Below are 56298 nucleotides of genomic sequence, written 5' to 3' on the forward strand. Positions count from 1 at the left end.
CGGCGGCCGCCGCCGAAGACGGCGTCGAACTTCTCGCTCTGGATCTTCTCCGTGAGCGGCACCGTCTGGAGCGGGTTGCGCGTCCCGTCCGGGCGCTCCTTGAGCACACCGCGGTCGATGTAGTCCTGCACGTGGGCGACGTGCAGCCGCAGCCCGTGCTCGGCGACGACGCGGTCGCGGTACTCCAGGACCTCGGGGAAGTTGTGCCCGGTGTCGACATGCAGCAGGGAGAAGGGAATGGAAGCGGGCGCGAACGCCTTCAGCGCCAGGTGCAGCATGACGATCGAGTCCTTGCCGCCGGAGAAGAGGATCACCGGCCGCTCGAACTCACCCGCCACCTCGCGGAAGATGTGCACCGCCTCGGACTCCAGAGCGTCCAAGTGGCTCAGCGCGTAAGGGCTGTCGGTCTCCTCGGAGACCGTGGCTGCGGTCGTCATGCGGTCAGACCCCTCTCGGTCAGCAGCGCGTGCAGCGCCGCCGCGGACTCCTGCACGGTCTGGGTGTGCGACTCGATGCGCAGGTCGGGCGACTCGGGCGCCTCGTACGGGTCGTCGACCCCGGTCAGTCCCGACAGCTCGCCCGCCGCCTGCTTGGCGTACAGGCCCTTCACATCGCGCTCGGAGCAGACCTCCACCGGCGTCGCGACGTGCACCTCCAGGTAGGCGGTGCCGCCCGCCTGGTGCCGCTTGCGCACGGCCTCGCGGCTGTCCGCGTACGGGGCGATGACCGGGACGAGCGCCAACACGCCGTTACGGGCGAGGAGTTCGGCGAGGAACCCGATGCGCTGCACGTTCGTGTGCCGGTCCTCGCGGCTGAAGCCGAGGCCCGCCGAGAGGTACTCGCGGATCTCGTCGCCGTCGAGGACCTCGACCTGCCGGCCCTCGGCCCGCAGCGTCGTCGCCAGCTCGTACGCGATGGTGGTCTTGCCGGCGCTCGGCAGACCCGTGAGCCAGATGGTGGCTCCGGTCACTTGCTTCTCCAAAGTCTGTATACGGCCCATGAGTTCAGCCGTGGATTCCGCACTCGGTCTTCGCCCGGCCCGCCCAGCGTCCGGCGCGCGCGTCCTCGCCCTCCAGCAGGCGGCGGGTGCAGGGGGCGCAGCCCACGGACCCGTAGCCGTCCATCAGGAGCGGGTTCGTGAGAACCCCGTGCTCCGTGACGTACGCGTCGACGTCGTCCTGCGTCCAGCGAGCGATCGGCGAGACCTTGACCTTCTGCCGCTTCTCGTCCCAGCCGACGACCGGGGTGTTCGCCCGGGTCGGGGACTCGTCGCGGCGCAGTCCGGTGGCCCACGCGGTGTACTGGGTCAGCCCCTCCTCAAGGGGCTTCACCTTCCGCATGGCGCAGCACAGGTCGGGGTTGCGGTCGTGCAGCTTCGGGCCGAACTCGGCGTCCTGCTCGGCGACCGTCTGACGCGGCGTCAGCGTGATGACGTTGACGTCCATCACGGCCTCGACGGCGTCGCGGGTGCCGATGGTCTCCTCGAAGTGGTAGCCCGTGTCGAGGAAGACGACGTCGACTTTTCGACTGCCCCGCACGGCCCGCGAGGCGAGGTGGGCGACGACCGCGTCCTCCATGGACGAGGTCACGCAGAACTTCTCGCCGAAGGTCTCGGCCGCCCACTGGAGGATCTCCAGGGCCGACGCGTCCTCCAGGTCGCGCCCGGCCTGCTCGGCGAGCGCCTTCAACTCATCAGTGTCCGAGGTGACTTGAGCGGTCGTCATATCTGTTCCCCTCCACCGTCGTTGCTCTGAAGCCCCCGGGCGAGCAGCCCGAGGAACTTCAACTGGAAGGCCCGGTTGCACGCCGCGCATTCCCAGGCGCCGTGACCTTCTTCGTTCGGCCGGAGATCTTCGTCGCCGCAGTAGGGGCAGAAGAACGGCGCGGCACGCTCGCTCACGACAGGGCCTCCGCACTCGCGCGGGCCGCCCAGGTCGCGAAGCGCTCGCCGTCCTCGCGCTCCTCCTGGAAGTTCTTGAGCACCCGCTCGATGTAGTCGGGGAGCTCGGCCGACGTGACCTTCAGGCCGCGCACCTTGCGCCCGAAGCCGGCCTCCAGGCCGAGGGCGCCGCCGAGGTGCACCTGGTAGCCCTCGACCTGCTCGCCGTTGTCGTCCAGGACCAGCTGCCCCTTGAGACCGATGTCCGCGACCTGGATGCGGGCGCAGGCGTTCGGGCAGCCGTTGAGGTTGATGGTGAGCGGCTCGTCGAAGTCCGGGAGGCGGCGCTCCAGTTCGTCGATGAGCTGCGAGCCGCGGGCCTTCGTCTCGACGATGGCCAGCTTGCAGAACTCGATGCCGGTGCAGGCCATCGTGCCGCGCCGGAACGGCGACGGCTTGACCTGGAAGTCGAGCGCCTCCAGACCCGTGACGAGCCCGTCGACCTGGTCCTCGGCGACGTCGAGGATGATCATCTTCTGCTCGACGGTGGTGCGCAGCCGGTCCGAACCGTGCGCGGCGGCCAGCTCGGCGATCTTGGTGAGCGTGGTGCCGTCGACCCGTCCGACGCGCGGCGCGAAACCGACGTAGTACCGGCCGTCCTTCTGCTGGTGGACACCGATGTGGTCGCGCCACTTCTGCGACGGCTCGGCGGGCGCGGGACCGTCGACCAGCTTGCGCTTGAGGTACTCGTCCTCCAGGACCTGGCGGAACTTCTCCGGGCCCCAGTCGGCCATGAGGAACTTCAGACGGGCGCGGTTGCGCAGGCGCCGGTAGCCGTAGTCACGGAAGATGCCGACGACGCCGGCCCACACGTCCGCGACCTCGGCGAGCGGCACCCACGTCCCCAGGCGCTGCGCCAACTTGGGGTTGGTGGACAGACCGCCGCCGACCCACACGTCGAAGCCGGGCCCGTACTCGGGGTGCTCGACGCCGACGAAGGCCACGTCGTTGATCTCGTGGACCACGTCCTGGACGGGGGAGCCGGAGATCGCGGTCTTGAACTTGCGCGGCAGGTTGGAGAATTCCTTGTTGCCGATGTACCGGTCGTGGATCTCGTCCACGGCCGGCGTGCCGTCGATGATCTCGTCGGCGGCGATCCCGGCCACCGGGGAGCCGATGATCACGCGCGGGCAGTCGCCGCACGCCTCGGTCGTGGACAGGCCCACGGCCTCCAGCTTCTCCCAGATGGCGGGCACGTCCTCGATGCGGACCCAGTGCAGCTGGATGTTCTGCCGGTCGGTGATGTCGGCGGTGCCGCGCGCGTACTGCTCGGAGACCTCGCCGATGGCGCGCAGCTGCGCCACGGAGAGGCGGCCGCCGTCGACGCGCACCCGGAGCATGAAGTAGCGGTCGTCCAGCTCCTCCGGCTCCAGGACGGCCGTCTTGCCGCCGTCGATACCGGGCTTGCGCTGCGTGTACAGACCCCACCAGCGCATGCGTCCGCGCAGGTCGTTGGGGTCGATGGAGTCGAAGCCGCGCTTCGAGTAGATCGTCTCAATGCGTGTCCGCACATTGAGACCGTCGTCGTCCTTCTTGAACTGCTCGTTGCCGTTGAGGGGCGTGAAGTGGCCCACGGCCCACTGGCCCTCACCGCGGTGACGGCTCACCTTGCGGCGTGGCGCGGCGGTAGCGGGCTTTTCAGGGGTGGCAGCCATGCGAGTACGTCCTTCAAGACAGGGCTTTGGGCGGCTCTGACCTGCACACTTCGCGCGAAGGCGCGGCGGTGCGCAGGAAGACAGATCAAGCGGGGGAAGTCGGCGGGGCTGGTTCTCTCAGCGCGCCGGACAGATGGCGCTGGACATGCGGCCGAAGTCGACGTGCCGTCGACTCACCAAGGCGATTCCAGCTGTAGACATGACGGAAGCGTGTCATGGGACTTTGGGCCCGGTCCACCATTGTCCGTCATATGGACGCAGATGTCTCACTGTATGGACAATGGTGGCGCCGGTCACACGCGCCGCGAGCGTTAGGTCGCTTACGTCCGATATCGCACCGCCGGCGCGTCAGGCGGAGGGAAAGGCTCCGGGCCACGGCCCTGGAGTCGGGACATCCGGCTCCGTGCCCGTCTCCGTCCTGAACAGCCGGAAGCCGCGCCGCTCATAGTTGGCCATCGCGTGCTCGCCGTCCAGTGAGCACGTGTGCAGCCACACCCGCTTCGTCTCCGGGCGCTCCGGTTGGCGTTCCGCCAGGTCCCAGGCGCGCGCGATCCCGTACGAGAGCAGGTGCCCGCCGATCCGGCGCCCGCGGAAGGCCGGGATCAGGCCGAAGTAGACGATCTCGACGACGCCGTCGTCCTGCGCGTCCAGCTCCACGTAACCGGCCGGCGTCCCCTTCTCGTACGCGACCCAGGTCTCCGCACCGGGCCTGGCGAGCTGCTCCTGCCACTGGGCGTAGGTCCAGCCGAGCCGGTCGATCCACTTGATGTCGCCGCCCACCGAGGCGTACAGAAAACGGCTGAATTCCGGCGAGGGCACCTCGGCGCGCACGATGCGCAGGTCGACGCCCTCGGGGGCCGCGACCGGCCGGAGATCGGACGGCGAGGTCTGTTCGAGGGACCAGGTGGTGACGGTGATGTCGCTGCTGCTCATGGGGTCATCGGATCACGTGCGAGCGGCACTGGCCAGGGCTGTTCGGTCAGCGCGAACGTGACGCGCTCTGGTCAACAGGGCCGGGCATGCGGGAAGATCCCGCAGCGCACCGCACCACCCCCCACATCCGACCCACCGGAGGATGTTCCCGATGCCCCACCGCACGCGCCGCACACCCCGCGGTCTGCTCGCCGCGGCCACCCTCACCGTGGCCCTCGCCACGCTCGCCTCGCCCGCCCTCGCCGCGCCCGCCGACCCGCAGGCCCGCGTCTTCATGGTGAACCCGGTCCAGTCGTCCGGCGACCAGTCCCTGACCGACGCCAAGGACTCCGCGACGGCGGTCCCGGCGAACCAGTACGCCCTCGCCGCCCTCCGCAACCTCGACGCGAGCGGCGGCCTCTCCGGCAAGTGGGCCTACGTCAGATCCGACACCGGCACCTCCGCGAAGATCGCCGACGTCGGCACGTACACCCGTCACGACGACCAGTTCGAGCAGGTCATGGCGTACTTCTGGGTCAACGAGGCGCAGGAGTACCTCCAGTCGCTCGGCTTCGGCAGCGAACTGCCCGGCGCCAACGACCGCGCCCAGCCCGTCCGTATCAACCAGTGGGGCGCCGACAACTCCTTCTTCACCGACAAGAAGGCCGAGATCCGCTTCGGCAAGGGCGGCGTCGACGACGCGGAGGACGCCGAGGTCATCGTCCACGAGTACGGCCACGCCGTGCACAACGCCCAGGTCCCGGGATTCGGCACGTCGTTGGAGGCCGGGTCGATCGGTGAGGCGTTCGGCGACTACCTCGCCGTCGAGGTCGGCTCCGCCGCCGACGCCAAGTACGGCTGGCCGGTGAAGACCGATCTGGCGTGCGTCGCGGACTGGGACTCGGTCTCGTACACGAACACGACGCCGCACTGCCTGCGCCGCGTCGACACCGACAAGACGTACGCGGACAAGGTCGGGGAGGTGCACGCCGACGGCGAGATCTGGTCGCGGGCGCTGTTCGACATCCGCGGCGCGCTCGGCGCGCGCACGGCGGACCGGATCATCGTGAACGCGCAGTTCGGCTTCGCGCCGGACACGAGCTTCTCGGCCGCCGCCACGACGACGATCGCGACGGCGCGGAAGATGTACGGGACGCAGGCCGCGGACGCGGTGCGCAAGGCGTTCGCCGCCCGCGGGATCCCCGGGGTGTGACGCAGCCGCGGTGGCCGGCCTCCCGGGGCCGGCCACCGCCGCGCTTCAGCTCCTGAGCGCGCTGTCGATCGAGGAGAGCGGCGTCGCGTACAGGACGCGTTCGGGAATCGCCGGATCCTCCCACTTGGCGTCGGCGTTGGCCGCCCACTCGGTCAGCGTCCAGACCTTGCCGGTGCTCGTCCAGTACGACATCGACTCGGTGTGCTTGCCCCAGCAGGCGTACGTCTGGTCGGTGCCGCAGTCCCGTGCCGCCTTCGCGCCGGACGTGGTCTGCTGCCACAGGATGCCGTGCTGTCCCACGCCGCCGCGCGCGTCGTCCACGTACCACTTGCCGTCGTGCGCGATCACGCCCTGAAGCCCGACGGCCCTCGTCTCGTACGCCTCGTCGGCGTTGGCGTAGCCGCTGGTGCTGATGCCGAGGAAGCCGGGGCGGTCGGACGCGGTCGAGAAGTAGTAGCGCCAGACGCGGGCGGCCTGGCTGCCGCCGGACGAGAACCACTCGGTGGCGACCAGGCTGTCCGGCGTCGACGTGCGGTCCAGCGAGATCGAGGCGAAGCACGGCACGCCGTCGTCGTTCGTGCTGACGCAGGCGCCGCCGGTCAGGCTGTACGAGCCGATCGCAGGCATCACGTACTGGTAGCCGTGCGCCGACCAGCCGCCGTCGACCTTGCCGATCGCGCTGCTGTTGACGTTCGCCTGGAGGATGCGGCTCATGTCGTAGATGTAGAGGGCGTTGTTGTCCGCGGCGCCGTTGCGTGCCGTGACGATCAGCTTGTCCTGGTACCAGACCATGCCGCCGAGGTGCGACTCGAGCTTCTTGTAGTTGCTGCCGCCGTCGATCGGGATGACGAGCAGCACCCAGCGGTACTTGAGGTTGTTCGGGTCGTTGGCGTCGATGAACGCGACGCGCGCGAGGTGGTCGTCGGCGGTCGGCTCGCCCGACTTGCCGTCGTTGTGCGTCCAGCCCGCGAGGATCACCTTGTTGGTGCCCCACATGCCGTCGTCGTCCGCGTCACCGGACGTCGTCACCGACTGCGGCAGCCAGGACTGTGTGGTCGCGTCGCCGCCGTCCCAGCAGTACGCGTCGGAGGCGGTCGGGCTGACGGGGAGCGCCGCCGACTCGGTGGACGCGCAGGCCGCCTTGTTGCGCATCGGGTGGTTGGCGCTCTTGAGGACCGTGTCGACACCGACCGAGGTCCCCATCAGGGAGGCCAGGTTGTCGAGGGAGGTCTCGGGGACCCGGTGCTCCTGCAACTGGAGCTTGTTCAGCTCGGTGCTGGAGGTGAGCGGGGTCAGCGCTCCGGGGTTGTCGCCCGGCGCCGCCTGGGCGGGCGCCACGCCGAGGGTGGTCGTCAGGAGGGCGACGGTGGCTATCAGCACCGTACGGAAACGGAGTTGGCGCAAGTGTCTGAAGGGGGTCATGGGGAGGGAGCGTACTCAGGCGGAGTGCACCCGGGCCGCTCAGGCTCCGCAGGTGCGTGCCCTGACCACCGCGGGCGCCGTCGAATGCGGCAGCAGGTCCTGGGGGTCGTCCGGCAGCACGACCGTGACCTCCGTGTCCTCCAGGAAGCGGTACGGGCGGTGGGCGAGCAGGCCGCCCAGATAGCGGCGGACCCGGGACATCTCCGCGCGGACCGTCACCGTACGGGCCGGGTCGCCGAACAGGTCCTCGGCCAGGCCCGACGCGCTGCGCCCGGCGCGGTGCAGGGCGAGGAGGTACAGCAACTCGGCGTGCCGCGGACTCAGTTCATGGGTCCAGGCGCCCGCCTCTCCGGCCACCTGCACCGACCAGCGGCGCGTCCGGCTCACGTCGAGGACGACCCGGGTCGCGGTCAGCGGCTCCGGCGCGTCGTCCACCATGAGCAGCCAGCCGCCGGGCAGCGGAGCGGCCTTGCACGCGCCGAGCGAGGGTATCCAACAGGCGCCCTCGGCCAGGGACTTGGGCAGCGCGACCCGGTCGGGCAGCGGCATCCCGGTGACCGCCGCCGTCCAGCCGTGCGGATCCACCGCGAGGGCCCGCCCGCCGATCCGCGCCAGGACCGGCGCGGCCACGGCCCGCAGCCGCTCCAGCGTCGCCACGTGCCGCTCGCGCAGGCGCGCCTCGGCGAGCCGGGCCACCGACGTCACCCACGACAGCGTCGCCGGGTGCATCGTCTCCACCGGGCCGCTGACGTCCACGACCCCGAGCAGCCGTCCGTCGCGCGGGTCGGCGATCGGCGCGCCCGTGCACGTCCACTGGTGGTGCGACCGCACGAAGTGCTCGGCGGAGAAGACCTGGACGGGCCGCCGCGTCACGAGCGGCGTGCCCACGCCGTTGGTCCCCACGACGTCCTCGGCCCAGTGCGCGCCGACCTCGAAGCCGTGCCGGTCGCCCTTGCGCAGTATCGCGGGATGTCCCTCGCGCCACAGGATGCGGCCCTCGGCGTCGCTCACCACCATGATGTGCTGTGCCGCGTCGGCCACCTCGACGAGCGCCTCCCGCAGGACCGGCAGGACCGGCAGGAGCGGCGACGACTGCCGGCGCTCCGCCACCTCGTCGACGCCGAGCAGCCCGCGCCGCACGTCGCGGTCCGGGTCGACGCCGCCGCGCAGCATCCGGTCCCAGGACTCGCCGATGTCCGGGCGCGGCATGACGCGCGGCCGGTGCCCGGAGAGCGTCGCGTCGCGCACGCCCTTGAGGAGCCGGGACGCGAGCGCCACGTCCATCGCGGAGAGCCGCGCCAGGTCGATCGTCGAGTCCTTGTTCATGCCTGAATCCTCGGTATGCGGGGAGTTACGCCTATCGTGCACCTCCGAGCCACGGACAGGGTGGGTCTTCCGGAAGCACGTTGCAACCCCCTGCAACCCTGGCGAACAACCGTACGGCGATTGAAACTGGCAGTAACGCCGTCAAGGCGGCGTTACAGCTCCCCAACGGGGCCTGTAGTGCGGGGATGGTGCCGTGTCGGCGCAGCACCATCCCCGCGAACAGCCCGTTCCGGAGCCGTTGTCCGGCCCTTCTCGGGAGCGACGTTCACCGGGTTCACACCAGTGGACGGGCCCGTTCCACGATGCCGGCGGCATCCAGGGTGTGCGGCAGCGTGCCGAAGGCCGCGCCCCGGTCCGCGCCGAACCGCGACGCGCAGAACGCGTCCGCCACGTCCGCGGGCGCGTACCGCACGAGCAACGACCCCTGGAGCACCAGCGCGATCCGCTCCGTGATCCGCCGGGCCCGCGCCTCGATGCCGTCCAGGTCGCCCAGTTCGGTCAGCAGGTCCTTCACCGCCGTGTCCAGGCGGTGATCGGCGCCGCGCGACCGGCCGATCTCGATCAGGAACGCGTTCAGCGCCTGCGGCTCGCGTTGCAGTGCCCGCAGCACGTCGAGCGCCTGGACGTTCCCCGACCCCTCCCAGATCGAGTTCAGCGGCGACTCGCGCAGCAGCCGCGGCATGCCCGACTCCTCCACGTACCCGTTGCCCCCGAGACATTCGAGCGCCTCGGCCACCATCGGCGTGCACCGCTTCGTCACCCAGTACTTGGCCGCGGGCACCGCGATCCGCAAGAACGCCTCCTCGCCCGCGTCGTACGCGGCCGCGAGCCGCAGCGCCAGCGTCGTCGCGGCCTCCGACTCCAGCGCCAGATCCGCAAGCACGTTGCGCATCAGCGGTTTGTCGACAAGGAGACCCCCGAACGCCTCGCGGTACGTGCAGTGGTGGATCGCCTGCGCCACCGCCTGCCGCATCAGCGCCGCCGAGCCGAGCACGCAGTCCAGCCGGGTCGCCGCCACCATGTCGACGATCGTGCGCACCCCGCGCCCCTCGTCACCGACCCGCCGCGCCCACGTCCCGTCGAACTCGACCTCCGCCGACGCGTTCGACCGGTTGCCCAGCTTGTCCTTGAGCCGCTGGATCAGGAACGGGTTGCGCGTCCCGTCCTCCAGGACACGCGGAACGAGAAAACAGCTGAGCCCCTCCGGTGCCCGGGCCAGGACCAGGAACCCGTCCGACATCGGTGCGCTGCAGAACCACTTGTGCCCGGTGAGCGCGTACGCCCCGGCCTCGGCCAGCGGCTCGGCGCGCGTCGTGTTCGACCGTACGTCGCTGCCGCCCTGCTTCTCCGTCATCCCCATGCCGAAGAGGACCCCCGCCTTCTGCGACGCGGGACGCAGCCCGGCGTCGTAGATCGTGGACGTCAGGCGCGGCTCCCACACCGCGGCGAGATCCGGCTGCGCGCGCAGGGCGGGCACCGCCGCGTACGTCATCGACAGCGGACACAGATGCCCCGCGTCCACCTGCCCCCACACCAGGAACGCGGCGGCGCGCCGCAGATGGCCGCCCGGCCGCTTCCACGCCGCCGTCAGACCGGCCGTCACCCCCTTGGCGACGAGCCGGTGCCAGGACGGATGGAAGTCGACCTCGTCGACGCGGTGCCCGTAGCGGTCGTGGGTGCGCAGCTCCGGCGGGTTCGCGTCCGCGAGCCGGCCCCACTCCTGGGCCTGGGCGGATCCCGCGGTGCGCCCGAGCAGCGACAGCTCGTCACGGGCCCCGGCCAGGAGGTCCGGATCGAGGTGCCGCTCCACGGCCTCGACCAGGGCCCGGTCGGCCGTGAAGACGTCGTAGCCGCTCAGCGGCGGGGGCTGGTTGGTGACCGAGTGCGTGCTGCCTGCCATACCCCGAACCTACCCGCGCCGCTGGTAGTGGGGCCGGGGGATGGGGGCCGCGCCGGTGCGGCGGATACCTTTAGCTCGTGCAGTCAGCAAGTGAATCCCCCGATCAACCGTCGTCCGGCCGTCTCCACCGGGCGCGGGTGCTCTACCAGAACGTCTCCAAACGCAGGACCGCCTGGCTGCTGCTCAAGGACACGGTCAACTCGTGCATGGAGTACCGCATCCTGGGCCTCGCGGCCGAGGCGGCGTTCTTCACGCTGCTGTCCGTGCCGCCGCTGCTGCTCTCGCTGGTCGGACTGCTCGCGTACGTCGACACGTGGACCGGCGCCGACACGATCGCGGGCGTCCGCGACAACATCCTCGAGGCGTCCCGCACGGTCCTCACCGACCAGGGCGTGAAGGAGATCGCGGAACCGATCCTGGACGACGTCATCAAGGGCGGCAGGCCCGACGTCATCTCCATCGGCTTCCTCATCTCGCTGTGGTCGGGCTCGCGCGCGGTGTCGACCTTCGTGGACACGGTGACCGTCATGTACGGCCTGGACGGTGTGCGCGGCATCGTGAGGACCCGGCTGCTCGCCTTCCTGCTCTTCCTCGTCGGGCTGGTCGTCGGGGCGATCGCGCTGCCGCTGATGATCGCGGGCCCGGACGCGGTGATCGCCCTCGTCCCCTGGTCGGAGACGCTCGTCCAGATCCTGTACTGGCCGGTGGTCCTGGTTCTGTCGGTGGCGTTCCTGACGACGCTCTACCACGTGTCCGTGCCGGTGCGTTCGCCGTGGATCGAGGACGTGCCGGGCGCTCTCGTGGCCCTCGCCATGTGGATCCCCGGCAGCTTTCTGCTGCGGCTCTACCTCACCAACACCATCGAGGGGCCCACGATCTACGGCTCCCTCGCGGCGCCGGTGGCGGTGCTCCTGTGGATCGGCGTCTCCGCGTTCGCCGTCCTGGTCGGCGCGGCCGTGAACGCCGCGATCGACCGGGTCTGGCCGTCGGTGGCGACGGCCGCGGCGCGCGCCGCGAACGAGCGCATGCGCACGGCGGCCGCCGCGGAGTACGTGGCCCGCGTCGCGGCCCGCATCGAGGCGCACGGCGGGGACGACGACGAGGAGGTGGACCTGGACGACCCCGGCATGCCGTCCGAGTTCCCCGAGCGCTGGTCCAAGTTCCTGCCCCCGGAGGACGTGTCGTCCCGGCTGCGCACCCACGTCCGCAAGGGCGGGGACACACCGCCGGGCGACGACAGCGCGTAGCCCCCCTTACTTCCAGACGCCGTCGGCGGCGGCCCGCTCGGCGAACGCGGCGAACGGCCGGGGGCCCCGCCCCAGGACCCGCTCGACGTCGCCCGACAGCGACGCGTTGCGCCCGTCGAGCAGCGTCGTGAACAGCTCCACCAGGAACGCCACTTCCTCCTCGGGCACCCCGAACTCCCCGAGCGCCGCACCGTAGTCGCCGGCCGGCACCGCCACGTACGCCTTGTCCGTCCCGGTGGCCCGCGCGACCGCGCCGAGCGCCTCGCCCCACGTGAGCAGCTCGGGCCCCGTCAGATCGAGCACCTCGCCCGCGTACCGCCCGGCCGGATCCCGCAGCACCGCCACCGCGGTCTCCGCGATGTCCTGTACGTCGATGAACGGCTCGCGCAGTCCGTCCGGCGCCGCGAACGCCAGCTCGTCGCCGCGCACCTGGTCGAGGAGCGGCCCCTCGCTGAAGTTCTGCTGGAACCAGGCGCACCGCAGCACCGTCCACGCGGCCCCCGACGCCCGCAGCGCCTCCTCGGCGGGCAGCGCCTGGTCCTCGCCGCGCGCCGAGAGCAGCACGAGGCGCCGCACACCGAGCTCGACCGCCCGCCGGGACAGCGCCCCGACCGCGTCCGCCGCGTCCGGCGCCCCGATGTCCGTCGGGTACGCCAGATACGCGCCGTCGGCGCCGGACAGGGCCGCGTCCCAGGTCGCCGGGTCCGCCCAGTCGAACCGCACCGCGCCGGAGCGCGAGGCCGCCCGCACGGTCAGCCCGGCGGCGCGCGCGGCGTCGGCGACCCGCCGCCCGGTCCGCCCGGTCGCCCCGGTCACCAATACCGTCGTCGTGTTCTCAGTGGTCTGCGTGGTGTTCGTCGTCTGCGTCATGTCTCCACTCAACTGCCGCGCGGGGCACGGAAACATCGGCGAGCCGCTCGCCGCCATACGCGTCCGTCTACGCTGCCCTCATGGACGTACTCGCAGGGCTTCTGGAAGGGCCGCGGGCGCGCGGGGCCTTCATGATCCGGGCCTGTTTCGAGCTGCCGTGGTCCGTGCGCATCGCCGACGAGGCACCGCTCACCGTGATGATCATGGTGGAGGGCGACGCATGGATCCTGCCCGCCGACGATGACGGCGGCGAGGGCAAGCCGCAGCACATCCGCCCCGGTGACATCGCCATCGCCCGCGGCCCCGACCCGTACGTCTGCTGCGACGACCCGGCGACCGCGCCGCGCGCCGAGATCGGGCCCGGGCAGGTGTGCAGGCCGCTCGGGCCCGCGCACGTCGGCCGGTACAAGGAGCTCGGCGTACGGGAGTGGGGCGAGTCGCCGGACGGGCCCGCGAAGATGCTCATCGGCACCTACCAGATGCGCGGCGAGCTCAGCGCGCGGCTGCTCGACGCGCTGCCCCCGCTGCTCGTGCTGCCGACCGAGGTGTGGGACTGCCCGCTGACCCCGCTGGTCGCCGAGGAGATCGTGCGGGACGAGCCGGGCCAGGAAGTCGTCCTCGACCGGCTGCTCGACCTGCTGCTCATCGCGTCCCTGCGGGCCTGGTTCTCCCGGCCCGAGGCCGACGCGCCGGCCTGGTACCGGGCCATGGGCGACCCGGTCGTCGGACGGGCGCTGCGCCTGATCCAGGACGAGCCGGCCCACCCGTGGAGCGTCACCGAACTCGCCGAGCGCGCCGGGATCTCGCGGGCCGCGCTCGCCCGCCGCTTCACCGACCTCGTGGGCGAGCCCCCGATGACGTATCTGACCGGCTGGCGCCTCGCCCTCGCCGCCGACCTGCTGCGCGACACCGAGCTCACCGTCGCCTCGATAGCGCGGCAGATCGGCTACGGCAGCGCGTTCGCCCTGTCCAGCGCCTTCAAGCGGGTGTACGGGGTCAGCCCGCAGGAACACCGCACGCGCGCGGCGTAGCGTGGAAGGCGTGAGCCCCGCGGACGTGTACGAGGAGCGGGCCGCGCGGGTGCCCGGCGCGGTCCTGTGGACGCGTACCGTCACCGCCGGCGCGGCGGGTGCGGCCCCCGTGCTGCCCGACGGCTGCATGGACCTGATCTGGAGCGAGGGCCGGCTGTTCGTGGCCGGGCCCGACACCCGCGCCCATGCCACGGACCCCGACGGGGCCCGCCGTTACGCGGGCATCCGCTTCGCCCCCGGCACCGCGCCCGGCTATCTCGGCGTCCCGGCCCACGAACTGCGCGACACCCGGGCCGAGTTGACGGACGTGTGGGCAAGCGCCGAGGCACGCAGGCTGACCGAGCGCATCGACGCCTCCGCCGACCCGGCCGCCGCCCTCGAGGCGCTCGCCGTCCGCCTCGCGCACGACGCGGGCCCGCCCGACCCGCTGCTCGCGCACGTCGTCAGGGCGCTCGGCGCGGGCCGTACCGTGACCGAGACCGCCGAGGCGACCGGGCTCAACCCGCGCCGCCTGCACCGCCGTTCCCTCACCGCGTTCGGCTACGGGCCCAAGACCCTGGCCCGGGTGCTCCGGTTGCAGCGGGCGCTGGCCCTGGCCCGCGCCGGCGTCCCCTTCGCGTCCACGGCGGCCCGCGCCGGATACACGGACCAGGCCCATCTGGCGCGCGATGTGCGGGACTTGACGGGGGAGACGCTGGGGCGGCTGCTCGCCTGAGCCCGCAGATCGCCGACAGGTTCTGATGGAACCTGTGTGTTTGTGTGCGGAGTATTGCGATCCCATGGCGGGGCCCGTGAGGATCTGGTGTCGATGCGCTTCGATCAGCAGGGTGGGAGCGAAACGATCACCCGTCCCCGTGAGGCTCCGAGGAGTACCGTGCCCGCCCCCGCCCGCCGCACCGTCATCACGTCCGCCGCGTTCGCGGCCGCGGCGGCCTCAACGGTGCGGGATCGGCGCCACGTTCGGACCGTGACGCCGAGTTGATCGTGGTGAACCAGGGGACGAACGACGCGGCGTTCCCCGCCCTGCGCCCCTCGACGGCACGCACTCCGTCGACATCGCGGCCCCCGTCGACATCGCGGCCCTCGTCACCGAACTGGCCGACCGTCGCGCCGACTTCGTCGACACCACCGACTGGCCGGCGGCCGCCGACGGCGACGTCCACGGCGACGTCCACCCCAGCGTCCGAGGCCACCGCAAAAGTGCCGACCGACTGCTCGACCTGATCTCCAAGGAGCACCTCGTATGACCCTGAACCGGCGCACCTTCGGCGCCCTCCTCACCGGTGCGGGAGCGGCGGCCCTGCTGCCCTCCGCCACCGCGTCCGCCACCGCCTCCGCCCACGGGGGGCGCCTGATCGCCCGCGACGACTTCCGGCACGGACTCGGCAAGTGGGCCGTCGAACTGGAGAAGGGCGGCTCCGTCACCGCCTCCCGCGGCGTTCTCGACGTCGACGTGCCCGCCGGCGCCACGATCTGGCTCAAGCAGCGCCTGACCGGCCCCTACGTTCTGTCGTACACCGCCACCCCGGTCTCGGCGGGCGGCGTCAACGACCGGGTCTCCGACCTCAACAACTTCTGGAACGCGACGGACGTCCGCTCGCCCGACGACCTGTTCGCCACGGTGCGCGGCGGCGCGCTCGCCGAGTACGACCACCTCACGACCTACTACTCGGGCTACGGCGCGAACTACAACACCACGACCCGGCTGCGCCGCTACGTCGGCGAGAGCGGGGTGCGCCCGCTCGTCTGCGACTACACAGAGCCCCTGCTCGCGCCGAACGAGCCCAACCGGGTCCGGATCGTCTCCGACGGCTCGACCGTTCAATGGTGGAACAACGGCCGGCTCGTCTTCGACTACACGGACCCGGCCCCGTACACGAGCGGCCACTTCGCGTTCCGTACGACGTGGAGCCACTTCCGCATCGAGGACTTCGCGGTCCGCCGGCTGAAGCGGCGCGCCTAGAGCCAGGCGAACAGGTCGATCTGGTTCCCGTCGGGGTCGAGCACGGCGGCGTAGCGCTGTCCCCAGTCGGCGTTCCACGGCTTCAGCTCGCCGTGGTGCCCGGCCGCGGTCAGCCGCTCGTACACCGCGTCGACCCCGGCCGCGTCACCGCAGTGGAACGCGAGCCCGATCCGGCCGCGCCCCCGGTCCTCGCCGCCGCGGTCCGGGTCGAACATCAGCCGGATGCCGCCGGGCAACTCCGTCTCCACGTGCGGGAGTTGCTCGGCGCCCTCCGGGAAGCCGAGCCCGAGGAGGCGGTAGAAGGCGAGCGACGCGGCCAGGTCGGTCGTGCTGACACCGATGGCGTCCATCCGGACGGTGATCTCGTTCATGCCTCCACCGTAGGGACGCCGCAGGTCGCAGGTCTTGTACGAAACGGACGTCCCCCGTCTTCTTGCGCGCCGAGCACCCCGGTCGTGTGCGGGACCTATGACGACCTGTTCCGAGACGTCCCTGGCGAGCGCGGGGCCGGCCGGTCCGGTCACGCTGGAGGCCACGTACGACCCCGCACTCTCGCGCCGGCTGTGGCTGGTGAAGTCAAGGGCTGGCTGCTCGTCCTGCCCCAGTTGCTTCTCACGTCCCTGCTCGTGGGCGGCACCACCACGGCGGGCGGCGTCGCAGGGCTCCTCGCCTTCTGCGCGGCCGTGGGTCCCGATGACGGACACCTGTCCGCCGTTCCGCCTCGACCAGGGGGAGCGCGAGCCGCTCGCCCCTTCTAGGCTGCGGATCCATGACACCGGACCCCGCCCCCGCCACCACCCCCACCGTGCTCACCTACACCCGCACCACCGACTACCGCCACGACTCCATCCCGCACGCCGTCGCCACCCTGCGTTCGCTGGGCCTGCCCGTGCGGCACACCGAGGAACCCGTCGCCTTCGCGGACGCGCTGCGCGAGCGGCCCGCCGTCGTCGTCTTCCTGTCCACCAGCGGCGACGTGCTCACCGACGAGGGCCGCGAGCTGCTCGCCGCGTACGTCGACGGGGGCGGCGGGTTCGTCGGGGTCCACGCCGCGGCCTGCACCGAGTACGGGTGGCCGTACTACGGACGGCTGCTCGGCGCACGGTTCGCGCGGCATCCCGCGTACCAGAAGGGACGGCTGCTCGTCGCCGACCGGGAGCATCCCGCGACCCGACACCTCGGTGAGGAATGGGAGTTCACCGACGAGTGGTACGACTTCCGGTCCGACCCGCGGGAGGCCGATCCGGCGGTGCGGGTCCTCGCGTACGCGGACGAGTCGTCGTACGAAGGCGCCGAAATGGGCGGCCGGCATCCGCTGGTGTGGTGCCGTACGCAGGGCGCAGGGCGGGTCTTCTACACCGCGCTCGGCCACGCCGACGAGGCGTACGACGATCCGGAGTTCCGCGCGCACCTGCTCGGCGGCATCGACTGGGCGGCCGGGGAAGAAGTCCGCGCGCCGTGAACCCCCGGGCTCAGGGGGCGAGTTCGTCCGCGATCGCGCGCACGCCCGCCGGGCCCACCCGGCAGCAGCCGCCGATCAGCCGCGCACCCTGGGCGGCCCACTGTGCGGCCTGCCCGGTGGTGAACGTCGAGGCGCCCTTCCAGGCGCGCGCCCGCGCGTCCCACTCCTCGCCGCTGTTCGGGTAGACGACGACCGGCTTGCCCGTGACGCGTGCGGCGATCCGCACCGCCTCGTCCACCTCGCCGGGCGCGCAGCAGTTGACGCCCACGGCCACGATCTCGTCCACGTCGGCGGCGAGCGCGAACGCCTCCTCCAGCGGCTGGCCCGCCCGCGTGCGCCCGTCCGCCACCGAGTACGACAGATACGCGGGCGTGCCCAGCTCGCGTACGACCGTCAGGAGCGCCCGCGCCTCGTCGGCGTCCGGCACCGTCTCCAGGGCGAGCACATCGGCGCCCGCGCCGGCCAGGACCTCCAGGCGCGGCCGGTGGAACGCCGCCAGCTCGTCCACGCTCAGGCCGTAGCGCCCGCGGTACTCCGAACCGTCGGCGAGCATCGCCCCGTACGGGCCGACCGACGCCGCCACCCACAGCGGCCGCCCCGCCTTCGCGCGACGCCCGGCCTCCCGCGCCAACTCGACGCTCTGCGTGAGCAGTTCACTGGTGCGCGCCGCGTCGATGCCGCGCCGCGCGAAGCCCTCGAAGGTCGCCTGGTAGCTCGCCGTGATGGCGACGCTCGCGCCCGCCTCGTAGTACGCCTGGTGCGCCACGACGATCGCCTCCGGCTCCTCGGCGAGCAGCCGCGCCGACCACAGCTCGTCGCTCAGATCGTGCCCGGCGGACCCCAGCTGGTTGGACATGCCGCCGTCGAGGACGACGGGGCCCGCGGTGAGGGCGGCGCGGAAGGACTCGGGCGTGGCGGTGCTGTTCGGCATGGTCCGACGCTAGTCGACGCGGCCGGGAGCACGCGCCGGGTGTCCGCAATACGAACACCCTGCTCGGAATGTAAGACGGCGCGGTTACGATCCCGCTCTCCCCGTCCCGCCCCGCCCCCGGAGAACGGTCATGCCTGCCCCCGCTGAACCCTCCCTCATACCCGCCGCCGCGCCGGAAGCCGCCCGCGCGCCCCGCCGCCGCACCTTCGGCCTCGCCACCGCCACCGCCCTCGTGATGGGCAACATCATCGGCGGCGGCATCTTCGCGCTCCCCGCCACCGTCGCCCCGTACGGCATGGTCAGCCTGCTCGCCTTCGCCGTGCTCTCCGTCGGAGCCGTGCTGCTCGCGCTGCTCTTCGGGAAACTCGCCCGGCGCAGCCCGGTCACCGGCGGTCTGTACGTGTATCCGCGCGACGCCTTCGGCCCGTTCGCCGGGTTCCTGTCCGCGTGGTCGTACTGGACGATGTGCTGGGTGAGCATCGCGGCGCTCGCCGTCGCGGTGGTCGGATACGTCGACGCCGTGGTCCCGCTGCACGGCAACCACCTCCTCGAAGGGGCCGTCGCCGCAGCCGCGCTGTGGCTGCCCGCCGCCGCGAACTTCGCCGGGACGCGCTGGGTCGGCGCGGTCCAGATCGTGTCCACCGCCTTGAAGTTCGTGCCGTTGCTGCTCCTCGCGACGGTCGGCCTGTTCTTCGTCGACACCGACAACTTCGGGCCGTTCAACCCGTCGGGGGACAGCGTGCCCAGCGCCCTCGCCGCCTGCGCCGCACTGCTGCTCTACAGCTTCCTCGGCGTCGAGTCCGCCGCCGTCAGCGCGGGCGAGGTGCGCGACGCCGAGCGCACGGTCGGCCGCGCGAGCGTCCTCGGCACGCTCGCCTCCGCGCTCGTCTACGTCCTCGGCATCGTCGCCGTCTTCGGTCTCGTCCCGCACGAGAAGCTCGCCGCGTCCGGCGCCCCGTTCGCCGACGCGGTCAACGCCATCACCGGCGGCACCTGGGGCGGCACCGTGATCTCCCTGGTCGCGGTCGCCTCGATCGTCGGCTGCCTCAACGGCTGGATCCTGATGGCCGCGCAGATGCCCTACGCCGCCGCGCGCGACGGACTCTTCCCCGCGCCGTTCGCCCGCCTCGGCAAGGGCGGCGTGCCCGGCTTCGGCGTCTGGGCCTGCGCCGTGCTCGGCACACTGCTCATCGCCCTCAACTACACGGCGGGCCCGGACGCCACGTTCCGCGCGCTGGTCCTCATCACCACGTTCACCGGCTGCGTCCCGTACCTGCTCTCGGCCGCGGCCCAGCTGTACTGGCTGGCCCGCGGCACCCGCGAGAAGGTCCGCCCCGCCGGGCTCGCCCGCGATCTGACCGTGGCCGCCCTCTCGTTCGGCTTCTCGTTCTGGCTGATCGCGGGCGCCGGCTACGCGGCCGTGTACCAGGGCGTGCTGTTCCTCTTCGCCGGAATCCCGGTGTACGTGTGGCTGCGCGGCCGGCAGGCGACCGAGAGCTAGCGGCTACGCGTCGAACGCCGTCGCCCGCGCCACCTTCTCCCACGCCGCGATCTCGCCCCGCACCGTGTCCAGGTGGCCGACGACCGCGTCCACGCCGTCGTCGCCGAGCGGCAGGTGCAGCGGGGTGTTGTCCGCGGCGAGCGCCGCGATGACCGCCGCGGCGGCCTTCGCCGGGTCGCCCGGCTCGTCCCCGGAGGCGGCGGCGCCGTCGATCATGGCGCGGGTCGCTCCGACGGTCGGGGCGTAGTCGTCGAGCTGCGCGCTGGCCGTCGTCCCGGTCATCAGGTTCGTACGGAACGCGCCGGGTTCCAGCACGAGCACCTTGATGCCGAGCGGGGCGACCTCCTGGGCCAGCGCCTCGGAGAAGCCCTCCAGGGCGAACTTCGTCGCGCTGTACGCGGAGAACCCGGCGAACGACATCTGCCCGCCCATGCTGCTCATCTGCACGATCGCGCCCGAGCGCCGCGCCCGCATGTGCGGAAGCACCGCCCGCACCAGCGCGGCGGGCCCGAAGAAGTGCACCTCGAACAGCGAGCGCAGCTCGGCGTCCGTGGTCTCCTCGGCGGCGCCGACGTGCCCGCGGCCCGCGTTGTTCACCAGGACGTCGATCCGGCCGTGCCGCTCGACGACCCCGGCGACGGCCGCGTCGACGGCCGCCGGGTCCGTCACGTCGAGGGCGAGGGCCTCGACCTGCCCGGCGTGCGCCTCGACCAGATCGGCGAGCGCCTCGGGCCGTCGCGCGGTGGCCACGACCGTGTCGCCCTCGGCGACGGCCGCGGTGGTGAAGGCGCGGCCGAAGCCGCTGTTGGCGCCGGTGATCAGCCAGACCTTGCTCATCGTCAACCTCAACTCCTCTGCGGGGGACGGGACTTCCGGCCCTCGCGATGCCTTGAGCCTCTCTCGCCGCCGTCCGCGCCGTCCAAGTCTTTCGTCGATAACCGGTGGTTATGGCGTGAGCGGACTCAGGAGTTCCGTCCGACCCGTTGACCTCCCCGTAACACGCCTTTACCGTCTCGGTGTTCGTAATGACGATTGCTGTTCGAAATCTCGGACGCAAGGTAAGGGGGCGCGCGCAATGGAGCGCCAGGTCATGACCAAGGCGGCGACACGACTGCTGCCGTTCCTCGGTCTGCTGTATGTGATCGCCTACATCGACCGGTCCAACGTCGGCTTCGCCAAACTGGAACTCCAGGCCGAACTGGGCGTCGGCGCCACGGCGTTCACCCTCGGCCAGGTCTTCTTCTTCACCGCGTACGCACTGCTCGAAGTGCCCAGCAACCTGATGCTGCACCGGGTCGGCGCGCACCGCTGGATCGCCCGGATCCTGCTCACCTGGGGCCTGGTCACGATCGCCACCACGCTCGTGCAGTCCACCTGGCAGTTCTACCTCGCCCGGTTCGCGCTCGGCGCCGCCGAGGCCGGCTTCTTCCCCGGCGTCCTCTACTACCTCTCGCGCTGGTTCCCCGCGCGCCACCGCGGCCGCGCCATCGGCGCGTTCATGCTCGCCGCGCCCGTCTCGTTCATCATCGGCAACCCGGTGATGGGCGTCCTCATGGACCTCGACGGCACTTGGGGCCTGTCCGGCTGGCAGTGGGTCTTCCTCGCCACCGGCATCCCCGCCGTCCTCGTCGCGCCCCTCGTCCTCGCCCTGCTGCCCACGGGCCCCGATCACGCCAACTGGCTCGCCGCGGAAGAGAAGCAGTGGCTCACACGGGCGCTCGACGCCGACCGCGCCGAAGCCGGCGAGCAGCCGCACCGCACCCTCGCGGTGCTCCGCGACAAGCGCGTCCTGACCGCCGCCGTCTTCTTCCTGGCCTTCCCGCTGTCCACGTACGGGCTCTCCTTCTGGCTGCCGACCATCATCGACGGCTTCGGCGACCTGACGACCACTCAAGTCGGCTTCGTCTCCGCCATTCCGTACGTATGCGTGGCCGTCGGGCTCGTCGTCGTGCCGCGGCTCGTGGCCCGCCGCGACACCCCGTACCTGTGGACCGCGGTGATGCTCGGCCTGACCGTCGCCGGCTTCACCGTCGCCGCGCTCTTCGCCTCGCCCGTCGTCCAGATGCTCGGCCTGTGCGCCGCCGCCGTCGGCGGATACGCCGCCCAGCCCGCCTTCTGGGCGCTGATCCCGCGCTTCCTCACCGGCGCCGCCGCTGCCGCCGGGATCGCCGCGGTCAACGCCGTCGGCAACCTCGGCGGCGGCTTCGGTCCGCTCGGCATCGCCGCCGTCGTCGACTCCACCGGGTCCGCCCTGACGGGCCTGCTCTTCCTCCTCGCGGTCGCGGTCCTCGGCCTGCTCGCCGTGCCGCTGCTGCGCCGCGCCCTCACCGCCGAACCGTCCCCGTCCACCTCCGCACCGGAAAGGCAACCCGCATGAGCGCCGACGAACTCCCTTCCCGTAGAGGCGTGTTGAAGACCGCGGCGGCCGCGGGCGCCCTCGCCGCGCTGCCCGCCGCCGCCCTGCCGGGCACCGCCGAGGCCGCGGCCGCCCGCTACCGCAACCCCCTCGTCGAGCAGCGCGCCGACCCGCACATCCACCGCCACACCGACGGCCACTACTACTTCACGGCCACCGCCCCCGAGTACGACCGCATCATCCTGCGCCGCTCCCGCACGCTTCATGGCCTGACCGGCGCCGCCGAGTCCGTCATCTGGACGAAGCACGCCACCGGGCCCATGGGCGCCCACATCTGGGCGCCCGAGATCCACCACATCGACGGCGCCTGGTACATCTACTTCGCGTCCGCGCCCGCCGAGAGCGTGTGGGACATCCGCATCTGGGTCCTGGAGAACACCGACCCCGACCCCTTCCGCGGTACGTGGACGGAGAAGGGGCAGATCAAGACGGCCTGGGAGACCTTCTCCCTCGACGCCACCACCTTCAGCCACCGCGGCGAGCGCTATCTGGCCTGGGCGCAGCACGAGCCCGACGTGGACAACAACACGGCCCTCTGGCTCTCGACGATGGCGAACCCGTGGACGCTGAAGGGGCCGCAAGTGCGCCTGTCGACACCGGAGTTCGACTGGGAGTGCATCGGCTACAAGGTCAACGAAGGCCCGTCGGTCATCGCCCGCAACGGCCGGGTCTTCATGTCGTACTCGGCCAGCGCCACGGATCACCACTACTGCCTCGGCCTGCTGACCGCCGACGCCGACAGCGACCTGATGGACCCGGCGTCCTGGGCCAAGTCGCCGGCCCCCGTCTTCACCAGCAACGACACGACGAAACAGTACGGGCCGGGCCACAACTGCTTCACCGTCGCCGAGGACGGCCGCACCGACGTCCTCGTCTACCACGCCCGCCAGTACAAGGAGATCGTCGGCGACCCCCTGAACGACCCCAACCGTCACACCCGCGTCCAGAAACTCGGCTGGCACAAGAACGGCGCCCCGGACTTCGGCATCCCGGTGGCCGACAGCGTCTGACGCCCGGCACGCTTCCCCCGACAAGATTCTGGAGTCCGCATGAGCCGCACCCTCAGACGCTGTTCCGCTCTCCTCCTCGCCTTCGCCCTGGCGCTCGCCGGGGTCCTCCTCACCGGCACCGCGGCCCAGGCCGCCCCACAGACGATCCCCAACGGCACGCAGTTCACGACGGGTTCGGGCGACCCCGTTCACGCGCACGGCGGCGGGGTCATCAAGTCCGGCGCCTACTACTACTGGTTCGGCGAGCACCGCAACGCCGACAACACCTTCCGCTACGTCGACGCCTACCGCTCGGCCGACCTGAAGAACTGGGAGTTCAGGAACCACGTCCTGACCCAGTCCAGCGCCACCGAACTCGCCTCCGCCAACATCGAGCGGCCCAAGGTCATGTACAACGCGGCCACCGGGAAGTTCGTGATGTGGATGCACAAGGAGAACGGCACCGACTACGGCGAGGCCCGCGCCGCCGTCGCCGTCTCCGACACCGTCGACGGGAACTACACGTACCAGGGCAGCTTCCGGCCGCTCGGCCAGCACATGTCCCGCGACATCACCGTCTTCACGGACACCGACGGCACCGGCTACATGGCCTCCGCCGCCAACGAGAACTACGACCTGCACATCTACAAGCTCACCGCCGACTACACCGGCATCGCGAGCCTCGTCGCCAACCCGTGGCCCGGCGGCCACCGCGAGGCGCCGGCCCTCTTCAAGCGCGGCAGCGTCTACTTCATGCTGACCTCGGGCGCCACCGGCTGGAGCCCCAACCAGCAGCAGTACGCCACCGCCACCTCCCTTACCGGGCCGTGGAGCGCGATGAAGAACGTCGGCGACTCGACGGCCTACGGTTCGCAGACCGCGTACGTCCTTCCCGTGCAGGGGAGTTCGGGGACCTCGTACCTCTACATGGGCGACCGCTGGGGCAACTCGTTCGGCGCCACGGTGAACGACTCCCGGTACGTGTGGCTGCCCCTCTCCTTCTCCAACTCCACGACCATGAGCATGAGTTGGACGCCGGAGATCACCGTCGACACCGCCGCGGGAACCGTCACCGGCACAGGCGCCACGTACGAGAGCCTGACCGCCCGGCACAGCGGCAAGTGCGCCGACATCCCGAACCAGTCGCTGCTCACCGGCGTCGCCGCCGCCCAGTACACCTGCAACGGCGGCACCAACCAGAAATTCTGGTTCAAGGACCTCGGTGGCGGTTACTCCGCGCTCGTCGGCCGGGGCAGCTCCCTGTGTCTGACGGAGAACGCCACGAACGTGACCCAGGAGAACTGCACCGGCGCGACGAACCAGCAGTGGACCGCCACCACCTCCGGCGGCTACACGACCCTCAAGGCCCGCGCCACCGGCGAGTGCCTCGACGTCAACGGAGCCTCCACCGCCAACTCCGCCGCCCTCATCACGTACACCTGCAGCGGAGCCGCCAACCAGCAGTGGACACGCGCCGGTTGACCCTCAGGCCAGGAGGTCGATCGCGTCGATCGACGTGCCCGCGCTGAGGTACGACGTCGTGCCCGAACCACTCGCCACGTAGATCTTCAGCGTGTTGTACGTCCCGGCGTCCGTCTGCCAGGCGGACGCCGGGATGCTGTACGTGAACGTGTAGTTGTTGCCCCGGTACGAGCCCACGGTCAGCGAGCGCGTGCTCGGCTGGGCCGGCGGCGTCGGCACGGCGGACGTGTACGTGTCGTTGACCGTGATCTGCGGCCGGCCGTTCGCGTACGCCGTCGTCACGCCGATCCGCAGCGTGTGCGCGGCCGCCAACTGGGCCGCCGTCAGCTTGAAGTAGACGATGATCCCGCTGTTCACGTCCTTCCAGAGGTAGCAGGGGAAGGCGGACGTCTCGGTGCCGCTGCCGATGACGACGTTGCCGGTCCAGGACGCGGCGCGACTGTCGGACGGGTGCGCGTACGTCATCAGGTCGGCGTTCTTGAAGCCGCTCGGCGTGCCGTCCCAGTTGCCGATGCGCCAGATCGCGGAGGCGTTGGACGGGTCGTTCGAGGACGGGATCGCGATCGTGTTGAGCGTCGTCGTCCCGCCCGCCGTGACCGTCACCGAGCCGGTGTACACGGCGAGTTCGCCCTTGTACACGGTGAGCGTGTACGTGCCCGGGAGCGCTCCCGTGATCGAGAAGTAGCCGTCCGACGCACGCGCCGAAGCCCAGTACTGGGCATCGGAGTTGGCGATCCCGACCGTGTACGCGTACGCCGTGTCGCGTCCCGTGATGCCGACGCCCGCGACCCGGCCGCGCGCGCTCGGCGCCACATAGCCGGAGATGCCGAGGGAGTCCGCCCAGGAGGTGTCGATGTTGGCGTGGTACAGCGAGGAGGAGGGCGCTCCGCCGTCGGTGAGGGCGATGACGTACGGGCCCTGGAGGCCGAAGCGCTGCGCCTCCGTCTGGTTCTCGCCGTAGTAGAGGATCTCGTACAGCCCGCCGCCGTCCGCGCTCTGGTGGCGCAGGAGCGAGCGGTAGAACGGGCCGCCGGACGCCTTCTCGTGGTTGGAGCGCACCACGTACAGGCCGACGCTGCCGGTCGTCCAGCCGACGTAGTCGTAGTCGATGACGCGCAGCTTCGAGTAGTGCTTCGATCTGGTCTGCCCGTCGGACTTCGCGAAGACGTCCGAGGCCTCGATCGTCGTCGGCGCGTACGTGTACGAGTCGGGCTGGTCGTTGAGGAACAGCCCCGCCCTGACGCGCAGGATGTAGCGGGTCGCGCTGACCGAGGTGTCGGCCTTGTTCGTCCACACGTAGACGTTGTTCTCGCCGCTGCGGGCCGCGTAGTAGAGCTTCAGCGTGCCGTACACGACCGAGATCAGGATCGTCGGACCGGACTGCTTGATGGTCACCGTGGAGGTGCCGAGGCCCGACTCGACGTGCGAGTTCTTGCCGCCGTAGCCCTGGTACTCGGTGCCCTTGTGGACCAGCGAGGTCAGGTCGCCGTTGGTCTTGCTGACCTTGAAGACGAGGCTCGCGCCGGTGTCGACGACGTAGTTCGAGCCGTCGTCGGTGTAGCCGAACGCCGCCGCCGAGGCCGTGGCGGAGAGCGGGCCCGCGACGGCCGCCGTGGCGGCCGTCGCCGCGGCGGTGGTGAGCAGGGTGCGGCGGCCGAACGTGTGCTTGGGCATGGGGGTGCCCTCCTGAGGGTGGGGTGGGTGGTGCGGTGAGTGGTGCGAGTGATTCGGCAGCGTGGCAGTCGAACGGCGTTCGCGAAAGCCCTTGAAACAAAAGCGACTTGAGAAAGACACCGAAATCTTTGAATCGTTGCAAGAAGACTAGAAAGCGCTTGCCGTCTGGGCTAGGGTCCTGCGCCGTCGCCCACGGAGGCGTCGAGCCCCCGCATGTCCCGCACCGCATCGCACCCGCCGAAGGAGCTCCACCGTGAGACGTGTCCTCGCCGTCGCCTGCGTCACCGCAGCCGTGACCGCCGGTGTCCTCACCCCCGCACACGCCGGGTCCACCGGCCGCGGCCTTGACCACTGCACCGGAACCGCGCCCGTGACCTGCCACTTCGACGTGGCGCCCGGAAACTACGACGTCCGCGTCGAGCTGGGTGGCGATGCGGCGGGCAGCACGTCGGTCAGCGGCGAGACGCGGCGGGCGCTGCTCGCGGAGACGGCGACCGAGGCGGGACGGACCGTCCACCGCTCCTTCACGGTCGACGTCCGTACGCCGGAAGGCGAGCCGACGGGCGCCTCCGGCACCGACGGACTCGACCTCACCTTCGCCGGATCGGCGCCCGAGCTTGCATCGATTCAGGTCAAGCCGGCGCGGCCCACCACCCCACGGATCTTCCTCATCGGCGACTCGACCGTGTGCGACCAGCCGGCCGACCCGTACACCGGGTGGGGGCAGGAGCTGCCGCAGTTCCTCAAGCGGGGCGTGTCCGTCGCCAACTACGCCGACTCCGGCGAGAGTTCGGTGACGTACCTGGAGAACCCCGCGCTCTTCGCCACCGTCGAGCCGCAGATCCGCCGCGGCGACCTGGCCCTCATCCAGCTCGCCCACAACGACAAGACGACCGACGGCCCGACCTACCGGGCCAACCTCAAGACGCTGGTCGACCGGGTGCGGGCGCGGGGCGGCGAACCGGTCCTCGTCACGCCGATCGTGCGCCGCTGGTTCAACGCGGACGGCACCCTCAACAACGGCACCGCGCTGCTGGTGAACGGCCTGGGCGTCGACCACCCGGCCGTCGTACGGGAGTTGGCGGCGACGGAGTCGGTCCCGCTGATCGACCTGACGGCGCTCACCAAGGCGCGGGTGGAAGAGCTGGGGGTCGAGGGCTCGAAGGCGCTGTACCTGTACAACGAGAAGCGGGACAACACGCACACGTCCGTGCGGGGCGCTACGGAGTACGCGCAGTTCGTGCGGGACTCCTTGAGGGAACTGGGCCTGGTGCGACCGGAGTTGGTGCGCGGCACGCTGCCGTCCCGCGCCTGAGTGCGGACGACGGGGGGGACGGGAAGCGGACGCGGGCTCTCAACCCACCGTCCACGCCCGGAGCTTCTCTGGGTTCCGCATGACCCAGATGTGCCTGATCCGCGCGTCCTTCGTCACGTCGAACGCGAACACCGTGACCGTCACGCCGTCCTCCTGGGACACCAGGCCGGGGCGGCCGTTGACCGTCCGCTCCAGGAGCGTCGTCGACGCGTGGCGCAGGCGGGCCAGTTCGGCCCAGGCGTGGGCGATGCGCTCGCCGCCCTCGATCGGGTCGAGGAAGGTGAGGGCGAGGCCGCCGCCGTCGGCGATCGCCGTGGCCCCGGGGTCGAGCAAGCCGATGAGCGCCTCGATGTCCCTGGCCTCCCAGGCCCGCTTGAAGTCCCGTACGACGTAGGCGTGTTGGGGCGGCGATGTGGGGGAGGGGCGGGCCTCGCGCACGCGACGGCGGGCCGAAGAGGCGAGCTGGCGGCAGGCCGCCGGGGTGCGGCCCACGACCTCGGCCACCTCGGCGAAGGAGTAGCGGAACACGTCGTGCAGGATGAACGCGATGCGCTCCGCCGGCGTCATCGCGTCGAGCACGACCATCAGGGCCAGGTCGACCGACTCGTCCAGGGTGACCCGGTCGGCGGGGTCGGGCGCGGCGCCGTCCGGCCGCCCGCCGAGCCACTCCGTGCGGTCGGGCAGCGGCTCGGGAAGCCACTCGCCCACGTACGTCTCGCGCCGGACCCGCGCGGAGCCGAGCACGTTCAGGCAGACCCGGCTGACGACGGTGGTCAGCCAGGCGCCCGGCGTCTCGACGGCGTCCCGCTGCCGCGGCGACAGGGCGTACCAGCGGATGTACGTCTCCTGCACGGCGTCCTCGGCCTCCGCGAGGGAGCCGAGGAGCCGGTAGGCGATGTTGACGAGCCGGCGCCGCTCGCCCATCACGGCGTCGAGGCCTGGTTCCGGGTGCGGCTCCGGCCGTTCGTCTTCGGTCCCGTCACGGGTGGTCATGCTCTCGCCAACTCCCTCGGTCGCGTCCGCCTTCACCCCTACGACAACGCGGCACGCCCGAATGTCAGGCGGGCGCCGCCTCACATTCTCGTGGGCTGCGTTGTCGAGGGTGCACAGACGCGATGAACGCGTCGCTCAGCCGCACACACAGCCGGGAGACACCATGACGACAACCCCCGTGCCCACCGATGCCTTTGCCGCCCCTGCCCCCGCCGACCGCCTGGAGCGCGCCGCCGCCGCGCTCACCGCGCACGGGTTCACGGTGGAGATCCTCGACGACGTCGCCGCCGCGCGGGCCCGTGTCGAGGAGGTGATCCCGGCGGGCGCCTCGGTCTTCACGGCGGCCAGCGAGACGCTGCGCCTGTCCGGCATCGAGGACGACATCAACGCCGTCGGCGGCCGGTACGCGCCCGTCAAGCCGCGCCTGCTCGCCATGGACCGGGCCACCCAGGGCGACGAGATCCGGCGGCTGAGCGCCGCGCCCGACGTCGTCGTGGGCAGCGTCCACGCGGTCACCGAGACCGGCTCCCTCGTGATCGCCTCCGGCAGCGGAAGCCAGCTCCCCAGCTGTGCGGGCGGCGCCGCCCGCGCGCTGTGGATCGTCGGCGCGCAGAAGATCGTGCCCGACCTCGCCACCGCGCTGCGCCGCGTCGAGGAGCACTGCCTCCCGCTGGAGAACGAGCGCGCCCAGCGGGTCTACGGGCAGCCCAGCGCCGTGAACCGCCTGCTCGTCCTGAACGCCGAGTACGTCCCCGGGCGCGGCACCGTCCTCCTGCTCCGCGAGCCCGTCGGCTTCTGAGGCCGAGGTGCGTGGCCTTGCGCCCGGTGCGGCTCACGGCTTCAGGGCGACCGCCCCGTAGATGTTGATGTCCTCGGCCCGTACGTCACCGATGCCGCTGCGCGCCGCGCGCTCCAGCGGGTCGAGGCCCGTCAACTCGTCGTCGTCGGCGGGCGGTTGCTCCCAGCTGCCGTCCGGGCGCCACTCGTGGACCGGGACGATGCCGGGCTCGACCGGCTCCAGGCCGTTGTCCGTGAAGAAGCGCAGGAACTCGTCGCGGGAGCGCAGGGTGAAGGGCAGACCCGTGGCCTTCAGGCCGGGCAGGATCTTCTCCGGGTTGAGGTCGGCCGTGAGGTGGCTCAGGAAGACGGCGCTCCCCGACGGCAGCGCGTCCACCAGCGTCGCCATGATCTCGTACGCCGCGGGGGCCTCCACGAAGTGCAGGATCGCGGCCAGGCCGAGCGCCACCGGGCGGTCCAGGTCCAGCGTCGCGCGGGCCCCGGCGAGGATCGCCCCGGGGTCGCGCAGATCGGCGTCCAGATAGTCGGTGCTGCCCTCGGGCCCGCCGGACAGCAGCGCCCGCGCGTGCGCGAGGACGACCGGGTCGTGGTCGACGTACACCACACGCGTCTCGGGGGCGATGCCCTGCGCCATCTCGTGGACGTTCGGCTGGGTCGGCAGGCCGGTGCCGATGTCGAGGAACTGGCGCAGGCCCGCATCGCGCGTCAGGTGCACCACGGCGCGCCGTACGAAGTCCCGGTTGTGCCGCACGTCGAGGTAGCCGCGCGGGTTGCGGCCGAGCGCGTGCACGGCGGCCTCCCGGTCGACCGAGTAGTGGTTCTTGCCGCCGAGCAGCGCGTCGTAGACCCGGGCCGGGTGCGGCCGCGACGTGTCGATGCGGGCGCGCAGCCGCTCGGCGTGCTCGGCGGCGGTGGTGGTGCTCGGTATGGAGTCGGCCATCGGGCATCCCTGTCGTGTCGGCGGGTCACGAGTGGCTCACGGTAGCGCCTTGGCCTGTGCCTCGAACTCCCGGTGTCCGAAAGCACGTTGGGAGCGGATGCCGTCGTCCGTGCCACGCGCTACCGTGGAGCACGTGGACATGCCCCCGGAGATCCGGCTCGCCGCCGCCGTCGTCGTGCTCGGCGGGCGCGTCCTGCTGGTCAGACGCAGTGAGACCGAGCGGTTTCTGCCCCGGGTGTGGGGCGTGCCCTGCGGCAAGCTCGAACCGGGCGAAGGGCCCGAGGACGGTGTGCTGCGCGAGCTGAAGGAGGAGACCGGCCTGCTCGGACACATCGAGCGCAAGGTCGGCGAGTCCTCCTTCGTCAGCGACTACCGCGGCCGCGAGGTCAAGAACAGGCAGGACAACTTCCTGGTCCGCCCGGCCGGCGATCCGGCCGGCAAGATCCTGCTGCCGCACCCGGACCAGGCCGCCGCGTGGCTGGCCCCCGCCGACCTCGACTCCGTCGAGATCGACGCGTACAACCGCGACATCGTGAAGCAGGCGCTCCCGTACCTCTGACCCCGAGGACGTCGCTCACGCCGGGTGCGGGCTCAACAGCCCGATGACCGACTCCAGTTCGGCCAGATACTCCTTCACGTCCAGCGGCGTCTTCGGCACGGCCGCGGCGTGCCGCTCCGCCTGCGCGCCGAGGAACACGTCCGTGTGCCGCCGGCGCCCCGCTCCGGTCTCCAGGAACAGCGTCACGGTCGGATACGGGGCCGTGCTCCACGCCCGGTGCAGGGTGAGCGCCGGAAGCGCGTAGCTGCTGCCCGCCGCGTACTCGGCGACCTGCACGAGCCGCAGCCGGGCCTCGCCCGCCGGTTCGAGGAGCCAGTCCGCGGTGCCGGGGGACAGGGACTCCTGGTAGCGGGCCGCCGCCGCACCGGCCCCCGGCGCCGCGCCGTCCGCGTACAGCTCCATGCGCAGCGCCCCGCGCACGATGTGCGAGGCGAGCGGCGAGCGGTGGTTGTGGATGTCCTCGGGGGTACGGGCGCCCGGATGCCACACGTGCGCGCGGAGCATGTGGTGCGGTCCGCCGTCGATGAGCAGCAGCTTGTCGAAGCCGAGGACGTGCCGGTACGAGAGCCGCGCGCATCCCGCGGGGTCGCCGCCGCCCGCGACGAGATCCTGGAGCAGCCCCGACAGGCGCTCGGGGGTGCCGAGTTCGGCGACCACGTCGTGCGCCGCCCGGGCCAGAGCGGCCTCCGATGCCGCCACGTCGAGGGTGTCGGCGAGCAGCCGCCGTACAGAAGCCACGTGCCGACCACCCATGCGTAAGCCTCCCGGGGCTGGTTCGAAGACAGGCTCTGAATCATGGCTCATACATCCATAGGGCATGGGCCCGCAGTGCTGAAAGACCTTGATAGGTCATCCATATCGGCCGCCGCAGCTGGCCCGTGTCGTCCCTGACCCAGGTCCAGATCCCGTCGGTCTGCCCGCGCCACACGGCGGCGGCCGCGCCGGAGAGCTGGTCGCGCCGCAGCCGCTCGGCTCCGCTCGCCCGCGCGACCTCCCGGGCGCCCGGTGTGAGCAGCGCCCGGATCAGCCAACTCGCCGTGAAATGGCGGACGTTCAGGACCTCGACCCGGTCCGGGTCGTCGGCGCGCGGGCGGCGCACCTCCTCCCGCAGGTTCTCCAGGTCGAGGCAGCCGTCGTGGTCCGGGTCCGGGCAGGCGAGCAGCCAGCGCACCCCGCCCTCGCGGGCCGCGCGCGCCGCGTCGCTCTCCTCGCCGAGCACCCGGGCCGTGCGGTCGAGCGCGACGACGGCCTGCGCCGTGTGCAGCGCGGACGGCGGGCCCTGCGGGGCGACGAGACGGTACCCCCAGCGGGGGTGGGCGGCGCGCTGCGGGTCGGCGACGGCGCCCGCCACCAGGACGTCGCGCAGGGTGCGCAGGCGGTCCCGCTCGTGCGGCGTCGCCCGCAGCATGCCGCGCAGCACCGTCGTGACGACGTGCGTCAACTCGTAGCCCTGCCGGTCGAGTTCGCGGGTGAAGCCGGCGGCGCAGCGGTCGGCCTCGGCCGCGACCCGGTCCGGGTCGGCGCCCGCGCGGGCCAGCGCCCCGAGCACGAGGGCGGTCACCTCGGGCCGCGCCTGCGTGCCCTGCGAACGCGCCGACCAGCCGCCGTCCGGCAGCCGCAACGCCCAGAGCGTGCGCACCAGTTCACCGGTGCTCAGCCGCCCGTCGGACGCGCCCAGGTCGAGCGCGAGATGCAGCCCGTACGCCGTGCCGGTCGCCGTCGGTCGGACCCGGCCCGGCTCGCCGAGCGAGTGCGTCCAGCCGGTGAGCCGGGCGCCGGAGGACGGGTCGTCGGCGGTGCACAGCTCCTCGGCGAGGGTCGTGTACGTCGCCGAGACCAGCGCGGTGAGCCGGCCCGGATCGGTGCTCAGCGGGCTCGACTGCCGCGCCCGCGCCGCCTGTTCGGCCTGCCGGGAGCGGACCAGGGCCGCCGCGAGCCACACCGTGACGCCCGCCCCGAGCCCGCCCGCCGCGGCGATCGCGTACCGCGCGGAGTCCCCGGACAGCCCGTCGGGCAGCAGCCCGTACAGCGCCTGGAACACGGTGTACGCGGCGGCCACCGCCCCGAATCCGCCGAGCCAGCCCACCAGGCGCTGCGGCGGCGACACGCGGCGCGCCCGCACCGGCACACCGGCGCGGGGCGGCGGCGTATTGCGGTTCGTCCGGTTCAGCTGCTGCTGCGACACGGTGGGCTCCCTCCCCCCAGGGCTCCACGTGAGTCACGAAGAACTCAAGTACCCCCAGTCTACGGCGGGTTGAGGGAGGTCGCAGGTGGTCCGGGGCGCTGTGTCACGGGCGCACGGTCAGCACCAGCTTGCCCGTGACCCGGCCCGTCTCGCCCTCCGCATGGGCCTTCGCCGCCTCGGCGAGGGGGTAGGTCCCGGAGACGTGGACGCGCAGCTTCCCGGACGCGGCGAGGTCGGCGATCGCCTTCATGCCGGCCTGGTCGTGCTCGACGAGCATCGCGGTCGCCCGCACACCCAACTCGGCCGCGCGGCCCGGCACTTCCTCCAGGCCGTGCGGCAGGATCGACACGAGGATGCCGCCCGGCCTGAGCGTCTTGAGCGAGCGCAGCCGCTCCTCGCCGCCCAGCGGGTCGAGCACCACGTCGATGTCGCGGACCTCCTCGGAGACGTCCGTGGTGCGGTAGTCGACGACCTCGTCGGCGCCGAGGCCGCGCACGAAGTCGTGCTTGGCGGCGGAGGCCGTGCCGATGACGTACGCGCCGCGGGCCTTCGCGATCTGCACGGCGACGTGTCCGACGCCGCCGGCCGCCGCGTGGATCAGCACGCGCTGCCCGGGCCGCACGTCGGCGTTGTCGACGAGGGCCTGCCAGGCGGTGAGGGACACCAGCGGCAGCGCGCCGGCCTCCACGTGGCTCAGGGCGGCGGGCTTGGGCACGAAGGCGCGGGCGGGCCCGGCCACGTACTCGGCGTGCGAACCGGCACCGTACGGGTAGGGGAGCATGCCGAAGACCTCGTCGCCGGGCTGGAAGAGGGAGACGCCGAGGCCGACGGCCTCGACGACGCCCGAGACGTCCCAGCCGAGCGTGAACGGCGGCTCGCCCAGGAAGAGGCCGAAGGCGCGGTGCTTCCAGTCGGTCGGGTTCACGCCCGCCGCGTGCACGGCGACGAGGATCTGCCCGATCCCGGCCTGCGGGCGGACGGTCTCGACCTCCCCGAGCACCTCGGGGCCGCCGAGGGTGTCCTGGCGGACGGCCTTCATGAGCGTGGGCGTCGTGGGGTTGGCGTGGGCGTTGGTGTTCGTGGTCATGGTTCCAGCCTGCGGCACGGCTCTGACCTGGACAATGGCAAGATTGCCAATCGGCGATAGAATCGTGCCATGGCTGTTCCGAAACTCCCCGCAGGGCCTCCGCACCGGGTCGTCGTCCTCGCCCTCGACGGCGTGTACCCGTTCGAGCTGGGGATCCCCAAGCGTGTCTTCGCCGACGCCGGCGCCGCGTACGACGTGATCACCTGCGCCGCGACCGACGACCGCACGGTGGAGACCAGCGCCGACTTCACGATCACCGTGCGGCACGGCCCGGAGGCACTGGAGAGCGCGGACACCGTCGTGATCCCGCCGTACGACCTGCGCAGGATCAGCGCCGAGCTGCCGGAGCCCGTGCGCGCCGCCCTCGCCCGGATCCGCCCCGGCACCCGCACCGTGTCCATCTGCACGGGGGCCTTCACGCTCGCCGCGGCCGGGCTGCTCGACGGGCGTCCCGCGACGACGCACTGGGCGCTCGCGGACCGGTTCCGGCGCATGTTCCCCCGGGTGCGGCTCGACCCGGATGTGCTGTTCGTCGACGACGGTGACGTGATCACGTCCGCGGGCGCCGCGTCCGGACTCGACGCCTGCCTGCACATCGTGCGCTCCGACCACGGCAGCGCCGTCGCCAACTCCGTCGCCAAGTGCTGCGTCGTCCCGCCCTGGCGCGAGGGCGGCCAGGCCCAGTACATCGAGCAGCCCGTACCGGACGAGGGCGCCACCGGCACCGGCGACACCCGCGCCTGGGCCCTGGAGCGGCTCGAACGGCCGTTGTCGCTGAGGGAGTTGGCGGCGCACGCCCGGATGAGCCCGCGCACGTTCGCCCGCCGCTTCCAGGAGGAGACGGGCACCAGCCCCGGCCGCTGGCTGATCCAGCAGCGGGTGCACCGGGCCCGCCACCTCCTGGAGTCGAGCGATCTGCCGGTCGACCGGATCGCGGCGGAGGTCGGCTTCGCGACGGGCACGTCACTGCGCCAGCATCTGCACGCCGCGATCGGGGTGTCGCCGCAGGCCTACCGCCGCACGTTCCGGGCCGCGCCCACGGCCGCCGCGCCCGTGGGCTGACCCGCGGCGTCCGCTACCGCGTGCGCTCCGGCCACTCGAAGCGGTCGAGATCCCGCAGCCACGCCCGCGCGTTGCCGTCCGACGGCGCGCGCCAGTCGCCGCGCGGCGAGAGCGAACCGCCCGCGGAGACCTTCGGCCCGTTCGGCATCGCGGACCGCTTGAACTGGGCGAACGCGAAGAAGCGCCGGCAGAAGTACTCCAGCCAGTGGTGGATCTCCGCGAGGTCGTACGCCGTGTGGTCGGAGGCGGGGAACCCGGGCGGCCACGCGCCCGCTTCCGCGTCGCGCCAGGCGTGCCACGCCAGGAACGCGATCTTCGACGGCCGGAACCCGTACCGCAGCACGTGGAACAGGGTGAAGTCGTGCAGCGCGTACGGACCGATCTTGTCCTCGGTCGACTGCATCTCCTCGCCCGGCACCAGCTCGGGGCTGATCTCCGTGTCGAGGATCGCGGTCAGCGTCTTGCCGGCCTCGTCGCCGAACTCGCCCGTGGAGACGACCCAGCGGATCAGATGCTGGATCAGCGTCTTCGGCACGCCCGAGTTCACGTTGTAGTGGCTCATCTGGTCGCCGACGCCGTACGTGCACCAGCCGAGCGCCAGTTCGGAGAGGTCACCGGTGCCGAGCACGATGCCGCCGTGCTGGTTGGCGAGCCGGAACAGGTAGTCGGTGCGCAGCCCGGCCTGCACGTTCTCGAAGGTGACGTCGTAGACGGGCTCGCCGTCCGAGAACGGGTGGCCCATCTCCTTCAGCATCAGCGTTGCCGTCGCCGTGATGTCCAGCTCGGTCGCCGTGACGCCGAGCGCCTCCATCAGCTTGTGGGCGTTGGTCTTCGTGTGGTCGCTCGTCGCGAACCCCGGCATCGTGTAGGCGAGGATGTCGCTGCGCGGGCGCCCCGCACGGTCCATCGCCCGGGCGGCGACGATCAGCGCGTGCGTCGAGTCCAGACCGCCCGAGACACCGATGACGACCTTCGGCCCGCCGATCGCGCCGAGCCGCTGCTGCAACCCCGCGACCTGGATGTTGTACGCCTCGTAGCAGTCCTGCGCGAGCCGCTCCGCGTCCGCGGGCACGAACGGGAACCGCTCGACGCGGCGGCGCAGGCCGAAGTCGGAGGTCGGCGCCCCGAGATGGAAGTCGACCTGCCGGAACGAGCCCGTGCGGGCGGCGTGCGTACGGCGGTTGTCGTCGAACGTGCCCATCCGCTGCCGCTCCTGGTGCAGCAGATCGAGGTCGATGTCGGCGACCGCGTACTGGTCGCCCTGCGCGAACCGCTCGGTCTCGGCGAGCAGCGACCCGTTCTCGTAGATCAGCGTCTGCCCGTCCCACGACAGGTCGGTGGTCGACTCCCCGAGCCCGGCGGCCGAGTACACGTACGCGGCCAGGCAGCGCGCGGACGCCGAACGGCACAGCAGCTTGCGGTCCTCGGCGCGGCCGACGGTGATCGGGCTGCCGGACAGGTTCGCGAGCACGGTCGCCCCGGCGAGCGCGGCCTCCGCGCTCGGCGGCACCGGCACCCACATGTCCTCGCAGATCTCGGCGTGCAGCACGAGGTTCGGCACGTCCTCGGCGGCGAACAGCAGATCGGTGCCGAACGGGACGTCCGTACCGCCGATCCGGATCGTGCCGCCGCGCTCGTCGTCACCGGAGGCGATCTGGCGCTTCTCGTAGAACTCGCGGTAGGTCGGCAGGTACGACTTCGGCGCGACGCCGAGGATCCGGCCGCGGTGCACGACGACGGCGCAGTTGTAGATGCGGTTGCGGTGGCGCAGCGGGGCGCCCACGAGCAGGACGGGCAGCAGTTCGGCGGAGCCCTCCACGACGGTGCGCAGCGCGCGCTCCACGTCGTCGAGCACCGCGTCCTGCAACAACAGGTCCTCGATCGAGTACCCCGTCAAAGAGAGCTCGGGAAAGACGGCCACCGCGACGCCGTCCCGTGCGCACTGGCGGGCCTGACGCAGCACCGCCTCCGCGTTGGCGGGCGGGTCGGCGATGGCGGCGTGCCCGGTGCAGGCGGCGACCCGCGCGAAACCATGGCTGTAGATCGACCGGAAGTTCACGTCCCCATCGTGTCAAACGCCCGCCGCGGCTGCGCGCGGGGCCCCGGCGCCCCTACTTTTCATCCAGCGCCGCCTTCGCCGACTCCAGGATCTCCTCGGACAGCGCCGACCCCGCCGTGGCGCGGGCCAGCACGAGCGCCCCGACCAGCGTGGACAGCTGCGCGAGCCCGTCCGCGCCGTCTTCGTCCGTCGACAGGAGCGCGGCGAAGTCGCGCACGCCGTCGGCGTAGGTGCGGTGCGCCCCGCTGTCGTCCGGGTGCCGGGCCAGGTCCGTGGCGAGCCCGGCGACGGGGCAGCCGTTCGCCGGGTCGTCCCGGTGCCGTACGGACAGGTACGAGTCGATCAGCTCGCGCCGGGCCGTCCCGCGCTGCCCCGCATGCGCTTCGAGCTGCGCCGCGTGCTGCCGTTCGAGCGTGCCGAAGGCGTGCGCCGTGGCCTCGTCGACCAGGGCCTCCTTCGACGCGAACTGCTTGTAGAACCCGCCGTGCGTCAGGCCCGCCGCCTTCATCAGGTCGGCGACGCTGACCTGCGTGCCCTGCTCGCGGAAGAGCCGGGAGGCGGTGTCCACGACCCGCTCGCGGTTCTCCTGCGCCTGCGCCTGCGATACGCGGCCCATGGCCACCTCCCCGTTTGGATGTCGACTGGCATCTATCGTAGATGCAAGTTAGATTACGTTCATAATCTAAATCGCGCATCGGTCAAGCAGCGCTGAACCCCCAGGGAGTCACCATGGAACTGAACGGATCCGTCGCCGTCGTCACCGGCGCCAACCGCGGCCTCGGCCGCCACCTCGCGGCCCAGCTGCTCGACCGCGGGGCCACGGTCTACGCGGCCGTACGCAGCCCCGAGCGCCTCGATCTGCCCGGCGCCGTCCCGCTGCGCCTCGACGTGACCGACGAGGAGTCGATCCGCGAGGCGGCCCGCATCGCCTCCGACGCGACCCTGCTCATCAACAACGCCGGGATCTCCACCGGCACGCCGCTGATCGCCGGCGAGCCGGCCGCGGTCCGCCGCGAGATGGACACGAACTTCTACGGGCCGCTCGCCGTCACCCGCGCCTTCGCCCCCGTCATCGAGGCCAACGGCGGCGGCGCCGTCCTGAACGTCCTGTCGGTCCTGTCCTGGTTCCACCCGGGCGCGCTCGGCGCGTACGCGGCCGCGAAGGCCGCGGCGTGGGCCCAGACCGGCGCCGTACGCGAGGAGTTGGCGCCGCGCGGCATCACGGTGACCGCGCTGCACGTCGGCTACATGGACACCGACATGGCCGCCTCGGTCCCCGCCGACCAGAAGGCGGACCCGGCCGAGGTCGCCGCACAGGCCCTGGACGGCCTCGCCCACGGCCTTCCCGAGGTCCTCGCCGACGACCTCACCCGCCAGGTCAAGCGGGGCCTCGCCGCCTGACGAGGCGGAAGGGATGCCCGGCGGGATCGGTCAGCACCCGGAACCGTTCCCGGTCGGGCTCGAACCCGGGCTTCCCTGCGCCCAGTTGAAGCAGCTCCGCCTCGGCGGCGTCCAGATCCTCCACGGCGAAGTCGAGATGCATCTGCTGCGGCACGCCCTGCCCCGGCCGCTGCGGGGCGCGATACCCCTCGACCCGTCGGACCCCGTGCCGGAGGTCCCCGCTTGGGCGGCAGGCATCGACTTCCCCATGGAGACCCTCGGCTCCGAGTCCTTCGCGCTCATGGAGCGCACGATGGGCGTCGCCGTCGGCCCGCGATGGATGAAGACCCGGCTGCGCACCGTCGTCCTCGCCTCGCCCTCCGGGCTGTTCGGTCCGTCGGAGGAGGGGGCCTGGCCGGCCTGACCGGTCACAGCAGCCGGTCGACCAGCCCGTCCACGTACTCCGCGGTGAGCGGCCCTCCGCCGAACAGGACGCGGATGTACATCGGCGCCAGGACCAGGTCGACGAAGGTCTCCGTGTCGGGGGCCCGTTCGCCGCGCTCGTGGGCGCGGTCGAACATGGACCGGAGCTGGCGGCTGCGCTCGGCGACGAGGGTGTCGAGGGCCTGGGTGCCCTCTGCGCCGGGGCCGGAGAGGGCGACGGCGAGGCGGAGCAGGGCGAGGCCGTCGGGGCCGGTGATCTCGCGGGCGACGCCGGCCGCGTAGGTGCGCAGGTCGCCTTCCAGGGTTCCGGTGTCGGGCATCGGTGACCGCGCGTTGAGGCGGGTCAGTGTCACGTCGGCGAGCAGCGCCTCCATGCTTCCCCAGCGCCGGTAGACGGTGGTGTCGGCCACGCCCGCGCGGGCGGCGACGTCGCCGATGGTGAAGGCGCCGTGGCCCCGCTCTCCCAGCAGTTCGGTGACGGCCTGGTGCACCGCCGCGCCGACGCGGGCGGTGCGCCCGCCGGGCCTCCGGGTCGGCTGTCGCTCATCGCTCATGGACCCACCTTAACGCAGGAAGTAGTTGCGTTTGCGCGACGGGTGCTCTACGGTCTCGGTTAATGCAGTCGATGGCTGCGTTTAGCTGAGGGGGATCTTCTTGGTATCGAACCGCGCGACCCTGCTGGCGGTGACCTGTCTGGGTCAGTTCATGGTGCTGCTCGACAACACGATCGTCGGCGCCGCCCTGCCCGACATGCAGCACCGGCTGCACACCCAACTGACCGGACTGCAATGGATCGTTGACGCGTACGTACTGCTCGTCGCGATGCTGCTGCTGTCCGGCGGCGTCTTCGCCGACCGCTTCGGCCGCAAGCGCGTGTACCTGACCGGGGCCGGCGTGTTCACCGCCGCGTCGGTGGTGTGCAGCGTCGCGCCCTCGGTCGGCTGGCTGGTGTTCGGGCGGGTGCTGCAAGGCATCGGCGCCGCGGCGCTGAGCCCCGCCTCGCTGGCCCTGCTGGTCGCCGCCCACCCCGTGCCGCAGGAGCGGGTCAGGGCGATCGGGCTGTGGGCCGGGTTCAGCGGGATCGGCATGGCCGCGGGTCCCGTGGCCGGCGGCATGCTGGCGGAGACGTTCGGCTGGCCCGCGATCTTCCTGGTGAACGTGCCGATCGGCGTCGTCCTGCTGGTGGTCGGGGCGCGCGTGCTCGGCGAGTCCCGCAACCCGCAGGCGCCCGCGATCGACGTCCCGGGCACGGTCCTGTCCGTGCTGGGTGTCGGCGCCGCGACCTACGCCCTGATCGAGGGCGGCGCGCGCGGCTGGACCTCGCCGGAGATCCTGGCCTGCTTCGCCGCCGCGGCCGCACTCCTCGCCGCTTTCGTCGCGGTCGAGCGCCGCCGCCCCGCCCCGATGCTGCCGTTGCACCTGTTCCGCGAGCGGCTGTTCACCGTCTCCAACTCCGCCATGGGCGCCGTGGGGTTCGCGCTGATGGGGGCGTCGTTCTTCTTCTCGCAGTTCTTCGTGTACGTCCAGGGCAGCTCGCTCGTGCGCGCCGGACTCCAGACCCTGCCGGTCTCCGCCGCCATGGTGGTCGTCAGCCCGTACGCGGGCCGTCTCGCCGCCCGCTACGGGTTCCGTGCCCTGGTCACCGCCGGCCTGGCGCTCGCCGGGCTCGGGCTGCTCGCCCTGGGCTCGGTGCACGCCGACACCGGTTACGGGAACGTCTGGTGGCGGCTCGCCGCGGTCGGCACCGGCTTCGCCCTGACGCTGTCCCCGCTGACCGGCGCCGCCGTCCAGGCCGTCGGCCCGCAGGAGGGCGGCCTCGCCTCGGGCGTCAGCAGCACCGCCCGGCAGATCGGCGGGGTGCTCGGCGTGGCCGTGCTCGGAGCCGTGGTCCGTGGACAGCAGTCCGGCGGCGCCTCCTTCGAGGCCGGCCTCGACCGCGCCTTCGTCGTCGCCGGCCTCGTCACCCTGGTCGGTGCCGTGGCGACCGGCCTGTGGCTGACCCGGTCCGAGCCGGTGCGCGCCGCCGTGCCCGGTGAACGGCGCGAACTGTCCACGAGCGCCAAGGGGTAGGGCGGTTCAGGCGTCCTCGGGCGCGCACGCGCGGAGGATCCCCGCGATGACGTCGTCGAGGCCGTCGGTGGTCAGCTCCGGGGGGAGCAGGCCCCCGGCCGCCATCACCGTGTAGCCGTGCAGGGACGTGAAGGCGGGCAGGGCGACGCGTGCGACAGGGCCCTGGCGCACCTCGCCCCGCTTCTGGCCCTCCTCGATGAGCCCTTCGAGCTGCGTCACCCAGCGGTGCGCGGCCTCGGCGAGCGCCTGTGACGCCTCCGGGCTGTGCTTCGAGGAGTACATCAGGTCCAGGAGCGCGCCATCGGCGGCGGCGAAGGCGGTGTAGGCGCGGGCCGCGGCCGTCAGACGGTCGGCGAACGTCTCGCCCGCCCCGGCGAGCGCCTCCGTCGTCGCCCGGCCGAGCCGTTCGAACCCGGTGAGGGCCAGGGCGTCGAACAGGGCCTGCTTCGAGGCGAAGTGCCGGCTGGGGGCGCCGGGGCTCACCCCGGTCTCGCGGGCCAGCTCCCGCAGGGACAGCGCCCCCGCGCCCCGTTCGCGCAGCGTCTGCTCGGCGCGGGCGAGCAGGGCGGCCCGCAGGTCTCCGTGGTGGTAGGGGCGGTTCTCCATGGGGTCAGCCTAACCGCGTGTGAGCAACGCCCACATTGTAGACGTTGCATACATTGTGATCGGTGCATACATTGGGGGCATGAACTCTTCCGTCAAGAACTCCCGGCACAGCTCTGTCCCGACCCACGCCTTCGCCGGCCTGCCCGACCAGAGCGGCCGTACCGCCGTCATCACCGGCGCCAACAGCGGACTCGGCCTCGCCACCGCCCGCGCGCTGGCCGCCGCCGGAGCCCATGTCGTCCTCGCCGTCCGCTCGCCGGGCAAGGGCGAGGAAGCGGCCGCCGCCATCGGCGGCAGCACCGAGGTCCGCCGCCTCGACCTCTCCGACCTCGCCTCGGTGCGCGCGTTCGCCGACGCCTGGGAGGGCCGCCCCATCGACCTGCTCATCAACAACGCGGGCGTGATGATGCTCCCCGAGCAGCGCACCGAGGACGGCTTCGAGATGCAGTTCGGCACCAACCACCTCGGCCACTTCGCCCTGTCGAACCTGCTCCTGCCGTACGTCACCGACCGCGTCGTCACCGTCTCCTCGAACCTTCACCGCCGCGCGCCCGGCATCGCCTTCGACGACCTCGACCTCACGCGCGGCTACACCCCCATGAAGGCGTACGCCCAGTCCAAGCTCGCCAATCTGCTGTTCACCCTGGAACTCCAGCGGCGCCTGACTCGCGCCGGATCGCCCGTCCGCGCCCTGGCCGCGCACCCCGGCTGGTCGGCGACCAATCTCCAGAGCCACACGGGCAGCCGTGTCAAGGACGGGCTGCTCGCTCTCGGCAACCGGTTCATCGCCACCACCGCCGAGGACGGCGCGGCCCCGACCCTGTTCGCCGCCGTCCGGGATCTGCCGGGCGGCTCGTACGCCGGTCCCGACGGACCCCGCGAGATGCGCGGCGCCCCGACCCTCGTCGGCCGGACCGCCGCCGCGAGCGATGTCGCGGCGGCGGAGCGGCTGTGGGCGGTGTCGGAGGAGCGCACGGGCGTCTCGTTCCCGCTGGCGGCGGAGCGTGCTCGCGCCTAGCCCTCGCCCACCTCGGTGAACGTGAAGGCGAACTCGGCCGCCCGCGGCGTCAGCCGGTACCGCGGCAGCGGGCCCGGGCCGCACGACTGGGAGCCGATGCCCTGCTGGGCGTGGTCCAGGTTCACCCACACCGTGTCCCCGGCGACGAGGTCCGTGCGGTGCGTCGCCGCGTCCAGCTGCTCGCTGGTCCAGCGGCGGGCCGTGAACCAGAACTCCGGGTCGCCCTCGATGCGCAGGCCCCCGATCTCGGCCCAGCGGACGTCGGCCCGCGCGCCGTTCTCCTGCGGGAACACGTACGGCGTCTGGAGGCCGTCCACGTCGTCGTGCCACAGGCCGATCGAGGACGCCTGCCGCGTGTCCGGGTACGCCTCGCCCGGACCGCCGCCGAACCAGCGCACCCGCGAGGCGCCCTCGGGCAGCCCGAACCGCACACCGAGCCGGGGCAGCGGTGCCGTCCAGTCGCCCTCCGGCGCCACCGACACGGTCAGCCGCAGGGTCGTGCCGTCGGACGTCCAGCGGTGGACGGTGCGCAGGCCGATCTCGCGGCCCGCCGGTGCGACCCGGCCGCGGACGGTGAGCGCGTCGTCCGTCAACTCCACGTCGTCCAGGCGGTGTCGCATCCGGTGCAGGCCCAGCTTGCGCCAGAGTTCGCCGAGCCGGATGTCGTCCTGCCAGCTCGCCCCCGCGTCGTTGTCGGTCGGCGCACGCCACACGTCCAGGCGCGGCGCGGTGACCGGAACGCGGCCGACGGTGCGCAGTTCGCCGGTGCGGAGGTCGAAGGAGGCGGGGCCGAGCGTGATCAGGCGCTCATCGCGCACCGGCCGGACCCCGGTGGCCGGCCTCGGTGCCGGGCGGGAAGTCAACTCGCCCTGGCCCCACGCCACTTCACGGTCGTCGGCGTCCAGTGCACGCACCGTCCACCGGGTCTCCGCGCCGCGCGCGTCGACCGGCGGCGCGGGCAGTTTCACCTCGGCGGAGGCGCCCGCGGCGAGCGGCGGCACGGACAGCGAGCCCGCCTCGACCGTCTCGCCGTCGACCTGGTACGCCCACGCGAAGGTCAGATGGGAGAGGTCGCGGAAGTCATGGCGATTCGTCACCGACACAGTGCCGGCGGCTGAGTTGATCTCGATACGGACCGGCTCGATCACCTTCTTGAACTCGATCAGGCCGGGTGTCGGCGTGCGGTCCGGGAACAGCAGGCCGTCGCAGACGAAGTTGCCGTCGTGCAGCTCCTCGCCGAAGTCACCGCCGTACGCGTACCCGTACCGCTCGTCCTTGATCCCGTGGTCGATCCACTCCCACACGAAGGCGCCCTGAAGCCTCTCGTGCGCCTCGAAGAGCTGCTGGTACTCGCTCAGGCCGCCCGGGCCGTTGCCCATGGCGTGCGCGTACTCGCACAGGATGAACGGCAGCCCCCGGCGTCGCTCGGTGCCCCCGTCGAGGCGCTTGCCGATCTGCTCGACCTCGGCGTGCGGGGCGTACATCCGTGAATACACGTCCGTGTCGCGGCAGTTGATGTCGCCCTCGTAGTGCACGAGGCGCTCCGGGTCGCGGCCCCGGATCCACTCCGCCATCGCCGTGAGACCGCGGCCCATGCCCGCCTCGTTGCCGAGCGACCACATCACGACCGACGGGTGGTTCTTGTCGCGCTCCACCATGCGGGCCGCCCGGTCGAGGAGCGCGGGCGTCCACCGGTCGTCGTCCACCGGGTTGTCGCGCCACTCCTGCTCGACGAAGCCGTGCGTCTCCAGGTCGCACTCGTCGATGACCCACAGGCCGTACTCGTCGCACAGGTCGAGGAAGGCCGGGTGCGGCGGGTAGTGGGAGGTGCGGACCGCGTTGATGTTGTGCCGTTTCATCAACTCGACGTCGCGGCGCATCGTCGCGAGATCGAGCGTACGGCCGTGCTCCGGATGCCACTCGTGCCGGTTGACGCCCTTGAACAGGACCGGGACGCCGTTCACCTTGATCAGGCCGTCCGACAGCTCCACCGTGCGGAACCCGATCCGCAGTGGCACCCGCTCGCCGCCGGTGTCCAGCTCGCCGTCGTACAGGCGCGGCGTCTCGGCGGTCCACGGCTCGACGGGCACGGTCACCGGTTCACCGGTGGCGACGTCGACTCCCAGCTCCGGGACGGTGATCCGGCCGTCGACGTCGCTGTCGACACGCAGCGTGCCGAGCCCGGTGGTGTGGTCGTACGAGGCATGCGCGAAGAAGTCGAGAACGCAGTCCGCGGGGCGGTGCAGCAGCGTCACGTCACGGAAGATGCCCGGCAGCCACCACTGGTCCTGGTCCTCCAGGTACGAGCCCGACGACCACTGGTGGACGCGGACCGCGAGGACGTTCCCTGCGGGCTTCAGGAGGTGGCCGACCGCGAACTCGTGCGGCAGCCGGCTGCCCTTGAACTCGCCGATGTCCGTGCCGTTCAGCCAGACCCGGGCGCACGACTCGACCCCGTCGAAGCGGAGGGTCGCCGAGCTGTCGGCGGGCCAGTCGGCCGGCAGGTCGAAGGCGCGCAGATGGTCGCCGGTCGGGTTCTCCGTCGGCACGTACGGCGGGTCGACCGGGAACGGGTAGAGGTGGTTCGTGTAGATCGGGGACCCGAACGCGCCGTCGCCCTGGAGCACCCAGTGGCCCGGCACCCGCACCTCGGACCAGCCGGCCGCGTCGAACCCCTCGGCCGCGAAGGAATCGTCCTCGGCGTCGGCGGTCGCCGACAGGCGGAAACGCCAGGAGCCGTTCAGGGAGAGGGAGGTGGCGGACGAGTCGGCGTACCAGGCGCGCGGGGGCAGGGCGCCCGTGCCGGGCAGGACGTCATCGACGTAATCGACATGGCGGGTGGACATGGATCTCCCAACAGGTGGTGATGTGCGGGTGGGGTGGGCGGGGTGAGTGGGGTCAGGGAGTGCGTCGGGGGGCCGGGGCCAGGGCCTGTTCGAGGGCGAACGTCGCCGCGCCCAGGCACACCGGGTCCGTGGGGACGGGGGAGAGGACGATCTCGGCGCCGGCCAGCGAGTGGCGCAGCGCGTGCCGGGCGACCGCGGCGCGTGTCTCGTCGAGCAGCAGCTCGCCGAGGCACGTGGTCACCCAGCTGCTGAGCACGATCACCTCGGGGTTGAGCAGGTTCACCAGATCGGCGATGCCCGCCCCGAGATAGCGCGCCGTCTCCTGCACGGCCTTCACCGCGACCGGCTGCCCCTCGGCCGCCGCCGCGGCGAGGGCGCGCACGGTGGCCGTCTGGTCGTCGGGGTGCAGCAGCGGTGAACCAGGGCTCAGCTCACGGAGGTTGAGCATGATGCCGGGCGCGCCGACATACGTCTCCACACAGCCGCGGTTGCCGCAGTGGCACAGCCGGCCGTCCAGGACGAGCGTGGTGTGGCCCCACTCGCCCGCGCTGTTGCCGATGCCCCGGTACAGGCCGCCGCCGAGCGCGAGACCCGCGCCGACGCCCGTGCCCAGGTTCACGACGACGGCGTCCTGCCGGCCGCGGGCCGCACCGAACCACAGCTCGGCGACCGTGCTGGCGTGCAGCGGATTGTCCAGGTGCAGCGGCAGGTCGATGCGCTCGGCGAGCAGCGCGCGCAGCGGGACGTCGTGCCAGTTCCAGTTGGGCGCGTAGACGGAGACGCCGCCCTCCCGGTCGACCTGGCCGGGCAGCGAGACGCCGACGCCGAGGACGCGCCCGACGTGCCCTTCGAGCACCTCGTCGACGGCGTCCGCGATCCGGGCCACGACCTGCTCGGGACCGTTCTCGCCCGGGCGGACCTCACGGTCGGCGCGGGCCACGACCGTCAGCGACAGGTCGAACAGCTCGGCGTGCACATACGTCTCGGCCACGTCCACGCCGACCAGCGCCCCGCGCCCGGCGGCCACGGCGAGCAGGGCACGGGGGCGTCCGCCCTCGGAGTCCTCGAAACCGGCCTCGACGAGCAGGCCCAGCTCCGACAACTCGGTGACGAGGGTGGCGACGGTCGCCTGGCTCAACCCCGTCAGCCGCGCCAACTCCGGCCGGGACACCGGCGATTCGGTGATGACGTGCCGCAGGATCTCGTACCGGTTCGCCGTGCGGATGTCCCGGGACGTGCGCCTCATGCCGGAGCCTGCCCGGCGGTGGCCGTCCGCTTCAGCCAGACCGTCGCCGCGAGCGACGCCGCCGACAGGGCCGCGAGCAGCCACGGCACCGCGTGGATGCCGGAGGACTCGATGCCGGCGCCGAGCAGCGGCGGCGCCGCGACACCGCCGACCATCGACGCGGCGATCACCCAGGCGCCCGCCCGCTCGGCGCCCGGCAGCGCCCGGTTCAGCCAGGGCAGCCCGGTCGGGAACACCGGAGCGATGAACAGGCCGACCCCGGCGTACGCGTACGGTGCGGCGCCCGGTATCAGGGCGAGCAGCAGACAGCCCGTCATGCCCGCCGCGCACACGGTGAGGATGACCTCGGGCGCGTACCGCAGGGTGATCGGGACGACCAGGAAGCGGCCCACCGTCATCATCAGCCAGTACACGGACGTGGCGGACGCGGCGAAGGTCACGCCGTAGCCGACCGTCTCCAGGTGCGTCGGCTCCCAGCCGCCGACACCGGCCTCGACGGCGACGTTCAGGATGTACAGGACGAGGAAGCCGACGAGAACACGCGACACCAACGTCCCTTGTGCGGGCCGGGGTTGACCCGTCGGCGGCTGCGACGCGGCGTCGCGCACCCCGCCCGTGCACAGGATCAGGGCGGCCGAGAGCGACGCGCACACGCCGAAGGCCATCGCGTAGTCGCCGGGGCCCAGCCATGCGACGAGCGCGGGGCCGAGGACGGCGCCGATGCCGAAGTGGGCGTTGAGGATGTTGAGCATCGCCGTCGACCGCGCACCGAAGCCGACGGCGAAGAGCTGATTGAGGCCGTAGTCGATACCGCCGAAACCGAGCCCGCCGAGGAACGCGGCGATCAGGGCGAGCGGCCAGTTCGGGGCGAGCGCGAAGCCCGCGCCGCCGGCCGCCATGAGGCAGTAACTCGCCGCGAGGAGCGCCCGGTTGCTGATCCGGGAGTGGATCGCGTTGAAGGCCAGCACACCGGCGACGCCGCCGGTGAAGTGCAGGCTCAGACCGAGCCCCGCGCCCGCGGGGGAGAGGCCGTACGTGTCACGCAGCCCGGGCACCGAAGGGCCGTACAGCGCCTGCACCATGCCGATCAGGACGAAGGCGACGCAGGAGGCCACCGTCGCGGGACGCGTGAACAGGCGCGGCGCGGGCGGCGCCGCGACGTCACCGGCCAGGGCGGCTTCGGGCATGGGGGGACACCGGGATTCCGTGAGAGGGGGAAGGGGGGCGCGGGACGGTCGCCTTCCAGGGCTCGAACCGTCCCGCCCGACTCACGCTAGGTCGCCCGCCGAGACTTCGACAAGGGGTTGGTGGAAGCCCTGACGAAAGTCCAAGAGGTTTCGCGAAAGTCCTGCACACCCCTCCAATTCCGGTGACGAAAGTCCAGTAGGCGCAGGGGAGTTCAGCGGTCGAGCAGGGTCCGGACGAACGCGTTGGCGAACTTCCCCTCGGGGTCGAGACGCCCCGCGAGCGCGGCGAACTCGGCGGCCCGCGGATACCGCGCGACGACCCGGTCCGGCGCCGTCGTGAACACCTTCCCCCAGTGCGGCCGCGCCTCGAACGCGCTCAGCCGGTCCTCCACGAGCGACACCACGGGCAGCACGCGCGCCGTGTCCGCCACCCACGTGAAGTGTAGAGCGACGGTGTCCCGCCCGTACGCCGGGCTCAGCCACTGCCGGTCCGCGGCCACGGTCCGCACCTCGCACACCTGCAACACCGGCGCGATCCGGTCCCGTACGGTGTCGAGCGCGGCCAGGGCCGCCTGCGCGTGCTCACGCGGCAGCAGGTACTCCGACTGGAGTTCCTCGCCGCTGCTCGGCGTGAACTCCGCCCGGAAATGCGGCAGTCGCTCGTGCCAGGGGCCCGGAACGCCGAACTGCTCGGTGCAGTTGACGCCGGGCATGCCCGGGACGGGGTGCTGCTTCTCCGTGGCGGGCTCGGCCCACGGGAAGTCGACGGGGTCGGGGTGGCGCTGCTTGACCCAGACCTGGTCGAAGTGCGGTCCCTGCCATGTGGTGAACAGGCTCACGCTGTACGCGGACGAGGTGACGGCCTCGAAGTCGAGCCCCTGGAAAGGCAGTTCACGGAAGACGGTCTGACTCACCTCGTAGTCCGGCTCGACGTCGAGCGTGAGGGAGAGGACGACGCCGAGCGCGCCCAGCGAGACGACCGCGCCCTCGAAGCCTTCGTCGCCGCGCGCCAGGGTGACGGTCTCCCCGGCGCCGGTGAGGATCTCCACGGCGCGGACGGCATCCGCCAGGGACCTGTTCGCGTTGCCCGAGCCGTGCGTGCCCGTGGCGACCGAGCCGGCGACCGAGATGTGCGGCAGAGAGGCCATGTTGGGCAGCGCGAGACGGTGGGAGTGCAGCACGGCCGCGAGATCGGCGTAGCGGACGCCGCCGCCGACCCGGACCGTGCGCGCGTCCGCGTCGATGTCGATCCCGGCCGGCAGGCCGCTGAGCGAGACGAGGACGCCGCCCCGGTCCGCGTCCACGTCGGCGATCCGGTTGAAGGAGTGCCCGCTGCCGAGCACGCGTACGTGCGGGCTCTTCGCCACGAGGGCGTGCAGGTCGTCGGGCGAGGCGGGGCGGTGCACCCCGTCGGCGGAGAAGGTGATGTTGCGGGCCCAGTTGGTGGGTCGGGCAGCGGGCATGGGGCGGCCTTTCCTTACGGTCCTGTGCGATCCTGTGCGGTCCTGAGCCGATTTGATCACGCAGCGCGGGGCAGGAACAGCCCCGCAATGGGCGCAGGGAACTGCGCGCTCAGCCCCCCACCGAGCGGCACCCGGCAACGAGTCGGCCGGGCCGAGCTGGACGCCGGATGGGGAGCGCTCACCCGGCGCCGGGGTGCCACCTTGCCCACCCTGCCGCCCCAGGCGGCAGATTGCCCAAGGCGGGGGCAGCGGCTACGGGCAGCCCCGCCAGGGGCGCGGGGAACTGCGCGATCTCAGGCAGAACCCCGCCGTACCAGTTCCGTGGGGAGGATGACCGTCGCCGGGTCCTCGCCGCTGATCTGCGCCAGCAGGACCCGCACCATCTCCGAGCTGATCCGGTCGAACGGATGCCGGATCGTGGTGAGCGCCGGCTGCGTCGCCAGGGCGGCCGGCGAGTCGTCGAACCCCCCGATCGCCACATCCTCCGGCACCCGCAGCCCGGCCTGCGCGAGCGTGCTCATCACCCCTTGCGCCATCAGGTCCGAGGCGACGAACATCGCGTCGAACTCCACGCCGTCCGCGAGGAGCCGCGCCGCGGCGGCCTCACCGCTGGCCCGGCTGTAGTCACCGGTGACGATCAGCCGCTCGTCGACATCGATGCCCGCCTCGGCGAGCACCTCCCGGTACCCGGCGAGCCGGTCGACGCCGCCCGGCGTGTCGAGCGGCCCGGTGACGGTGGCGATCCGGCGCCGCCCGAGCGAGAGCAGGTGCCGGACCATGTCCCGCGCCCCGTCCCGGTCGTCGGCCGCGACATAGCTCAGCTTCGAGCCCGGCGAACCGATCCCCATGGGCCGCCCGCACGCCACCAACGGGACCCCGGCGTCCCGCAGTTCGGCCGCGACCGGATCACCGGAGTGCGACGAGACGAGCAGCACGCCGTCGACGTGCCCGGAGGTGATGTAGCGCAGATTGCGGCGCCGCTCGTCCGGCGTGCCCGCGATCATCAGGAGCAGCGTGATGTCGCGCTCGGCGAGCGCCTTGGTGCAGGCGCGAAGCAGCACGTTGAAGTTCGGGTCCTCGAAGAACTTCTCCTGCGGCTCCGTCAGCAGGAACGCCACCGAGTCCGAGCGGCCCGTACTGAGACTGCGGGCATGCCGGTTGACGACGTACCCCGTCTTCTTGATGGCCACTTCCACCGACTGCCGGGCCGCGGGCGAGACGTAGTGCCCGCCGTTGAGATAGCGGGAGACGGTGCCGCGCGACACCCCCGCCACCCGTGCCACGTCGTGGATGGTGGGCGGCTTGCGGCGTTCATTCGGGCTGGTGGTCATGGTCCTCGTCGGTCAACGGTGGTGCGGGCAGGGGCGGTGGTTCCGCACGGTGTGCGGTCGTGCCGGACCGGACGCGTCCCGCCCCGGGACAGGTCCGGACCTGTGGCCTACGCCTTGATGGAACCACTCAACAGGTCGAGAGACCAGAACCTCTGGATCACGAGGAACAGCGCGATCAGCGGCAGGATCGCCAGCAGACAGCCCGTGATGACCAGAGTGTAGAGCGCGGGCTGCGACGAGCCCTGTGCGAGCAGGGTGTAAAGACCCAGCGTGACAGGGAACTTGGTGTCGTCGGCCAGCATCACGTACGGCAGCAGGAAGTTGTTCCAGATGCCGACGAACTGGAAGAGGAACACCGTGATCAGGCCCGGCGTCAGGAGCGGCAGCGCGATGCGCGTGAAGATGCGCCACTCGCCGGCCCCGTCCATCCGCGCCGCCTCGAGCAGTTCGAAGGGCACGGCCGCCGCCGCGTAGATGCGGACGAGATACACCCCGTACGGCGACAGGATCGACGGCAGGAGCATCGACCAGTACGAGTCCGCCAGGTGCATCTCCGACAGGAGGAGGTACTGCGGGATCGCGAGCACGATGCCCGGCACCAGCACACCGGCGAGGATCAGCTTGAAGACGAACTCCCGGCCGCGGAAGGTGAACCGGCCGAGCGCGTAGCCGCCCGCGGCGGACACCAGCGTCGACAGGATCGCGCCGCCGCCCGCGTACAGGGCGGAGTTGCCCATCCACTGCCAGAAGATGCCGTCGCGGTAGACGCTCAGGTCGTGGATGTTGTCGAACAGGCCGCTGCCCGGCGCCAGCGTGAACGTGGAGAACAGTTCGGAGCGGGTCTTGGACGCCGCCATGAACACCCAGATCACCGGGATCAGGCAGTACAGGGCGCCGAGCAGCAGCACCAGGGTGGGCGTCCACGCGGTGCGCCGCCCGCGGCGCGCGGCGTCCGTCTTGAGGCCGGTGCCCGCGGTCAGGGTCAGGGACGTCATGCCTGGTCCTCCTTGGTGAACCGGTTGGAGAGACGCAGCAGCGTGAAGGAGAGCAGATACGTCCCCGCGGCGAGGACGACCGCCGTGGCGGAGGAGGCGTACATGTCGTTGCGGCCGAACGCGGCGTTGTAGATCGCGAACAGCGGGCTCCAGGAGTTGGAGATGCCGTTGGTGATCGCCTGCATGGCCTTGGGCTCGGTGAACACCTGAAGCGTGGCGATGACCGAGAAGAAGAAGGTCAGGACCAGCGAGGGGAGCACGATCGGGATCTTGATGCGCAGCGCGATCTTCAGATCGCTCGCGCCGTCGATCCGGGCCGCCTCGTAGATCTCCTGCGGGATGGCGCGCAGCGCCGTGTAGATCACGATCATGTTGAAGCCGGTGCCGCCCCAGACCGCGATGTTGGCGAACGACAGGTACAGGTTGCCGCCGTCGAACAGGTCGGGCTGCGGCAGGCCGAGCCCGCGCAGCACGTAGTAGAAGGGGCTGACGTCGGGCAGGTACAGGAAGCCCCACATCATGGCCGCGAGGATGCCGGGAACCGCGTACGGCAGGAAGATCGCGAGCCGGGCGAACGGACCGGTGCGGGCGCGGGGGGTGTCCAGCATCAGCGCGAAGACCAGCGCGAGGCCGAGCATGGTCGGGATGACGATGGCGCCGTAGCCGAGGGCCCGCAGGATGCTGTGCCCGAAGTCGGAGTCGTGCAGGACGGCGGTGTAGTTGCCGATCCCGTTCCAGACTTCCTGGCGGGCCCCGGAGCCGAGGCCGATGCCCTTGACCTCGACCTTGTGCAGGCTGAGCCAGACCGAGTAGCCGATCGGGACGACGGTGAAGCCGGCGAACAGGACCAGCGTCGGCAGCAGGAACCAGTACGGCGCGAAGCGGCCGAGGCCGCGGCGTACGGGGCGGGGCCCCTTGGCGGACGGGGCGAGGCCCCCCGCCGAGGACCCGGCCGCCGGGCGGCCGGTGCCCTGGAGGGAGGTGGTGCTCATGCCTCGGTCACCTTGAATCCGGACTTCTTCATGTCCTGGTAGGTCTTGGCCTGCATGGTGTCCAGGGCCGAGGAGAACTTCGCCTTCTTCCTGGCCTTGGCGGCGGCGCCGAAGCCGTCGGTGAACGCCTGGTAGGCGGTCTGCACGTTCGGGCCCCAGGAGGAGGCCACGGCGGTCGCGGCGATCTTCGCGGCGTCCGTGTAGAAGTCCTTCTGATTCGGGAAGAACTCCGGCGTCTTGAGGATGTCGGTCGACGACTGGCCCGCGGTCGCGGCCGGGTAGATGCCCGCGTACTTGACCAGGGCGGCCAGGGCCTCCGGGTCGGTGTTGAGCCACTTGGCGAACTTGGCGGCTGCCTCGGTGTTCTTGGAGTCACTGGAGACACCGGTGGACGAACCGCCCCAGCTGCCGGTCTTGTTCTCGCCCGCGCTCCACTGCGGCAGCGCCACCATGCGCCACTTGCCCTTGGTGTCGGAGGCGACGGAGCTGAGGGGGGCCGGCGCCCACACGGCGGAGACCCACGCGATGTGCTTGCCCTTGTTCATGGCGCTGTTCCAGGCCGGGGTGTACATCGGCTGGTTGTCGATCACGCCTTCCTCGACCAGGCCGCCCCAGAACTCGGTGACCTTCTTGGTCGCGGCGTCGTCGATGCCGACGGTCCACTTGCCGCCCCCGTCGACCGTCCACCACTGGGCGCCGGCCTGCTGGGCGAGACCGGCGAACAGGCCGGAGTCGTTCGCGGAGAACGTGGTCAGGAAGACGTCCGGGTCGGCCTTCTTCGCGGCGCGGGCCACCTCGGCGAACTCGTCCCAGGTCTTCGGCACGTCCAGCTTGTGCTTCTTGAACAGGTCCTCGCGGTAGTAGAACATCAGCGCCCCGCCGTCCTGCGGGATCGCGTAGACCGCGTCCGTGCCGAGGGTGACCATGCCCCAGGTGCCCTCGGCGAAGCCCGACTTGGCGTCCTTCGCGTACTTCGCTATGTCCGCGAGGACGTCGTTCGAGACCAGCGTCGGCAGGGACTGGTACTCGACCTGGATCAGGTCGGGGGCGTTGCCCGCCTTCTTCGCGGTGATCAGCTTGGTGACCATCTCACCGCCGCTGGCCTGCTTGGACACCGTCACGGTGATGTCGGGGTTCTTCTTGTTCCAGATCGCGGCAACCTTTTCCATGCCCGGCGCCCACGACCAGTAGGTCAGCTTGACCGGACCGGAGCTCGTGCCGGAGCCGCTGTCGTCGGAGTCGCCGCAGGCGGCGAGGGAACCGGCAAGGCCGGTGGCGAGGGCTCCGGCGAGGACGGAGCGCCTGCGGATGTCGCGACGGTGGATCGACATGTTCTCTCCCCTGGAAGGCGGGCCGGTCCGGGTGTCCCACGCGGGGGGCTCCCCGTCGATCGCGACGGGGGCACGAAGGGGCAGGAAACCGGGCGGCCGAGCACGTTGGTCCGTGCTGTTCTGTGATCGTGCACAGTAGAGAATTGTTTCGCCCCCTTGTCAATGCGTGGGGTTGAGGGTTACTTACTTGTTGCCAACAGATGAAGCTCGCTCCGAATCCTGTGCCCGGTTACAGTCCGGGACACAGGTCGGGACACAGCTCGGGACGCACTCCGCGTCGCAGCTGAACCAGGCGTTCCGGTACGGCAGTTGCCCGCCCTTGCCCCCTTGGGAGTCATGTGATGCCCCGCCCCGTCCCGCTCTCGTTCGGCGGCGACTACAACCCCGAACAGTGGCCCCGCGAGGTGTGGCGCGAGGACGTGGCGCTGATGCGCGAGGCCGGCGTCAACCTGGTCAGCCTCGGCGTCTTCGCCTGGGCCCGGCTCGAACCGCGCCCGGGGGAGTACGACTGGGAATGGCTGGACGAGGCCGTCGACCTGCTGCACGCGTGGGGCATCCGGATCGCCCTCGGTACGCCGACGGCCGCGCCGCCCGCCTGGTTCTACCGCGCCCGCCCCGACGCGCTGCCGGTGCGCCGCGACGGCGTCCGCCTCGCGTTCGGCTCACGCGCCGCGATCTGCCACTCGCACCCCGCCTACCGGGCGGCCGCCGCCTCCATCACCACCCGCCTCGCCGAGCGCTACGGCGACCACCCCGCCCTGGCCCTGTGGCACGTCTTCAACGAGTACGACGGCCCGGCCGTGGTCTGCTACTGCGATCTGTGCGCCGCCGCCTTCCGCGACTGGCTGCGCACACGCCACGGCACCCTCGACGCCCTCAACTCGGCCTGGGGCACGGCCTTCTGGGGCCAGAGCTACGGTGACTGGGAGGAGATCACCCCGCCCCGGGTGACGGCCAGCGCGGGCAACCCGGCACAGCAGCTCGACCACCGCCGCTTCGCCGACGCGCAGGCCCGCGCCTGTTTCACCACCGAACGGGACATCCTGCACCGCCTCTCGCCCGGCGTCCCCGTCACCACCAACTTCACGACGGCCCCCAGCCAGGGCGACAAACTGGACTACTGGGCCTGGGCGAAGGAGGTCGACCTCGTCACCAACGACCACTACCTGATGACCGACGGCCGCCGCACGCACGTCAACCTGGCCCTCGCCGCCGACCTGACCCGCTCCGTCGCGGGCGGCGGCCCCTGGCTGCTCCTCGAACACGCCCCGTCCGGCGTCAACTGGCAGCCGCACAACCCCGCCAAGCGCCCCGGCGAGATGGCCCGCAACTCCCTCGCGCACGTCGCACGCGGCTCCGAGGGTGCCATGTTCTTCCAGTGGCGCCAGTCGGTCAGCGGCGCGGAGAAGTTCCACTCGGCGATGCTGCCGCAGGGCGGCACGAGCACCCGCGTCTGGCGCGAGATCACCGAACTCGGCGCCCGCGTAGCGGACTTGACGGACTTGCGGGGGACGCGCACCCGCGGCGACGTCGCCATGATCTGGTCCTGGGAGTCCTGGTGGGCCCAGTCCCTGGAGTGGCGCCCCAGCAGCGACCTCGACGCCCGCGAACGCCTCGACGCCTTCTACGAGACGCTCTACGACCGTCATCTCACCGTCGACTTCCTGCCCCCGGCGGGCATCGCCGACCTGGATCCGGACCGCCACCCGCTCCTCGTCGTCCCCCAGCTCTACCTGGCCCCGGCGTCCGTCGCCGCCGACCTCGACCGGTACGTACGGGGCGGCGGTACGGTCCTGGTCTCGTTCTTCTCCGGCCTGGTCGACGAGAACGACACGTTCCACCCCGGCGCGCACCCCGGCGCCCTGCGCGACGTACTCGGCCTGACCGTCGAGGAGTTCAGCCCGCTGCTCCCGGACGAGCGGGTCACCGTCCGCACCCGGCAGGGCGACCGGTACGCGGCCGACCTGTGGTCCGAGGCCGTCGTGCCGGCCGGCTGCGACACGGTGGCCGTCTTCGCCGACGGTCGCACCGCGGGCGGCCCCGCCCTCACCCGGCACGCCCTCGGCGACGGCGCGGCCTGGTACCTGGCGACCCGGCTCACCGGCGACGCGCTCGCCGCCGTCGTCGACCAGGTCCTCGCGGACGCCGGGATCACGCCGGACGAACTGCCCCGCGACGTCGAACTCGTCGTCCGCGAGGGCGCGTCGGAGTCGCCGGCGTCCTTCCACATCGCCGTCAACCACACCGGCGCCGAGGCGAAGGTGACCCTCTCCGACGGCAGCCGCCGGGCGGTCGCGCCCGGCGCGGTCGAGGTGTGGCGCGTACCGCGCTGACGCCGCCTTCTCAGCCCCCTTCTGTCACCCCCTGCACATCCATGAAAGGAACCACCATGCGCAGACGTACGGTCCTGACCGCCGCGGCGGCGACGGCGCTCGCCGCCCCCGTCCTGGGCGCGGCC

52 protein-coding genes and 1 pseudogene (1 of these 53 only partly in view) are annotated in these 56298 nt (G+C 71.9%); 20 read left to right on the forward strand and 33 right to left on the reverse strand.

What is annotated here, in order from left to right:
* The 6 genes from AB0L37_RS35735 to AB0L37_RS35760 all read right to left on the reverse strand — a co-directional run.
* The coding region (locus AB0L37_RS35735; protein WP_365515377.1) for a phosphoadenosine phosphosulfate reductase family protein at positions 1–437 on the reverse strand (437 nt) is incomplete at its 3' end.
* A complete protein-coding gene (gene cysC, locus AB0L37_RS35740; protein WP_365515380.1) occupies positions 434–1000 on the reverse strand; it encodes an adenylyl-sulfate kinase in 567 nt (188 codons plus the stop codon). The genes AB0L37_RS35735 and cysC, both read right to left, overlap by 4 nt.
* 4 nt (positions 1001–1004) lie before the next feature.
* Positions 1005–1724, reverse strand: a complete 720-nt coding sequence (locus AB0L37_RS35745) for a phosphoadenylyl-sulfate reductase (RefSeq protein ID WP_365515384.1) — start codon at positions 1722–1724, stop codon at positions 1005–1007.
* Complete coding sequence (locus AB0L37_RS35750; RefSeq protein WP_365515386.1) at positions 1721–1900, reverse strand: hypothetical protein; 180 nt, start codon at positions 1898–1900, stop codon at positions 1721–1723. The genes AB0L37_RS35745 and AB0L37_RS35750 overlap by 4 nt, the downstream gene beginning before the upstream one ends.
* The gene (locus AB0L37_RS35755; RefSeq protein ID WP_365515389.1) at positions 1897–3594 is read right to left on the reverse strand and encodes a nitrite/sulfite reductase; all 1698 of its coding nucleotides are present in this window, start codon (positions 3592–3594) and stop codon (positions 1897–1899) included. The genes AB0L37_RS35750 and AB0L37_RS35755 overlap by 4 nt, the downstream gene beginning before the upstream one ends.
* Positions 3595–3942: 348 nt before the next feature.
* Positions 3943–4527, reverse strand: a complete 585-nt coding sequence (locus tag AB0L37_RS35760; protein WP_365515392.1) for a GNAT family N-acetyltransferase — start codon at positions 4525–4527, stop codon at positions 3943–3945.
* Positions 4528–4678: 151 nt separating this feature from the next.
* Between AB0L37_RS35760 and AB0L37_RS35765 the strand changes: the two genes are divergently transcribed.
* The gene (locus tag AB0L37_RS35765; protein WP_365515395.1) at positions 4679–5719 is read left to right on the forward strand and encodes a M4 family metallopeptidase; all 1041 of its coding nucleotides are present in this window, start codon (positions 4679–4681) and stop codon (positions 5717–5719) included.
* A gap of 45 nt (positions 5720–5764) precedes the next feature.
* Here the strand turns inward: AB0L37_RS35765 and AB0L37_RS35770 are convergent, their stop codons facing one another.
* The 3 genes from AB0L37_RS35770 to AB0L37_RS35780 all read right to left on the reverse strand — a co-directional run bounded on the left by AB0L37_RS35770 (position 5765) and on the right by AB0L37_RS35780 (position 10367).
* A complete protein-coding gene (locus AB0L37_RS35770) occupies positions 5765–7141 on the reverse strand; it encodes a hypothetical protein (RefSeq protein ID WP_365515398.1) in 1377 nt (458 codons plus the stop codon).
* Positions 7142–7180: 39 nt separating this feature from the next.
* Entirely contained in the window at positions 7181–8467 is a 1287-nt protein-coding gene (locus AB0L37_RS35775) for a GAF domain-containing protein (RefSeq protein ID WP_365515401.1), read from the reverse strand.
* Between the two features lie 274 nt (positions 8468–8741).
* Positions 8742–10367, reverse strand: coding sequence for an acyl-CoA dehydrogenase family protein (locus AB0L37_RS35780; RefSeq protein WP_365515404.1), 1626 nt, complete (start codon positions 10365–10367; stop codon positions 8742–8744).
* A gap of 77 nt (positions 10368–10444) precedes the next feature.
* Here AB0L37_RS35780 and AB0L37_RS35785 point away from each other — a divergent pair, with 77 nt between their 5' ends.
* Entirely contained in the window at positions 10445–11614 is a 1170-nt protein-coding gene (locus tag AB0L37_RS35785) for a YihY/virulence factor BrkB family protein (RefSeq protein WP_365515406.1), read from the forward strand.
* Positions 11615–11620: 6 nt separating this feature from the next.
* Here the strand turns inward: AB0L37_RS35785 and AB0L37_RS35790 are convergent, their stop codons facing one another.
* Entirely contained in the window at positions 11621–12484 is an 864-nt protein-coding gene (locus AB0L37_RS35790) for an NAD(P)H-binding protein (protein ID WP_365515409.1), read from the reverse strand.
* An 80-nt stretch (positions 12485–12564) separates the two neighbouring features.
* Here AB0L37_RS35790 and AB0L37_RS35795 point away from each other — a divergent pair, with 80 nt between their 5' ends.
* On the forward strand, positions 12565–13515 hold the full coding sequence (locus AB0L37_RS35795; protein ID WP_365515412.1) for an AraC family transcriptional regulator: 951 nt from the start codon (positions 12565–12567) through the stop codon (positions 13513–13515).
* A 10-nt stretch (positions 13516–13525) separates the two neighbouring features.
* A complete protein-coding gene (locus AB0L37_RS35800) occupies positions 13526–14230 on the forward strand; it encodes a helix-turn-helix domain-containing protein (protein WP_365515415.1) in 705 nt (234 codons plus the stop codon).
* Positions 14231–14417: 187 nt separating this feature from the next.
* Here AB0L37_RS35800 and AB0L37_RS35805 read toward each other — a convergent pair whose 3' ends face one another.
* Positions 14418–14708, reverse strand: a complete 291-nt coding sequence (locus tag AB0L37_RS35805; protein WP_365515418.1) for a hypothetical protein — start codon at positions 14706–14708, stop codon at positions 14418–14420.
* A gap of 50 nt (positions 14709–14758) precedes the next feature.
* Between AB0L37_RS35805 and AB0L37_RS35810 the strand changes: the two genes are divergently transcribed.
* Entirely contained in the window at positions 14759–15478 is a 720-nt protein-coding gene (locus AB0L37_RS35810; protein ID WP_365515420.1) for a DUF6250 domain-containing protein, read from the forward strand.
* On the opposite strand, the gene AB0L37_RS35815 is transcribed toward AB0L37_RS35810, so the two are convergent.
* Positions 15475–15849 (reverse strand): VOC family protein, encoded by a 375-nt coding sequence (locus AB0L37_RS35815; protein WP_365515423.1) that lies wholly within the window; start codon positions 15847–15849, stop codon positions 15475–15477. The genes AB0L37_RS35810 and AB0L37_RS35815 overlap by 4 nt on opposite strands.
* A gap of 192 nt (positions 15850–16041) precedes the next feature.
* Here AB0L37_RS35815 and AB0L37_RS35820 point away from each other — a divergent pair, with 192 nt between their 5' ends.
* Positions 16042–16236, forward strand: coding sequence for a hypothetical protein (locus tag AB0L37_RS35820; RefSeq protein ID WP_365515426.1), 195 nt, complete (start codon positions 16042–16044; stop codon positions 16234–16236).
* 11 nt (positions 16237–16247) lie between these two features.
* A complete protein-coding gene (locus AB0L37_RS35825; protein WP_365515429.1) occupies positions 16248–16940 on the forward strand; it encodes a ThuA domain-containing protein in 693 nt (230 codons plus the stop codon).
* A gap of 10 nt (positions 16941–16950) precedes the next feature.
* Here the strand turns inward: AB0L37_RS35825 and mmuM are convergent, their stop codons facing one another.
* Positions 16951–17871: a homocysteine S-methyltransferase gene (gene mmuM / locus AB0L37_RS35830; RefSeq protein ID WP_365515432.1), complete on the reverse strand. Its 921-nt coding sequence runs from the start codon at positions 17869–17871 to the stop codon at positions 16951–16953.
* Between the two features lie 130 nt (positions 17872–18001).
* On the opposite strand from mmuM, the gene AB0L37_RS35835 reads away from it, so the two are divergent.
* A complete protein-coding gene (locus AB0L37_RS35835; RefSeq protein WP_365515435.1) occupies positions 18002–19372 on the forward strand; it encodes an amino acid permease in 1371 nt (456 codons plus the stop codon).
* Positions 19373–19375: 3 nt separating this feature from the next.
* On the opposite strand, the gene AB0L37_RS35840 is transcribed toward AB0L37_RS35835, so the two are convergent.
* A complete protein-coding gene (locus AB0L37_RS35840) occupies positions 19376–20209 on the reverse strand; it encodes an oxidoreductase (protein WP_365515437.1) in 834 nt (277 codons plus the stop codon).
* 238 nt (positions 20210–20447) lie between these two features.
* Between AB0L37_RS35840 and AB0L37_RS35845 the strand changes: the two genes are divergently transcribed.
* Genes AB0L37_RS35845 through AB0L37_RS35855 form a run of 3 tightly spaced genes read left to right on the forward strand, consistent with a single transcriptional unit; the run spans position 20448 to position 24259 of the window.
* Positions 20448–21749, forward strand: a complete 1302-nt coding sequence (locus AB0L37_RS35845) for an MFS transporter (RefSeq protein ID WP_365515440.1) — start codon at positions 20448–20450, stop codon at positions 21747–21749.
* Positions 21746–22798: a glycoside hydrolase family 43 protein gene (locus AB0L37_RS35850; RefSeq protein ID WP_365515443.1), complete on the forward strand. Its 1053-nt coding sequence runs from the start codon at positions 21746–21748 to the stop codon at positions 22796–22798. Before AB0L37_RS35845 ends, AB0L37_RS35850 begins: the two co-directional genes overlap by 4 nt.
* A 39-nt stretch (positions 22799–22837) precedes the next feature.
* Entirely contained in the window at positions 22838–24259 is a 1422-nt protein-coding gene (locus AB0L37_RS35855) for an RICIN domain-containing protein (RefSeq protein WP_365515445.1), read from the forward strand.
* A gap of 3 nt (positions 24260–24262) precedes the next feature.
* On the opposite strand, the gene AB0L37_RS35860 is transcribed toward AB0L37_RS35855, so the two are convergent.
* Positions 24263–25933 (reverse strand): rhamnogalacturonan lyase B N-terminal domain-containing protein, encoded by a 1671-nt coding sequence (locus AB0L37_RS35860; protein WP_365515448.1) that lies wholly within the window; start codon positions 25931–25933, stop codon positions 24263–24265.
* Between the two features lie 253 nt (positions 25934–26186).
* Between AB0L37_RS35860 and AB0L37_RS35865 the strand changes: the two genes are divergently transcribed.
* A complete protein-coding gene (locus tag AB0L37_RS35865) occupies positions 26187–27248 on the forward strand; it encodes a rhamnogalacturonan acetylesterase (protein ID WP_365515451.1) in 1062 nt (353 codons plus the stop codon).
* 39 nt (positions 27249–27287) lie between these two features.
* Here AB0L37_RS35865 and sigJ read toward each other — a convergent pair whose 3' ends face one another.
* Positions 27288–28241: an RNA polymerase sigma factor SigJ gene (gene sigJ / locus AB0L37_RS35870; protein WP_365515454.1), complete on the reverse strand. Its 954-nt coding sequence runs from the start codon at positions 28239–28241 to the stop codon at positions 27288–27290.
* A gap of 163 nt (positions 28242–28404) precedes the next feature.
* Here sigJ and AB0L37_RS35875 point away from each other — a divergent pair, with 163 nt between their 5' ends.
* Complete coding sequence (locus AB0L37_RS35875) at positions 28405–29040, forward strand: LUD domain-containing protein (RefSeq protein ID WP_365515457.1); 636 nt, start codon at positions 28405–28407, stop codon at positions 29038–29040.
* Positions 29041–29073: 33 nt separating this feature from the next.
* Here the strand turns inward: AB0L37_RS35875 and AB0L37_RS35880 are convergent, their stop codons facing one another.
* On the reverse strand, positions 29074–29979 hold the full coding sequence (locus AB0L37_RS35880) for an SAM-dependent methyltransferase (protein ID WP_365515460.1): 906 nt from the start codon (positions 29977–29979) through the stop codon (positions 29074–29076).
* A 133-nt stretch (positions 29980–30112) separates the two neighbouring features.
* Between AB0L37_RS35880 and AB0L37_RS35885 the strand changes: the two genes are divergently transcribed.
* Complete coding sequence (locus AB0L37_RS35885; protein WP_365515463.1) at positions 30113–30538, forward strand: NUDIX hydrolase; 426 nt, start codon at positions 30113–30115, stop codon at positions 30536–30538.
* Positions 30539–30553: 15 nt separating this feature from the next.
* Here the strand turns inward: AB0L37_RS35885 and AB0L37_RS35890 are convergent, their stop codons facing one another.
* The 3 genes from AB0L37_RS35890 to AB0L37_RS35900 form a co-directional block, all read right to left on the reverse strand.
* Positions 30554–31291 carry a hypothetical protein gene (locus AB0L37_RS35890; RefSeq protein WP_365515465.1) on the reverse strand — a complete coding sequence of 246 codons (738 nt, stop codon included), beginning with the start codon at positions 31289–31291 and terminating at the stop codon, positions 30554–30556.
* 40 nt (positions 31292–31331) lie between these two features.
* The gene (locus AB0L37_RS35895) at positions 31332–32723 is read right to left on the reverse strand and encodes a hypothetical protein (protein WP_365515468.1); all 1392 of its coding nucleotides are present in this window, start codon (positions 32721–32723) and stop codon (positions 31332–31334) included.
* Between the two features lie 103 nt (positions 32724–32826).
* Complete coding sequence (locus AB0L37_RS35900) at positions 32827–33810, reverse strand: NADP-dependent oxidoreductase (protein WP_365515471.1); 984 nt, start codon at positions 33808–33810, stop codon at positions 32827–32829.
* Between the two features lie 69 nt (positions 33811–33879).
* Here AB0L37_RS35900 and AB0L37_RS35905 point away from each other — a divergent pair, with 69 nt between their 5' ends.
* Entirely contained in the window at positions 33880–34872 is a 993-nt protein-coding gene (locus tag AB0L37_RS35905; protein WP_365515474.1) for a helix-turn-helix domain-containing protein, read from the forward strand.
* Between the two features lie 13 nt (positions 34873–34885).
* Here the strand turns inward: AB0L37_RS35905 and AB0L37_RS35910 are convergent, their stop codons facing one another.
* Positions 34886–36931 (reverse strand): NAD(+) synthase, encoded by a 2046-nt coding sequence (locus AB0L37_RS35910; protein ID WP_365515476.1) that lies wholly within the window; start codon positions 36929–36931, stop codon positions 34886–34888.
* Positions 36932–36983: 52 nt separating this feature from the next.
* Complete coding sequence (locus tag AB0L37_RS35915; protein ID WP_365515479.1) at positions 36984–37547, reverse strand: TetR family transcriptional regulator; 564 nt, start codon at positions 37545–37547, stop codon at positions 36984–36986.
* 113 nt (positions 37548–37660) lie between these two features.
* Between AB0L37_RS35915 and AB0L37_RS35920 the strand changes: the two genes are divergently transcribed.
* The gene (locus AB0L37_RS35920) at positions 37661–38332 is read left to right on the forward strand and encodes an SDR family oxidoreductase (RefSeq protein WP_365515482.1); all 672 of its coding nucleotides are present in this window, start codon (positions 37661–37663) and stop codon (positions 38330–38332) included.
* On the opposite strand, the pseudogene AB0L37_RS35925 reads toward AB0L37_RS35920, so the two are convergent.
* Together AB0L37_RS35925 and AB0L37_RS35930 are read right to left on the reverse strand one after the other, a co-directional pair.
* Positions 38310–38537 (reverse strand): annotated as a pseudogene (locus tag AB0L37_RS35925) (VOC family protein); the annotation flags it as partial. The gene AB0L37_RS35920 and the pseudogene AB0L37_RS35925 sit on opposite strands and share 23 nt — an antisense overlap.
* A 202-nt stretch (positions 38538–38739) precedes the next feature.
* Entirely contained in the window at positions 38740–39309 is a 570-nt protein-coding gene (locus AB0L37_RS35930; RefSeq protein WP_365515485.1) for a TetR/AcrR family transcriptional regulator, read from the reverse strand.
* Between the two features lie 100 nt (positions 39310–39409).
* Between AB0L37_RS35930 and AB0L37_RS35935 the strand changes: the two genes are divergently transcribed.
* Positions 39410–40825, forward strand: coding sequence for an MFS transporter (locus tag AB0L37_RS35935; protein WP_365515487.1), 1416 nt, complete (start codon positions 39410–39412; stop codon positions 40823–40825).
* Between the two features lie 6 nt (positions 40826–40831).
* On the opposite strand, the gene AB0L37_RS35940 is transcribed toward AB0L37_RS35935, so the two are convergent.
* Positions 40832–41431, reverse strand: a complete 600-nt coding sequence (locus AB0L37_RS35940; protein WP_365515490.1) for a TetR/AcrR family transcriptional regulator — start codon at positions 41429–41431, stop codon at positions 40832–40834.
* A 79-nt stretch (positions 41432–41510) separates the two neighbouring features.
* Here AB0L37_RS35940 and AB0L37_RS35945 point away from each other — a divergent pair, with 79 nt between their 5' ends.
* Positions 41511–42449 (forward strand): oxidoreductase, encoded by a 939-nt coding sequence (locus tag AB0L37_RS35945; protein WP_365515493.1) that lies wholly within the window; start codon positions 41511–41513, stop codon positions 42447–42449.
* Here AB0L37_RS35945 and AB0L37_RS35950 read toward each other — a convergent pair.
* The 8 genes from AB0L37_RS35950 to AB0L37_RS35985 all read right to left on the reverse strand — a co-directional run bounded on the left by AB0L37_RS35950 (position 42446) and on the right by AB0L37_RS35985 (position 53840).
* On the reverse strand, positions 42446–45295 hold the full coding sequence (locus tag AB0L37_RS35950) for a glycoside hydrolase family 2 TIM barrel-domain containing protein (protein WP_365515496.1): 2850 nt from the start codon (positions 45293–45295) through the stop codon (positions 42446–42448). The genes AB0L37_RS35945 and AB0L37_RS35950 overlap by 4 nt on opposite strands.
* A 52-nt stretch (positions 45296–45347) precedes the next feature.
* On the reverse strand, positions 45348–46541 hold the full coding sequence (locus tag AB0L37_RS35955; protein WP_365515499.1) for an ROK family transcriptional regulator: 1194 nt from the start codon (positions 46539–46541) through the stop codon (positions 45348–45350).
* A complete protein-coding gene (locus AB0L37_RS35960) occupies positions 46538–47728 on the reverse strand; it encodes an MFS transporter (RefSeq protein WP_365515502.1) in 1191 nt (396 codons plus the stop codon). Before AB0L37_RS35960 ends, AB0L37_RS35955 begins: the two co-directional genes overlap by 4 nt.
* A 212-nt stretch (positions 47729–47940) precedes the next feature.
* Positions 47941–49191, reverse strand: coding sequence for an FAD-binding protein (locus tag AB0L37_RS35965; protein ID WP_365515505.1), 1251 nt, complete (start codon positions 49189–49191; stop codon positions 47941–47943).
* A 293-nt stretch (positions 49192–49484) separates the two neighbouring features.
* Positions 49485–50522: a LacI family DNA-binding transcriptional regulator gene (locus tag AB0L37_RS35970; protein ID WP_365515508.1), complete on the reverse strand. Its 1038-nt coding sequence runs from the start codon at positions 50520–50522 to the stop codon at positions 49485–49487.
* A 107-nt stretch (positions 50523–50629) separates the two neighbouring features.
* Positions 50630–51517: a carbohydrate ABC transporter permease gene (locus tag AB0L37_RS35975; RefSeq protein WP_365515511.1), complete on the reverse strand. Its 888-nt coding sequence runs from the start codon at positions 51515–51517 to the stop codon at positions 50630–50632.
* Entirely contained in the window at positions 51514–52509 is a 996-nt protein-coding gene (locus AB0L37_RS35980; RefSeq protein ID WP_365515514.1) for a sugar ABC transporter permease, read from the reverse strand. Before AB0L37_RS35980 ends, AB0L37_RS35975 begins: the two co-directional genes overlap by 4 nt.
* The gene (locus AB0L37_RS35985; protein ID WP_365515517.1) at positions 52506–53840 is read right to left on the reverse strand and encodes an extracellular solute-binding protein; all 1335 of its coding nucleotides are present in this window, start codon (positions 53838–53840) and stop codon (positions 52506–52508) included. Before AB0L37_RS35985 ends, AB0L37_RS35980 begins: the two co-directional genes overlap by 4 nt.
* A gap of 341 nt (positions 53841–54181) precedes the next feature.
* Here AB0L37_RS35985 and AB0L37_RS35990 point away from each other — a divergent pair, with 341 nt between their 5' ends.
* Both AB0L37_RS35990 and AB0L37_RS35995 read left to right on the forward strand, forming a co-directional pair.
* Positions 54182–56173 (forward strand): beta-galactosidase, encoded by a 1992-nt coding sequence (locus AB0L37_RS35990; protein ID WP_365515519.1) that lies wholly within the window; start codon positions 54182–54184, stop codon positions 56171–56173.
* Between the two features lie 56 nt (positions 56174–56229).
* On the forward strand, positions 56230–56298 hold the start of the coding sequence (locus AB0L37_RS35995; protein WP_365515522.1) for an arabinogalactan endo-1,4-beta-galactosidase. It continues 1089 nt past the right edge of the window; only the first 69 of its 1158 coding nucleotides appear in the window; the start codon lies at positions 56230–56232; the stop codon falls past the right edge of the window.

The organism is Streptomyces sp. NPDC052225, assembly GCF_040679615.1.
In the GTDB taxonomy this organism is placed as follows: Bacteria; Actinomycetota; Actinomycetes; order Streptomycetales; family Streptomycetaceae; genus Streptomyces.

Coding starts and splice junctions, on each gene's coding strand:
- cysC (WP_365515380.1), bottom strand. CDS start 1,000: ATGGGCCGTATACAGACTTTGGAGAAGCAAGTGACCGGAGCCACCATC.
- AB0L37_RS35745 (WP_365515384.1), bottom strand. CDS start 1,724: ATGACGACCGCTCAAGTCACCTCGGACACTGATGAGTTGAAGGCGCTC.
- AB0L37_RS35755 (WP_365515389.1), bottom strand. CDS start 3,594: ATGGCTGCCACCCCTGAAAAGCCCGCTACCGCCGCGCCACGCCGCAAG.
- AB0L37_RS35760 (WP_365515392.1), bottom strand. CDS start 4,527: ATGAGCAGCAGCGACATCACCGTCACCACCTGGTCCCTCGAACAGACC.
- AB0L37_RS35765 (WP_365515395.1), top strand. CDS start 4,679: ATGCCCCACCGCACGCGCCGCACACCCCGCGGTCTGCTCGCCGCGGCC.
- AB0L37_RS35770 (WP_365515398.1), bottom strand. CDS start 7,141: ATGACCCCCTTCAGACACTTGCGCCAACTCCGTTTCCGTACGGTGCTG.
- AB0L37_RS35775 (WP_365515401.1), bottom strand. CDS start 8,467: ATGAACAAGGACTCGACGATCGACCTGGCGCGGCTCTCCGCGATGGAC.
- AB0L37_RS35780 (WP_365515404.1), bottom strand. CDS start 10,367: ATGGCAGGCAGCACGCACTCGGTCACCAACCAGCCCCCGCCGCTGAGC.
- AB0L37_RS35790 (WP_365515409.1), bottom strand. CDS start 12,484: ATGACGCAGACGACGAACACCACGCAGACCACTGAGAACACGACGACG.
- AB0L37_RS35795 (WP_365515412.1), top strand. CDS start 12,565: ATGGACGTACTCGCAGGGCTTCTGGAAGGGCCGCGGGCGCGCGGGGCC.
- AB0L37_RS35810 (WP_365515420.1), top strand. CDS start 14,759: ATGACCCTGAACCGGCGCACCTTCGGCGCCCTCCTCACCGGTGCGGGA.
- AB0L37_RS35815 (WP_365515423.1), bottom strand. CDS start 15,849: ATGAACGAGATCACCGTCCGGATGGACGCCATCGGTGTCAGCACGACC.
- AB0L37_RS35825 (WP_365515429.1), top strand. CDS start 16,248: ATGACACCGGACCCCGCCCCCGCCACCACCCCCACCGTGCTCACCTAC.
- mmuM (WP_365515432.1), bottom strand. CDS start 17,871: ATGCCGAACAGCACCGCCACGCCCGAGTCCTTCCGCGCCGCCCTCACC.
- AB0L37_RS35835 (WP_365515435.1), top strand. CDS start 18,002: ATGCCTGCCCCCGCTGAACCCTCCCTCATACCCGCCGCCGCGCCGGAA.
- AB0L37_RS35840 (WP_365515437.1), bottom strand. CDS start 20,209: ATGAGCAAGGTCTGGCTGATCACCGGCGCCAACAGCGGCTTCGGCCGC.
- AB0L37_RS35845 (WP_365515440.1), top strand. CDS start 20,448: ATGGAGCGCCAGGTCATGACCAAGGCGGCGACACGACTGCTGCCGTTC.
- AB0L37_RS35850 (WP_365515443.1), top strand. CDS start 21,746: ATGAGCGCCGACGAACTCCCTTCCCGTAGAGGCGTGTTGAAGACCGCG.
- AB0L37_RS35855 (WP_365515445.1), top strand. CDS start 22,838: ATGAGCCGCACCCTCAGACGCTGTTCCGCTCTCCTCCTCGCCTTCGCC.
- AB0L37_RS35860 (WP_365515448.1), bottom strand. CDS start 25,933: ATGCCCAAGCACACGTTCGGCCGCCGCACCCTGCTCACCACCGCCGCG.
- sigJ (WP_365515454.1), bottom strand. CDS start 28,241: ATGACCACCCGTGACGGGACCGAAGACGAACGGCCGGAGCCGCACCCG.
- AB0L37_RS35875 (WP_365515457.1), top strand. CDS start 28,405: ATGACGACAACCCCCGTGCCCACCGATGCCTTTGCCGCCCCTGCCCCC.
- AB0L37_RS35880 (WP_365515460.1), bottom strand. CDS start 29,979: ATGGCCGACTCCATACCGAGCACCACCACCGCCGCCGAGCACGCCGAG.
- AB0L37_RS35890 (WP_365515465.1), bottom strand. CDS start 31,291: ATGGGTGGTCGGCACGTGGCTTCTGTACGGCGGCTGCTCGCCGACACC.
- AB0L37_RS35900 (WP_365515471.1), bottom strand. CDS start 33,810: ATGACCACGAACACCAACGCCCACGCCAACCCCACGACGCCCACGCTC.
- AB0L37_RS35905 (WP_365515474.1), top strand. CDS start 33,880: ATGGCTGTTCCGAAACTCCCCGCAGGGCCTCCGCACCGGGTCGTCGTC.
- AB0L37_RS35915 (WP_365515479.1), bottom strand. CDS start 37,547: ATGGGCCGCGTATCGCAGGCGCAGGCGCAGGAGAACCGCGAGCGGGTC.
- AB0L37_RS35920 (WP_365515482.1), top strand. CDS start 37,661: ATGGAACTGAACGGATCCGTCGCCGTCGTCACCGGCGCCAACCGCGGC.
- AB0L37_RS35930 (WP_365515485.1), bottom strand. CDS start 39,309: ATGAGCGATGAGCGACAGCCGACCCGGAGGCCCGGCGGGCGCACCGCC.
- AB0L37_RS35940 (WP_365515490.1), bottom strand. CDS start 41,431: ATGGAGAACCGCCCCTACCACCACGGAGACCTGCGGGCCGCCCTGCTC.
- AB0L37_RS35945 (WP_365515493.1), top strand. CDS start 41,511: ATGAACTCTTCCGTCAAGAACTCCCGGCACAGCTCTGTCCCGACCCAC.
- AB0L37_RS35950 (WP_365515496.1), bottom strand. CDS start 45,295: ATGTCCACCCGCCATGTCGATTACGTCGATGACGTCCTGCCCGGCACG.
- AB0L37_RS35955 (WP_365515499.1), bottom strand. CDS start 46,541: ATGAGGCGCACGTCCCGGGACATCCGCACGGCGAACCGGTACGAGATC.
- AB0L37_RS35960 (WP_365515502.1), bottom strand. CDS start 47,728: ATGCCCGAAGCCGCCCTGGCCGGTGACGTCGCGGCGCCGCCCGCGCCG.
- AB0L37_RS35965 (WP_365515505.1), bottom strand. CDS start 49,191: ATGCCCGCTGCCCGACCCACCAACTGGGCCCGCAACATCACCTTCTCC.
- AB0L37_RS35970 (WP_365515508.1), bottom strand. CDS start 50,522: ATGACCACCAGCCCGAATGAACGCCGCAAGCCGCCCACCATCCACGAC.
- AB0L37_RS35975 (WP_365515511.1), bottom strand. CDS start 51,517: ATGACGTCCCTGACCCTGACCGCGGGCACCGGCCTCAAGACGGACGCC.
- AB0L37_RS35980 (WP_365515514.1), bottom strand. CDS start 52,509: ATGAGCACCACCTCCCTCCAGGGCACCGGCCGCCCGGCGGCCGGGTCC.
- AB0L37_RS35985 (WP_365515517.1), bottom strand. CDS start 53,840: ATGTCGATCCACCGTCGCGACATCCGCAGGCGCTCCGTCCTCGCCGGA.
- AB0L37_RS35990 (WP_365515519.1), top strand. CDS start 54,182: ATGCCCCGCCCCGTCCCGCTCTCGTTCGGCGGCGACTACAACCCCGAA.